General features: G+C 65.8%; 54 protein-coding genes and 1 tRNA gene (2 of these 55 only partly in view). 28 read left to right on the plus strand and 27 right to left on the minus strand.

Translation table 11 applies throughout. The features are described from left to right. The 6 genes in view from ACFO5X_RS24240 to ACFO5X_RS24265 are tightly spaced (at most 2 nt apart) and all read right to left on the minus strand, a layout consistent with a single transcriptional unit that may run on beyond the window. Positions 1 to 136 carry the 5' end (the start) of a molybdopterin molybdotransferase MoeA gene (locus ACFO5X_RS24240; RefSeq protein WP_380722474.1) on the minus strand. 1037 nt of this gene lie to the left of the window's left edge, so only the first 136 of its 1173 coding nucleotides appear in the window; the start codon lies at positions 134 to 136; its stop codon lies off the left edge, out of view. Continuing rightward, positions 133 to 606 carry a cyclic pyranopterin monophosphate synthase MoaC gene (gene moaC, locus ACFO5X_RS24245; RefSeq protein ID WP_380722476.1) on the minus strand — a complete coding sequence of 158 codons (474 nt, stop codon included), beginning with the start codon at positions 604 to 606 and terminating at the stop codon, positions 133 to 135. Before moaC ends, ACFO5X_RS24240 begins: the two co-directional genes overlap by 4 nt. Then, positions 606 to 1418 carry an indole-3-glycerol phosphate synthase TrpC gene (gene trpC / locus ACFO5X_RS24250; RefSeq protein ID WP_380722478.1) on the minus strand — a complete coding sequence of 271 codons (813 nt, stop codon included), beginning with the start codon at positions 1416 to 1418 and terminating at the stop codon, positions 606 to 608. Before trpC ends, moaC begins: the two co-directional genes overlap by 1 nt. 2 nt (positions 1419 to 1420) lie before the next feature. Continuing rightward, positions 1421 to 2080: a uracil-DNA glycosylase gene (locus ACFO5X_RS24255; RefSeq protein ID WP_380722480.1), complete on the minus strand. Its 660-nt coding sequence runs from the start codon at positions 2078 to 2080 to the stop codon at positions 1421 to 1423. Beyond that, on the minus strand, positions 2080 to 3096 hold the full coding sequence (trpD, locus tag ACFO5X_RS24260) for an anthranilate phosphoribosyltransferase (RefSeq protein ID WP_380722482.1): 1017 nt from the start codon (positions 3094 to 3096) through the stop codon (positions 2080 to 2082). The genes ACFO5X_RS24255 and trpD overlap by 1 nt, the downstream gene beginning before the upstream one ends. Beyond that, positions 3093 to 3674 carry an anthranilate synthase component II gene (locus tag ACFO5X_RS24265; protein ID WP_380722484.1) on the minus strand — a complete coding sequence of 194 codons (582 nt, stop codon included), beginning with the start codon at positions 3672 to 3674 and terminating at the stop codon, positions 3093 to 3095. The genes trpD and ACFO5X_RS24265 overlap by 4 nt, the downstream gene beginning before the upstream one ends. A gap of 189 nt (positions 3675 to 3863) precedes the next feature. On the opposite strand from ACFO5X_RS24265, the gene ACFO5X_RS24270 reads away from it, so the two are divergent. Then, complete coding sequence (locus ACFO5X_RS24270) at positions 3864 to 5657, plus strand: divergent polysaccharide deacetylase family protein (protein ID WP_380722486.1); 1794 nt, start codon at positions 3864 to 3866, stop codon at positions 5655 to 5657. 83 nt (positions 5658 to 5740) lie between these two features. Here ACFO5X_RS24270 and ACFO5X_RS24275 read toward each other — a convergent pair whose 3' ends face one another. After that, entirely contained in the window at positions 5741 to 7009 is a 1269-nt protein-coding gene (locus tag ACFO5X_RS24275) for an MFS transporter (protein WP_380722488.1), read from the minus strand. Between the two features lie 454 nt (positions 7010 to 7463). Here ACFO5X_RS24275 and ACFO5X_RS24280 point away from each other — a divergent pair, with 454 nt between their 5' ends. The 10 genes from ACFO5X_RS24280 (at position 7464) to ACFO5X_RS24325 (ending at position 16268) form a co-directional block, all read left to right on the plus strand. Continuing rightward, positions 7464 to 8702, plus strand: a complete 1239-nt coding sequence (locus ACFO5X_RS24280) for a tyrosine-type recombinase/integrase (protein WP_380722490.1) — start codon at positions 7464 to 7466, stop codon at positions 8700 to 8702. Next, entirely contained in the window at positions 8695 to 9213 is a 519-nt protein-coding gene (locus ACFO5X_RS24285; protein WP_380722492.1) for a hypothetical protein, read from the plus strand. Before ACFO5X_RS24280 ends, ACFO5X_RS24285 begins: the two co-directional genes overlap by 8 nt. A 98-nt stretch (positions 9214 to 9311) precedes the next feature. Beyond that, on the plus strand, positions 9312 to 9503 hold the full coding sequence (locus ACFO5X_RS24290) for a helix-turn-helix transcriptional regulator (protein ID WP_380722494.1): 192 nt from the start codon (positions 9312 to 9314) through the stop codon (positions 9501 to 9503). Between the two features lie 8 nt (positions 9504 to 9511). Further along, entirely contained in the window at positions 9512 to 9688 is a 177-nt protein-coding gene (locus ACFO5X_RS24295; protein WP_380722496.1) for a hypothetical protein, read from the plus strand. Then, a complete protein-coding gene (locus ACFO5X_RS24300; protein ID WP_380722498.1) occupies positions 9685 to 10623 on the plus strand; it encodes a hypothetical protein in 939 nt (312 codons plus the stop codon). The genes ACFO5X_RS24295 and ACFO5X_RS24300 overlap by 4 nt, the downstream gene beginning before the upstream one ends. Then, entirely contained in the window at positions 10620 to 11621 is a 1002-nt protein-coding gene (locus tag ACFO5X_RS24305; protein ID WP_380722500.1) for a bifunctional DNA primase/polymerase, read from the plus strand. Before ACFO5X_RS24300 ends, ACFO5X_RS24305 begins: the two co-directional genes overlap by 4 nt. A gap of 1037 nt (positions 11622 to 12658) precedes the next feature. Further along, positions 12659 to 13702, plus strand: a complete 1044-nt coding sequence (locus ACFO5X_RS24310) for a phage major capsid family protein (protein WP_380722502.1) — start codon at positions 12659 to 12661, stop codon at positions 13700 to 13702. 185 nt (positions 13703 to 13887) lie between these two features. Beyond that, the gene (locus ACFO5X_RS24315) at positions 13888 to 14046 is read left to right on the plus strand and encodes a hypothetical protein (protein WP_380722504.1); all 159 of its coding nucleotides are present in this window, start codon (positions 13888 to 13890) and stop codon (positions 14044 to 14046) included. Beyond that, positions 14033 to 14254 carry a hypothetical protein gene (locus tag ACFO5X_RS24320; RefSeq protein WP_380722506.1) on the plus strand — a complete coding sequence of 74 codons (222 nt, stop codon included), beginning with the start codon at positions 14033 to 14035 and terminating at the stop codon, positions 14252 to 14254. The genes ACFO5X_RS24315 and ACFO5X_RS24320 overlap by 14 nt, the downstream gene beginning before the upstream one ends. Next, on the plus strand, positions 14247 to 16268 hold the full coding sequence (locus ACFO5X_RS24325; RefSeq protein WP_380722508.1) for a hypothetical protein: 2022 nt from the start codon (positions 14247 to 14249) through the stop codon (positions 16266 to 16268). The genes ACFO5X_RS24320 and ACFO5X_RS24325 overlap by 8 nt, the downstream gene beginning before the upstream one ends. Positions 16269 to 16730: 462 nt before the next feature. On the opposite strand, the gene ACFO5X_RS24330 is transcribed toward ACFO5X_RS24325, so the two are convergent. Beyond that, complete coding sequence (locus ACFO5X_RS24330; protein WP_380722510.1) at positions 16731 to 17051, minus strand: helix-turn-helix domain-containing protein; 321 nt, start codon at positions 17049 to 17051, stop codon at positions 16731 to 16733. Here ACFO5X_RS24330 and ACFO5X_RS24335 point away from each other — a divergent pair. Continuing rightward, positions 17029 to 17445: a hypothetical protein gene (locus tag ACFO5X_RS24335; RefSeq protein ID WP_380722512.1), complete on the plus strand. Its 417-nt coding sequence runs from the start codon at positions 17029 to 17031 to the stop codon at positions 17443 to 17445. The two genes, ACFO5X_RS24330 and ACFO5X_RS24335, sit on opposite strands and share 23 nt — an antisense overlap. A gap of 131 nt (positions 17446 to 17576) precedes the next feature. Here the strand turns inward: ACFO5X_RS24335 and ACFO5X_RS24340 are convergent. Beyond that, a tRNA-Cys gene (locus ACFO5X_RS24340) sits at positions 17577 to 17650 on the minus strand. A 280-nt stretch (positions 17651 to 17930) separates the two neighbouring features. On the opposite strand from ACFO5X_RS24340, the gene ACFO5X_RS24345 reads away from it, so the two are divergent. The 4 genes from ACFO5X_RS24345 to ACFO5X_RS24360 all read left to right on the plus strand — a co-directional run bounded on the left by ACFO5X_RS24345 (position 17931) and on the right by ACFO5X_RS24360 (position 23487). Next, the gene (locus tag ACFO5X_RS24345) at positions 17931 to 19976 is read left to right on the plus strand and encodes a calcium-binding protein (RefSeq protein WP_380722514.1); all 2046 of its coding nucleotides are present in this window, start codon (positions 17931 to 17933) and stop codon (positions 19974 to 19976) included. A 171-nt stretch (positions 19977 to 20147) separates the two neighbouring features. Next, positions 20148 to 20801, plus strand: coding sequence for a protein-L-isoaspartate O-methyltransferase family protein (locus tag ACFO5X_RS24350; RefSeq protein ID WP_380722516.1), 654 nt, complete (start codon positions 20148 to 20150; stop codon positions 20799 to 20801). Positions 20802 to 20892: 91 nt separating this feature from the next. Continuing rightward, positions 20893 to 22329, plus strand: a complete 1437-nt coding sequence (locus tag ACFO5X_RS24355) for a TolC family outer membrane protein (RefSeq protein ID WP_380722518.1) — start codon at positions 20893 to 20895, stop codon at positions 22327 to 22329. A 75-nt stretch (positions 22330 to 22404) separates the two neighbouring features. Next, on the plus strand, positions 22405 to 23487 hold the full coding sequence (locus ACFO5X_RS24360) for a hypothetical protein (RefSeq protein WP_380722520.1): 1083 nt from the start codon (positions 22405 to 22407) through the stop codon (positions 23485 to 23487). Here the strand turns inward: ACFO5X_RS24360 and ACFO5X_RS24365 are convergent. Both ACFO5X_RS24365 and ACFO5X_RS24370 read right to left on the minus strand, forming a co-directional pair. Continuing rightward, positions 23484 to 24938 (minus strand): cobyric acid synthase, encoded by a 1455-nt coding sequence (locus ACFO5X_RS24365; RefSeq protein WP_380722522.1) that lies wholly within the window; start codon positions 24936 to 24938, stop codon positions 23484 to 23486. The genes ACFO5X_RS24360 and ACFO5X_RS24365 overlap by 4 nt on opposite strands. Before the next feature lie 122 nt (positions 24939 to 25060). Then, positions 25061 to 25381, minus strand: coding sequence for a DUF6280 family protein (locus ACFO5X_RS24370; RefSeq protein WP_189682239.1), 321 nt, complete (start codon positions 25379 to 25381; stop codon positions 25061 to 25063). Positions 25382 to 25596: 215 nt separating this feature from the next. Between ACFO5X_RS24370 and efp the strand changes: the two genes are divergently transcribed. Beyond that, a complete protein-coding gene (gene efp, locus ACFO5X_RS24375; RefSeq protein WP_380722524.1) occupies positions 25597 to 26160 on the plus strand; it encodes an elongation factor P in 564 nt (187 codons plus the stop codon). Between the two features lie 24 nt (positions 26161 to 26184). On the opposite strand, the gene ACFO5X_RS24380 is transcribed toward efp, so the two are convergent. After that, positions 26185 to 26757 (minus strand): hypothetical protein, encoded by a 573-nt coding sequence (locus ACFO5X_RS24380; RefSeq protein ID WP_380722526.1) that lies wholly within the window; start codon positions 26755 to 26757, stop codon positions 26185 to 26187. Positions 26758 to 27014: 257 nt separating this feature from the next. On the opposite strand from ACFO5X_RS24380, the gene ACFO5X_RS24385 reads away from it, so the two are divergent. Continuing rightward, a complete protein-coding gene (locus ACFO5X_RS24385) occupies positions 27015 to 27377 on the plus strand; it encodes a hypothetical protein (RefSeq protein WP_380722528.1) in 363 nt (120 codons plus the stop codon). A 4-nt stretch (positions 27378 to 27381) separates the two neighbouring features. On the opposite strand, the gene ygfZ is transcribed toward ACFO5X_RS24385, so the two are convergent. Beyond that, positions 27382 to 28116, minus strand: coding sequence for a CAF17-like 4Fe-4S cluster assembly/insertion protein YgfZ (gene ygfZ, locus ACFO5X_RS24390; protein WP_380722530.1), 735 nt, complete (start codon positions 28114 to 28116; stop codon positions 27382 to 27384). Positions 28117 to 28186: 70 nt separating this feature from the next. On the opposite strand from ygfZ, the gene ACFO5X_RS24395 reads away from it, so the two are divergent. Next, positions 28187 to 28894 (plus strand): glycosyltransferase, encoded by a 708-nt coding sequence (locus ACFO5X_RS24395; RefSeq protein WP_380722532.1) that lies wholly within the window; start codon positions 28187 to 28189, stop codon positions 28892 to 28894. On the opposite strand, the gene ACFO5X_RS24400 is transcribed toward ACFO5X_RS24395, so the two are convergent. Beyond that, the gene (locus ACFO5X_RS24400; RefSeq protein ID WP_380723233.1) at positions 28872 to 30728 is read right to left on the minus strand and encodes an ABC transporter ATP-binding protein; all 1857 of its coding nucleotides are present in this window, start codon (positions 30726 to 30728) and stop codon (positions 28872 to 28874) included. The two genes, ACFO5X_RS24395 and ACFO5X_RS24400, sit on opposite strands and share 23 nt — an antisense overlap. A 156-nt stretch (positions 30729 to 30884) precedes the next feature. Between ACFO5X_RS24400 and ACFO5X_RS24405 the strand changes: the two genes are divergently transcribed. Continuing rightward, positions 30885 to 32093, plus strand: coding sequence for a pyridoxal-phosphate-dependent aminotransferase family protein (locus ACFO5X_RS24405; protein ID WP_380722534.1), 1209 nt, complete (start codon positions 30885 to 30887; stop codon positions 32091 to 32093). A 19-nt stretch (positions 32094 to 32112) separates the two neighbouring features. On the opposite strand, the gene ACFO5X_RS24410 is transcribed toward ACFO5X_RS24405, so the two are convergent. From ACFO5X_RS24410 to ACFO5X_RS24420, 3 genes are read right to left on the minus strand one after another with little or no spacing between them, the layout of a single operon-like run. After that, positions 32113 to 32295 carry a hypothetical protein gene (locus ACFO5X_RS24410; RefSeq protein ID WP_380722536.1) on the minus strand — a complete coding sequence of 61 codons (183 nt, stop codon included), beginning with the start codon at positions 32293 to 32295 and terminating at the stop codon, positions 32113 to 32115. 51 nt (positions 32296 to 32346) lie between these two features. Continuing rightward, on the minus strand, positions 32347 to 33462 hold the full coding sequence (locus ACFO5X_RS24415; RefSeq protein WP_380722538.1) for a pyridoxal phosphate-dependent aminotransferase: 1116 nt from the start codon (positions 33460 to 33462) through the stop codon (positions 32347 to 32349). Between the two features lie 36 nt (positions 33463 to 33498). Further along, positions 33499 to 33885: a YbaN family protein gene (locus ACFO5X_RS24420; RefSeq protein ID WP_380722540.1), complete on the minus strand. Its 387-nt coding sequence runs from the start codon at positions 33883 to 33885 to the stop codon at positions 33499 to 33501. A 144-nt stretch (positions 33886 to 34029) separates the two neighbouring features. Here ACFO5X_RS24420 and ACFO5X_RS24425 point away from each other — a divergent pair, with 144 nt between their 5' ends. Together ACFO5X_RS24425 and ACFO5X_RS24430 are read left to right on the plus strand one after the other, a co-directional pair. Continuing rightward, positions 34030 to 34812 (plus strand): crotonase/enoyl-CoA hydratase family protein, encoded by a 783-nt coding sequence (locus tag ACFO5X_RS24425; RefSeq protein ID WP_380722542.1) that lies wholly within the window; start codon positions 34030 to 34032, stop codon positions 34810 to 34812. Further along, positions 34809 to 35882 (plus strand): NAD(P)H-dependent flavin oxidoreductase, encoded by a 1074-nt coding sequence (locus ACFO5X_RS24430; RefSeq protein ID WP_380722544.1) that lies wholly within the window; start codon positions 34809 to 34811, stop codon positions 35880 to 35882. The genes ACFO5X_RS24425 and ACFO5X_RS24430 overlap by 4 nt, the downstream gene beginning before the upstream one ends. Before the next feature lie 125 nt (positions 35883 to 36007). On the opposite strand, the gene ACFO5X_RS24435 is transcribed toward ACFO5X_RS24430, so the two are convergent. Continuing rightward, entirely contained in the window at positions 36008 to 39145 is a 3138-nt protein-coding gene (locus ACFO5X_RS24435; protein ID WP_380722546.1) for a valine--tRNA ligase, read from the minus strand. 150 nt (positions 39146 to 39295) lie between these two features. On the opposite strand from ACFO5X_RS24435, the gene ACFO5X_RS24440 reads away from it, so the two are divergent. The 4 genes from ACFO5X_RS24440 (at position 39296) to ACFO5X_RS24455 (ending at position 45781) form a co-directional block, all read left to right on the plus strand. Continuing rightward, a complete protein-coding gene (locus ACFO5X_RS24440; RefSeq protein ID WP_380722548.1) occupies positions 39296 to 40270 on the plus strand; it encodes a zinc transporter ZntB in 975 nt (324 codons plus the stop codon). A 93-nt stretch (positions 40271 to 40363) separates the two neighbouring features. Further along, positions 40364 to 42661, plus strand: a complete 2298-nt coding sequence (locus ACFO5X_RS24445; RefSeq protein ID WP_380722550.1) for a xanthine dehydrogenase family protein molybdopterin-binding subunit — start codon at positions 40364 to 40366, stop codon at positions 42659 to 42661. Then, positions 42639 to 43712: a DUF2235 domain-containing protein gene (locus ACFO5X_RS24450; RefSeq protein WP_380722552.1), complete on the plus strand. Its 1074-nt coding sequence runs from the start codon at positions 42639 to 42641 to the stop codon at positions 43710 to 43712. Before ACFO5X_RS24445 ends, ACFO5X_RS24450 begins: the two co-directional genes overlap by 23 nt. Positions 43713 to 44923: 1211 nt before the next feature. After that, complete coding sequence (locus tag ACFO5X_RS24455) at positions 44924 to 45781, plus strand: hypothetical protein (protein ID WP_380722554.1); 858 nt, start codon at positions 44924 to 44926, stop codon at positions 45779 to 45781. Positions 45782 to 46002: 221 nt separating this feature from the next. Here the strand turns inward: ACFO5X_RS24455 and ACFO5X_RS24460 are convergent, their stop codons facing one another. Next, a complete protein-coding gene (locus ACFO5X_RS24460; RefSeq protein ID WP_380722556.1) occupies positions 46003 to 46482 on the minus strand; it encodes a PaaI family thioesterase in 480 nt (159 codons plus the stop codon). Positions 46483 to 46643: 161 nt separating this feature from the next. Here ACFO5X_RS24460 and ACFO5X_RS24465 point away from each other — a divergent pair, with 161 nt between their 5' ends. Next, on the plus strand, positions 46644 to 47375 hold the full coding sequence (locus ACFO5X_RS24465; RefSeq protein WP_380722558.1) for an FkbM family methyltransferase: 732 nt from the start codon (positions 46644 to 46646) through the stop codon (positions 47373 to 47375). Here ACFO5X_RS24465 and ACFO5X_RS24470 read toward each other — a convergent pair. Then, positions 47372 to 47794, minus strand: a complete 423-nt coding sequence (locus tag ACFO5X_RS24470) for a cupin domain-containing protein (protein ID WP_380722560.1) — start codon at positions 47792 to 47794, stop codon at positions 47372 to 47374. The two genes, ACFO5X_RS24465 and ACFO5X_RS24470, sit on opposite strands and share 4 nt — an antisense overlap. Before the next feature lie 119 nt (positions 47795 to 47913). On the opposite strand from ACFO5X_RS24470, the gene ACFO5X_RS24475 reads away from it, so the two are divergent. Then, positions 47914 to 49332 carry a protein adenylyltransferase SelO gene (locus ACFO5X_RS24475; RefSeq protein ID WP_380722562.1) on the plus strand — a complete coding sequence of 473 codons (1419 nt, stop codon included), beginning with the start codon at positions 47914 to 47916 and terminating at the stop codon, positions 49330 to 49332. Here the strand turns inward: ACFO5X_RS24475 and ACFO5X_RS24480 are convergent. From ACFO5X_RS24480 to ACFO5X_RS24510, 7 genes are all read right to left on the minus strand, one after another. After that, complete coding sequence (locus ACFO5X_RS24480; protein WP_380722564.1) at positions 49329 to 50072, minus strand: FkbM family methyltransferase; 744 nt, start codon at positions 50070 to 50072, stop codon at positions 49329 to 49331. The two genes, ACFO5X_RS24475 and ACFO5X_RS24480, sit on opposite strands and share 4 nt — an antisense overlap. A 66-nt stretch (positions 50073 to 50138) precedes the next feature. Continuing rightward, positions 50139 to 50756: a TetR/AcrR family transcriptional regulator gene (locus tag ACFO5X_RS24485; protein WP_380722566.1), complete on the minus strand. Its 618-nt coding sequence runs from the start codon at positions 50754 to 50756 to the stop codon at positions 50139 to 50141. Continuing rightward, positions 50749 to 51618 carry a polyphosphate kinase 2 gene (ppk2, locus tag ACFO5X_RS24490; protein ID WP_380722568.1) on the minus strand — a complete coding sequence of 290 codons (870 nt, stop codon included), beginning with the start codon at positions 51616 to 51618 and terminating at the stop codon, positions 50749 to 50751. Before ppk2 ends, ACFO5X_RS24485 begins: the two co-directional genes overlap by 8 nt. 46 nt (positions 51619 to 51664) lie before the next feature. Further along, positions 51665 to 52618, minus strand: coding sequence for an alpha/beta fold hydrolase (locus ACFO5X_RS24495; RefSeq protein WP_380722570.1), 954 nt, complete (start codon positions 52616 to 52618; stop codon positions 51665 to 51667). Beyond that, positions 52608 to 53531: a homoserine O-acetyltransferase MetA gene (gene metA, locus ACFO5X_RS24500; protein WP_380722572.1), complete on the minus strand. Its 924-nt coding sequence runs from the start codon at positions 53529 to 53531 to the stop codon at positions 52608 to 52610. Before metA ends, ACFO5X_RS24495 begins: the two co-directional genes overlap by 11 nt. A gap of 101 nt (positions 53532 to 53632) precedes the next feature. Continuing rightward, positions 53633 to 54505: an ATPase gene (locus tag ACFO5X_RS24505; RefSeq protein WP_380722575.1), complete on the minus strand. Its 873-nt coding sequence runs from the start codon at positions 54503 to 54505 to the stop codon at positions 53633 to 53635. Between the two features lie 53 nt (positions 54506 to 54558). Next, on the minus strand, positions 54559 to 55096 hold the 3' portion of the coding sequence (locus ACFO5X_RS24510; protein ID WP_380722578.1) for a DMT family transporter. 356 nt of this gene lie beyond the right edge of the window; 538 of the gene's 894 nt are visible here — the last part of the coding sequence; its start codon lies off the right edge, out of view; its stop codon occupies positions 54559 to 54561.

A 55096-nucleotide genomic window follows, 5' to 3' on the forward strand; every position in this document is an offset into this window, starting at 1 on the left:
AGGGCGGCTGGTCGCGCTGTGCCGTGACCTCGCGGGCCAGGACGCGGCCGTTGGCGCGGCTGAGCGGCACCTCTTCGACGGCCAGCGGCCCGACGAGATCGAAAAGAAGGGCGCGGGCCTGTTCGACGGTGATCATGGGGCTTCGTAGCGGCCGGATTTGCCGCCCTCCTTGAGGACCAGACGAATCCCGCCGATCTCCATCGCCTTGTCGACCGCCTTGATCATGTCATAGACGGTCAGTGCAGCGGTGCTGACGGCGGTCAACGCTTCCATCTCGACGCCGGTCTGGCCGGTGGTCTTGACGGTGGCGGCGATGCGCACGCCGGGCAGATCGGCATCCAGCGTCAGGTCGAGCGCGACCTTGGTGATCGGCAGCGGATGGCAGAGCGGGATCAGCTCGGACGTCTTCTTGGCGCCCATGATCCCGGCCAAGCGCGCGACACCCAGAACGTCGCCCTTCTTGGCGCGGCCTTCGGAAATGATTTCAAAGGTTTCGCGCGCCATCTTCACCCAACCCTCGGCAATGGCCATGCGCGAGGTCACGGCCTTGTCGGAGACATCGACCATATGCGCATCGCCCTTGGCGTCAAAATGGGTGAGCGCCATCAGAACCCCCCGGCGCGCAGGGGATTGGCCAGCAGGTTGCGGGTTGAGGTCGTGACATCGGCCTGCCGCATCAGGCTTTCCCCGATCAGGAAGCTGCGCACGCCGTAGCGGGCCAGATCGGCCAGATCCTCCGGCGTGTTGAGTCCGCTTTCGCTGATCAGAAGACGATCGGCCGGCACCAGTTTGGAGAGAGTCCGGGTGGTGTCGAGCGAGGTCTGGAAGCTGCGCAGGTCGCGGTTGTTGATCCCGACCATCGTGCTTTTCAGCAGGCTTGCGCGTTCGAGTTCGGCCTCGTCGTGTACCTCGATCAGCGCGTCCATCTCCCAATCCTGCGCTGCCGCTTCCAGTTCATTGGCCTGCGCATCCGAGACCGAGGCCATGATGATCAGGATGCAGTCGGCCCCGAGCGCCCGGGCCTCGGCGACCTGATAGGTGTCATACATGAAGTCCTTGCGCAGCACCGGGAGGTCGCAGGCGGCACGGGCCTCGGTCAGGAACGATTTTGCCCCCTGAAAGCTGGGCGTATCGGTCAGCACCGACAGGCAGGTGGCGCCACCGTCCTGATAGGCAGCGGCGAGGGTCGCGGGGTCGAAATCCTCTCGGATCAGGCCCTTGGACGGGCTGGCCTTCTTGATTTCGGCGATCAGACCGTAGCCTTCGTGCGTGGCGCGGCGTAGGGCCTCGGCAAAGGGGCGCACGGGGTCGGCGGCGCGGGCCTCGGCCTCGACCTCGTCCAGCGGTTTGGCGGCCTTGTCCGCGGCGACCTCTTCCAGCTTGTAGGCCTTGATGCGGTCGAGAATGGTATCTGTCATGGTCACTCCTGGTCAGCCCAGTTTATGGCGCTCTCGCCGTTGGCCCGCAACCACGCATTGACCCGGCTGAAGGGGCGCGATCCGAAGAAGCCGCGATAGGCGGAGAGCGGCGAGGGATGTGCGGATTCAACGCGCAGGTGGCCGGGATTGTTCATCCGTGCCCCGAGTTTCTGGGCCGGCTTGCCCCAGAGGATCAGGGCGCGCGGTTGCTGGTCGAGACGGTCCAGAACCTGATGGATCAGCTTTTGCCAGCCGATGGACTTGTGCCCGTGCGGACGGCCTTCGGGCACCGTGAGAGAGGTGTTGAGCAGCAGCACGCCCTGCGCGGCCCAGTCTTCCAGGTCGGTGCGTTGACGCATTACCTGAAGATCGTCCTGCAACTCCTTGAACATGTTTCCAAGGCTGTCGAGCTTGCCGCCAAAGTTCCGGGCGATCGAAAAGGCCAGGCCGTCGGCCTTTCCTGGCGTGTGATAAGGATCCTGTCCCAGGATCAGCACCCGGGTATCTGCGGGGCTGGTCTGTTCCAGCGCCTTGAAGATGCGCGCGGGCGGCGGATAGACCGCCCCGGGTTCGGCGGCAAGCGCCGTCTCGATCGCGGGCAGATCCTGAGTAAAGAACGGCAAATCCGCCCACCCGCCGAGGCGCGACAGGTCGAGCGGCATCAGGCGCCCTGGGTGATGCGGGCGACGGCGGCCACTTTGTCGCGCGCCTTGCCGCTGTCGATGCTGACCGCGGCCATCTCCACCCCCTCCCGCAGGTCGGCGGCGGCATCGGCCACGACCAGCGCGGCGGCGGCGTTTAGCAATACCGCATCGCGATAGGCCGAGGTCTGCCCGTCCAGAAGCGCGCGGAAGGCGGCGGCGTTGTGTTCGGGGCTGCCACCGACGATGGCTTCGAAGGGGTGAACGGGCAGGCCGGCCTCCTCGGGGTGCAGTTCGGTCTCGGTGACGGCGCCGTTCGCGAGTTTCGCGACCCAGGACAAGCCGGTGATGGTTAGCTCGTCCGTGCCGTCGCTGCCGTGGACCAGCCAGGCGGTTTCCGAGCCAAGCTGACCGAGGGTCTCGGCCATGGGCCGGATCAGCGCGCGCGAAAAGGCGCCGGTCAGCTGGCGCGTGACGCCTGCGGGGTTGGTCAGCGGCCCGAGGATATTGAAGATCGTCCGCGTGCCGAGTTCGGCGCGCACCGGACCGACATGGGCCATGGCCGGGTGGTGCATGGGCGCCATCATGAAGCCTATGCCGGCCTCTCTGATGGCGGATTCAACGACTTTCGGGCCGACCATCACCTTGATGCCAAGCTGGCCAAGGGCATCTGCGGCGCCGGATTTCGAGCTGAGGTTGCGGTTCCCGTGCTTGGCCACGATTACGCCCGCACCGGCTACGACAAAGGCGGCGGCGGTCGAGATGTTCAGGGTGCCCTTGCCGTCGCCGCCGGTGCCGACGATGTCGATGGCGCCCTGCGGCGCGGCGACCTTGTGGCATTTGGCGCGCATCACCGCGGCGGCGGCAGCGTATTCGTCAACGGTTTCGCCCCGTGTGCGCAGCGCCATCAGGAGGCCGCCGATCTGGCTGGGCGTCGCTTCGCCCTCGAACAGGATGGCAAAGGCGGTTTCGGCCTCGGCGCGGGACAGCGGACGCTCGGCAGCAGCGCCGATCAGCGGTTTCAGGGCGTCGCTCATGCCGGCACCTTCAACGTCTTGAGAAAATTGTCGAGCAGGGCGTGGCCATGTTCCGAGGCGATGGATTCCGGGTGGAATTGAACGCCGTGGATGGGAAGCTCGCGGTGCTGCAGGCCCATGATGGTGCCGTCCTCGAGATCGGCTGTCACTTCCAGGCAGTCGGGCAGCGTCGCGCGGTCGACCACCAGCGAGTGATAGCGGGTCGCGGCGAAGGGTGAGGGCAGGCCGGCGAAGAGGCCCTTGCCGGAGTGGCGGATATGGCCAAGCTTGCCATGCACGATCTCGCCCGCGCGCACGACGCGGCCGCCAAAGGCCTGCCCGATGGTCTGATGGCCCAGGCAGACGCCCAGCAGGGGGGTGCGCGTCTCGGCGGCGGCGGCGGTCAGGGCCAGGCAGATACCGGCTTGATCCGGGTCGCAGGGACCAGGAGACAGCACGATTCCGGCCGGGCGCATCGCCATGGCGGCCTGCACATCCAGCGCATCGTTCCGCCTGACGGTCACGGCCGCGCCCAATGCCCCTAGATAATGGACGAGGTTGTAGGTAAAACTGTCATAGTTGTCGATCAGAAGCAGCATTCGGCGTTTCGGTTCGTCTGTTTCGGTTGATGCGGGGTGCCGCGGGCCGGGGCGGCGTCAGGGTTCGGCACCTACATGGTCAGGCTTGCGGGCCAGCGTCAAGGCGCAACCGTCCGCGACCCGCCCTTACCGAAAGGCCGCGTCAGACGGCCGGCGGCGGCGGGCCAACAGATGAGAGGCAAGGCAGCTATGCGCGGATTTCTCGGGGGTATCGTTCTGGGTGGCGTCGTAGTCGGCGTGGGCCTAGTTGCGCTGTCGGTCGTGGCCCCCGTCACGCCGGTTCCGGAGGTGGGCAGCGAAGCGCCCGATGCGACCTCTGGTTCAACCGCCTCGGGGCAGAACGATGTGTCCGTCGCGGGCAAGGATTCCCACGTTGTAGAGGCCGTGCCAAACGCACCCTCCGGCGGCGCGGCACCCGGCGCGCCGGCCGGCGGGGCGGACACCGCGCCGGCGGCGCAGCCCGCCGTTGCCGCGTCACCGGAAGCACCGGCGGGGCAGGGCGACGGCGCGACCACCGCCGGGGTCAGTTTCAAGAGCGAGAGCGCAGTCCAGGCGCAGGACAGCGCGATGGCACCGGAAACGCCAGCGGCGCCCGATCCGGTTGCGGCAAGCGAACCTGCGTCGCCTCCCGCGATCTCGGGCACTCCTTCCGCCACGCAATCGCCGCCTGAGGGCAGCACTGTGTCGGTCGTTGCCGGTGCCTCGGAGTCGGCCCCCACGGCGAACCCCACCGCGCCCATTTCGCAACCCGCACAGGATCCGGTTCCCAGCGTATCGACCGAGGCGATCGACCCGCCCGCGCCGGTGACCGAACCCGCTGCCACGGTCCCGTCGGCACAGGCCGAAGACGGGGCTCCGGCGGTGACGGCAGAGGGGGGCACCCCGCCGGACGGCACCGTGTCACCGGTACGCGCACCTCTCGCCGACCCTGCCCCCAATGCCTCGACCGTTCCGGCCGACGCGCCTGCGACAGTGGCTGCGCCGAAGGAAGGCGTCGCGCCTGCGGACGAGGCCGTGGCCGCGGCGCCGCAGCCGTTTTCCGCCCCGGCCATGGCCGAACCTCCGGCCACCATCGCCGCGCCCGAGAGCCGGGACGCGCCCATCGCGGTGCCCGAGTCCGACACCGCGCCGGCGTTGGATGAGGCCGCCCCGTCCGGAACGCCGCGCGTCATCGTCCTGTCGCGCAACGAGACATCCGAAGAGGGCGACCTGCGCCCGACCATCGGGAAGCGCGTCCTACCCCTGACCGAGCGCGGAACAGAGGAACCTGCCGCCGCTCCCCAAACTGCCGCCGCGGTCGATCTGCCGCCGCTGGATCGCTATGCCGTGCCCTTCGAAAACCCGGAGGACAAGCCGTTGATGGCCATCGTGCTGATCGACGACGACCTGTCGCTGGGCATGGAGGCCCTGCGCGAGTTTCCCTATCCTCTGACCTTCGCCGTGGATCCGACAGCCCCCGATGCCGCGGCCAAGATGGCCCGCCACCGTGCCGCCGGTTTCGAAGTGGTGGCCCTGGTCGATCTGCCGAGGGCCGGCACGGCGCAGGACGCCGAGATCGCCCTGTCGGCCAGCTTCGCCCGGCTGCCCGAGGCGCTTGCTGTGCTCGAAGGCACGCAGAGCGGCATTCAGGGCAACCGGCCGATGTCGGATCAGGTGAGCGCCTTTGCCGGTGCCAGCGGACGCGGGGTGATCACGCAGGGCAACGGGCTGAACACGACGCAGAAACTGGCAGTGCGCGAGGGCATCCCTGCCGTGCCGGTGTTCCGCGACTTTGACGGCGCCGGGCAATCGCCGGCGGTCATGCGCCGCTTCCTCGATCAGGCCGCCTTCCGTGCCGGTCAGGAAGGCGCGGTGGTCATGCTCGGCCGGGTGCGCCCCGACACGATCTCGGCCCTGCTGCTCTGGGCCCTGCAGGACCGCGTGACCCGGATTGCCCTTGCGCCGGTCTCGGCCGTGTTGAAGGCATCGGTCGCCGGCAAATAGGCAGCCGGTTCAGGGACCCATGCCTGTTGGCGACATTGCCCTCCGGGATGTTCCGGCTGCAGCCAGACCTGTGTTGGGCCTGTTTAATCGCGCGCGTCGCCGGTAGCTGCATCGAGCGCAGCTATTTCCCTTGAGGACACCAGCAGCCAGACCGCGATGAGCTTCAGGGCGCAGGGCAGAACGGCGTAGAGCAGGCTCAGGGCGAGCAGCGCTTCGTCGCCCGCTGGTCGGTCGGACGACAGCCCGGCGGCGTCGAGTGCCGGAAGAACGGTCACCGCCGCGAAGGCCAGCGTGAATTTCGACACAAAGTTCCAAAGCCCGAAGGCCTGACCCGGATTGCCGGTTCCCGAGCCCACATGCGCCGAGAAGGCCGCCGGCAGGAGCGTCATGTCGGCGCCGAGGGCCGCGCCGGACGCGACGCAGATCAGCGCGAAGGGCACCACGTCCCCGGCCCCGAGAAAGGCGGCGCCGGTGAAGGAGCATATGGCCATCACCATGCCGGCCAGCATGGCACGCCGCAGGCCACAGCGCACAGCCGCCCATCCCCACAGGGGCGCGCTGATCGCGGCAGCGAGGAAGAAGAGAAGCAACAATGGCCCTTCGAGACCGGGCGCCTCGAGCCGGTATTCGACGAAGAACAGGAACAGGGTCGAGGTGACGGCGACCGGGGCTGCATTGGCGAAGGCGATCCACAGAAGCCGTCGCGCCCCCGGGTCCGCGAGGATTGCCCGGAAGGCCGGTCGCGTGTCCGCCCCGGTGGCCCGCCATTCGGGGCGCATCGCGACAATGGCGACGAGTGCGGCGATGGCAAAGACCACAGCGAAAAGGGCGAAGGGCTGCGGCGAGAGACCGCCCAGCAGGGTCGGCGCCACCGCCGCGAGGCAGACGCCGATCAGAGCGCCGGTCTCGCGCCAGGCCGCCAGCCGCACATGTCCCATGCCGGGATTACGGCCGGCCTTTTCGACACCCTGCGCGTAAAAGGTGATCGTCAGGAAACTGAAGGCGGTGAACAGAAGCCCGAGGGTCAGGGCAAACCAGGCCAGCGGTGCGATGGGTGGGGCGATGGCGAAAAGTCCGACCATTGCCGCGGCCATGACAACGCCAACCAGTGCGACGGCGCGTCTCCGCCGGCGCTCCAGCACTCCCGAAAGCCAGCCGAGGACCGGATCCTGGATCACATCGAACAGCCGCAACCCGAAGAGAACCGACCCGAGCGCACCGAGACCGACGCCATACTGGTCGAAGAAGAACTTCGGCGCATGCAGGTAGATCGGCAGGCCGGCCGCCGCCAGTACCCCCGCGAAGAGGGCATAGGCGGGCAGGCGGTCTCCGCCCCTTGGGCTGGCAGGCACTTGAACCTCCTCGGACATGGCGCAGAGCCGCGCATGGATTTCACTACGCGCCGAGGCAGCCCATGGACCATTCTGAACGCCCGATCGCGACAGGTGCGCTGGCAAAAGCATCGAAATCCTGGTGGCATGGTCCGAGAATACCATGCTGTCACGCCCAAGGTCGGGTGGCCGCCGCATCGGGTGGCCTGGCAACCCAAGCGCCTCTTTCGTAGCGACGAATGCTGGGCCCGACACAGTCGAGCGCGAGCAAGCCAATCACTTAGAAGGAGATGGAGGCGGGTACCGCCACCTGACTAGCGTGCGGATGCGTGCGGGATGGTAACAAAAACAACATCTTGCGCGAAACCTCTTTGCGGTAGAGTGCGGTTGTGTTACGTCCAATGCGAACTTTTTGGGCGGGTAGGTTGCCGCGCCTGTTCGGTTCGAAGTTGCCAACAAAGCGGGAATCGAACCGGTGCCGAAGAAAGCTGCCGAACTGAATGACCTACAAGTCAGGCGACTCGCAAGAGGCGTTCACGCGGTGGGCGGCGTGGCCGGGCTTCTGCTACAGGTGACGGAAAGCGGAGCGCGATCATGGTTGTTCCGGGTGCGGATCAACGGCCGACGGCGTGAAATCGGATTGGGCGGTTACCCGGATACAACGCTGGCGGATGCGCGTTCAGAGGCTCGGGAATACCGCAAGCTGATACGGCAGGGTATCGACCCCTTGCAGCAGCGCCGTGCCGCGCAGCGCAAGCAAATGACATTCAGCGATGCCGTCGAGCGCTTCGCCGCAGAAAAGGCGGTGGAGTTCCGGAGCGCCGCGCACCGAAGGCAATGGCGCGCCTCGCTCGATAACTACGCTGTTCCGATTCTCGGCAAGATGCCGGTCAGCGACATTGACCTGGACGACGTGTTGACTGCCCTGCGGCCGATATGGACGACCAAGACGGAAACCGCCACGAAGGTGCGCCAGCGTATCGAGCGCGTGCTCGACTTCGCGACCGTGGCGGGGAGCCGCACCGGCCGCAACCCGGCGACTTGGCGCGGCAACCTCGACATGGTTTTACCGTCGCCTTCGCGGCTACAGGGCGCGCGTCACTACCCCGCCTTGAAGCTAGGCGATGCGCCGTCGTGGTTTGCGGCCGTGCGCGCGCGCGAGGGCATCAGCGCGAGGGCGCTGGAGTTTCAGGCGCTGACGGTCTCGCGGACGGGCGCGGTTCGCTTCGCGACGTGGGAGGAAATCAACCTCGACGCGAGGATGTGGACGATCCAGCCCGGCCGGGAGCAGTCCAAGATTCCGCCGACCGGATCGGCACATCGCGTGCCGCTGACCGACCGCATGATCGACCTGTTGAACGGCTTGCCTCGGGACAACGGCAACCCGCTGGTGTTCTGGGCACCGCGCGGCGGCGCTCTGAGCGATGCGGCGCTCGCCGCAGTCATGCGGAAGATCCACGCCGCGCAAGTCAAGAAGGATGAAACCGGCTTTGTGGATCCCCAAACGGGTGAACCTGCCGTTCCCCATGGCGCGTGTCGGGCGACCTTCCGGACGTGGGTGGCGGAGGTCACGACCTACGACGGCGACATGGCTGAAATCGCGCTGACGCACCGCGTCGGAACGAAGGTTCAACAAGCCTATGACCGCAGCGATCAGGTTGAGAAGCGCCGCGAGATGATGGCCCATTGGGGAAGGTATCTGTCCAATGAATGACGACGACGAGGAACTTGTCGCGGCCGTTAAGCGCGACTTTTGGAGCCGGCTTGAAGCGGTGGAGCAGCGGGTATCGGCGGCGCAGGAATCGGTTGTCGCCAAACTGTTCCTCGAAAAGGTCACTGACGTTGCCGTTTCCGATTGGGTGGCCGAGCGCAGCTCCCCGGCTGCCGTCAAATGCGAACTGAGACAGATTCGCCGATTTGCCGAGCTTGGAAAGATTGCCATGGCATGGGGCCGACTGCGCCGACTTGAGGACGAAGTTCTGTACGTTTGGTCCCTGGTATCGTGGAAGACCCTCGGGCGCGGAGTCCTTCAGGTTAAAGCCGGGCAGGTGGGCGGAGCAATGCGCAAGGGCCAACTCGGGGAAAATACCGCTGCTGTATTGGAGCGCATGGCCGAGCTGATACCGGGACAGACCGTCAGCGGCGCTGCGGCGATTGCTGCGAAGGAAGGTATCGGCACAAGCCAAGCCGCAAACAAGAAACTTTGGGACAGGCACAAAAAGTAGGGACATGACGCGCATGTGTCCCGGCGCTTGTGTGCAACCTGTGGCGCACCCCGGCGAAAGGGTGCGATTGGCGCACCCTGCGGGCAGGATGCACCACTATGACCAAGACTTACATCAGCATCGCGGACCTGAGCGCGCGGCAGAATACCAGCCGGCGCGCGATCTATGACCGGATCAAGGCCGATCCGACCTTTCCCACGCCCTACAAGTTCTCCGACAAATGCACCCGTTTCGACTTGGAAGAGATCGAAGCGTGGGAAGCCTCGAAACGCGCCAAGAACGCGGCCTGAGGTGACCCATGCGAGCAGAAAACACGAACCCCGGCGCGCTGGCGGGCGCGACCGGGGCTGACTTCAAAGCTGACGGGCTTCGGGATCAGAATACCAGCATCACCTACCAAATCAAGTCGCTGATCTTCTACCAGTCCGAAGGCGGATCAGTGGAACGCCTCGATCTGCGCGAGGTGGCGGCATGAGTTTTACAGCAAGCCGTAAAACCGGACGCCCGCGCGGCTACATCACCAACTACAACCCGCAGGCCAAGACCCAAGCGCTGCTGGAGCAGGTCGATCTCGTCATGAACGAGTATAGGGAATACTGGCCTTTGACCGTCCGGCAGGTATTCTATCGACTGGTCGGTGCATTCGGTTTCGACAAGACCGAGGCCGACTATGGGCGACTCTGCCATCACCTGGCCAATGCCCGCCGCGCCCGCCGCATCCCCTTCCGCGCGATCCGCGACGACGGGATCATCACCTACCAGATGGATCACTTTGACGATCACGACGACTTCCTGCGTCACGTCCGCGAACTCGGCGAGAACTACACCAGGAACAAGCTTTCCGGGCAGGAAATCTACATCGAGGTCTGGTGCGAGGCGGCAGGGATGCAGGTGCAGTTGCATGACGTTGCCGAACCCTATTCGGTTCCAGTCTACTCGTCCGGCGGCTTCGACAGTCTGACCGCGAAGAAGAGGCTGGCGGATCGTATCTGCCGGATCGGCAAGCCCGCCGTGATCCTGCACCTGGGCGACTATGACCCCAGCGGCGAAAGCATCTTCGAGAGCGTGGCCGAGGACGTCGCGGCCTTCGTCGCCGCCGACCGCCCCTGGGCGACGGTGGAGGTGAACTTCGAGCGCATCGCCCTGACGCGCAACCAGGTGCGCGACTTCGACCTGCCGACAGCGCCCCCCAAGGCTACGGACAGCCGGTCCAAGTCCTGGGACGGCGGAACATGCCAGTTGGAAGCACTGCCGCCGAACATGATCGCCGAAATCCTCAGGGCTGCCATCGAGCGCCACCTCGACCATGACCAACTCGAAACTGATCGCGAACGCGAAACCTTCGACAAGCAGTTGATTGCCTACGCCCTTCCCGCGCCGGGCGACGATCACGATGGGGATGACGAATGAACGCCGCCCGCATCTTCGCCGCACACGCCCATGAATACGCGGAGGCCGGTCTTCCGGCCTTCCCGGTGGACGCCCGGCACAAGCGCCCCGCTGTCAAAGGCTGGCAATTCGCAACGCCCCAGCGGGCGCGCATCTGGGCCGCTGATGCCCGGCTTGGCGATGCCGATGGGCTGGGCATCGTCATGGGTCAGGCGTCAGGCCTGACCGAAATCGACGTGGATGGCGTCGGCGAGGCTTGGTTGGCCGTTGTCTTGGAACGCTTCGGGGGAACCCCGCTGACTGTCCGCACGGCAAGCGGCAAAAGCAAGGCCTGGTATCGGCACAACGGTGAAGGGCGGCGCATCCGTCCCTTTCCCGGCCAGCCTATCGACGTATTGGGCGCCGGTTTTTCCATTGCACCGCCGTCCTGGCGCGAGGATCTCGGCGCGTCCTACGCCTTCCGCACGGGCGGTCTGGCAGCGCTCGACGGTCTGCCGGTCATCAAGCCCGGCGCGCTCGACACCGGCTTCAGCCGGGCCGCTGAAGGCGTGCAGCAGGGCGAGCGCAACCACGCCCTGTGGCGCTATTGCATGACGCAGGCGCGGCATTGTGACGACCTGGACGCCCTGAGCGACGTTGCCGCCACTTGGGCCAGCGCTTTTCCCGATCCGCTTTCCGCGTCCGAGGTTCAGCGCTGCGCCCGATCCGCTTGGGGATACGAGACCACGGGCAGGAACTTCCTCGGCCTGATCAAGCCGCAAGTTACCGAAGGAGATCGCAGGATGGATGCCCTGATCGACAACCCCGACGCTTTCACGTTGCTGATGCTGTTCCAGCGTTGGCACGGCAGCCGCCCCAGCTTTCGGATCGCGCCGACCGCGATGAGCGAGGCTAAACAGCCGCCGTGGCATCACACTCGCATCGCCCGTGCGCGTGACACGCTGATCGAACGCGGTTTCGTGGAGGAGATCAAGCCGCCGGTCCGGGGCAAGCGGCCGGGTCTCTATCGTCTGGCCTAAGGGAAGGGGGAGAAGTGTATAGTGATCTTTTACGGATTCCGCGATTTCCCTCTGCGCCAAACCTTGGCCTGCGCGGCGATGAAATTCACGAGGCGCGTTTCGGCTATCTGCAAACGGATTGCAGATGCGGTCTGCTTCCCGGCGCAGCGAAGGCTTGGCGAGCGGCTCACTGTAAACCGTTTACAGTGAAGGCGAACCGGTGGCCGGGGGTGGGTAATCCCCGGGTGGTGAGACATGCCGAACCGACCGCCCAAGCATTCGCGCGCATCGCCAATTCAGAAATCCCGGATGGGCGGGGGGGCGGTGCGATCCTCAGAGGCCGCCCGGCAAGGAACCGGCGGCTCAGGCTTTCTCAGCCATCCACAGTTGGGAAATCCTGGGCGTACGAGGCGCTGCACCCGGAAACGGCAAATGGAAGCAACCAACACACAAGGGTTGGCCAACTTGTCCAACCCTCTTTCTCAGACGATCAGGCCGAGAAAACCGGGCAGTCTGCGCGGGGTGTTCGTAGAGACGCTGAACGTGGCGAAAAGGTATGCGACGACGCCCTGCGGCTCTTGCGTGGCACAAGGCTGGACACAGCCGCCAATTCAGCAATTCATGGCGGGTGACGCTCGATGACAGATCAGGCGGCAATCTTGGCCCGTTTGGAACGGCTCGAACGACTGGTTGCGGCGCTGGTGCCGGATGAAGGCGATTGGCTGGCCTCTGAGTTGCGCGCAGCCTATCCAGACGGATGCGTCTTCACGGCCGGCGAAGCGCTGGAGCTGGCCGAGACGAGGGGGCGGTGCGCGCGGATTGAAGGCGCTCCGACACCGGACATTTGCACCGCGTTGGAGGTGGCAGGGGCAACGTCTGCGCGGCGGCTTGGGCGATGGCTGGCGCAGCAGGAAGCCCGGACAACGGCGCGCGTCGGGCGGGATGGAGCGGGCACCGTCTGGGCAATGCTTCACTCTGGGAACGAAACATTGCCGCGATAGGTCGGCCGGGCAATGTCCGGCATAATCGGGGAAATTCATCATTTGAGGCGATGCCCCATGACCATTCAAAACCGGCCAGTATCCACCGAGATTGTCGCCTCTGGCGCGCTGCTTCCCTGGCTTGCGCGATCAAAGGCGTTGCTAAGCCAATACCCCGGTCGGGGCGTGGCGGGCACGGCGGAAGCTCTTGGCGCACCGCTCGAAATCATTGAGCGGATTAAGGCGGCCGTGGCGGCTGAAACCGTGGCCGGTCAGCCGGGATTGGCGGGAAGCTCCACGGCCGTAACCGCTTTCGTTGCGCAGGCGGCGGAAACGTCCGTTCTCTTTCGGATGCTGGCGGACTCGTCCGTTACCGCCGCGCCGATGCAAACTTGGCTCGCCACATCGGTTATGGCCGCGACGGCCACAGAGATTGACGAGGGAAAGCCGATTCCGCTGCAAGCGCTAAACATGCGCCGCGACAAGCTGGAAGCCTTCAAAGTTGCCGCGCTGATCGCGACAACGGCCGAACTTTGGACTGCCACCAGCGGCGAAGGACAGGCATTCATTTCGCACCTTCTGCGCGCGGCAGCGGCAGAAGCCGCAGACCGGGCACTTTTCCAGCGGCTCACAAATTCGGGCACCTTCGAGGCAACCGATTACGGCAGCGACTTGGACGCAATTCGGCAGATGATCGAAGGCATGTTGTCTGCCGTTCACACGGGCGCGTTTTCCCGGCTTTATTGGGCTCTGTCTCCGAAAGCATGGAATTGGTTAGTAACGATGCCCAACCTTCCCGATTCCATGAACCCGTTTGATGGGATGATCCTAGGCCGGCCGGCCGTCCTGTCCGATGGACTCGATCCTTGGCGGATGGCGCTGGTTAACGCCCGGGCGATTGGTTCGAATCTGGAGCGCGTCGAGATTGCCGCGTCTGGTCAGGCTACAATTCAGATGCTGGACAACCCGACCAACGACACCGTGACGCCCACGGCGACGAATGCGGTTTCCATGTTCCAGACCAACGGACGGGCGGTGCGGATGATTTTGCACCTTGCCGCGCAGCCGCTGCGGGAGAACGCAATCGCCTTCGCCACCATCACCGAACCGACCAGCATTTAAGGGAGGGCAAGAGCAATGGATTCATCGGCCGGAAGCTGGATTTTCAAAAGGATAAGCGACCTGGAAAAGCGCATTGCGGCTCTGGAGGCCGCAGCGTCTGCGCCAGACCGCCAAGTTGGCGGACACGAGCCTTTCCCGCCTGCGCGGCGCTGGTGGCCGCTGGCGGGCAGTAAGAGGGGCGCAGAATGAAGGCGTCAGAGGCAACATGGCTGGCAGAAGAAACCGGCAAGGTGCTGGCGGAAGCGCTGCGCCCATACATCAAGCGGATCGAAGCATTGGAGGTAGAGGTTAAGGCCGGTCATCAGCGTTTGAAGGAACTGGAGGCAGTACGTGAACAAGGTTGATCGGGCGAACCACGCCGCTTGTGATGAATTGCAAGCGCTCGCTTCCCGGCTGGTGCTGTCGGGATTCCAATTCGAGCAGGTTAACGTGATCTTGCAAGCGGTCTTGCCGCTGGCGAATGCAAATGCTCGCCTGCGGCACCGCCTGGAAGTCCTGGAGCGGCGCGAACGGACGCAGGCGCAGGTAATGGAGGCCAAGACGGATGGCTGACATTGAAAGCGCTCTTGTTGTCCGCCTGGAGGCGAGCCTGACCAAGCTGGAAAAGCAGATGGCGCGGGCACGGCAGGTCACGGCCAGCACCTCAACCGGCATTGAAAAGCGGTTCGACCAGATGAATACGCGCATTGCCGCGAACGCCAACAAGGCGGCCGAGGGCCTGACCCGGATCGGCACCAGCGCGGGCGCGAGTCGGTTTGTGTTGCAGAACACGGCGAATCAGCTTGGAGACGTGGCGGTGCAGATCAGCGCGGGCACCAGCGCCAGCCGGGCCTTGTCTCAGCAGTTGCCGCAGCTTCTGGGCGGCTTCGGTGCTCTAGGCGGCACTCTTGGCCTTGTCGGGCCGCTTCTGGGCACCGTGGCGGCAATCGGCATCCCGGTCGCAATCGCCTTGGCGAGCATGGGCGGCAAAGCTGAAAGCCTGTCCGACCAAATGAAGGAACTTGCCAAGGCGACGGACGCTTACAACGCTGCGGCGCGCGCGTCGGCCGTGTCAGCTGGCGACCTGGTTTCGCAGTATGGCGACCGCGCCGCCGAGGCGCAGCAGATACTGGAGTTTCAGAAGCAGATTGCGGCGGTTCGGGCGCAACGGGCTTTCGCGGACGTGGCCGGTTCTCTGCCGGGCGAGTTTGCCGGTATCGGCGCAGGTGTCACACGGCAGGAGGTCGAGATTGCCGGGCAAATCCTTGCCCTGGAGGAAGACCTTTTCGCCTCCCGTGAGAAGGAAATTCAGCAACTCAAGGATCTTGGTCGGGCGCGGACTGAGGCGCAGACCGCCCGGTTGCAAGAGCTGCGCGCGGCGCAGGGGCAAAGCCTTTCCAATGTTCTGAATGCCGACAACGACCTGATCAAGGCAATCCAGTCCATTCGGAAGGAATTGAAGGTCGGGACCTTTGAGGCGGCCGAGATGGCCGCCACGCTTGCGGAAATCCAGACAGCCGGAACCCTGGAGGCGCAGACCGATGCAATGTCGCGTTTTGCCCAGCAGATTTTCACCGCGACGGGCGGCTTGAAGGATGCGGATGAAACGACCATCGGCCTTTACGAATCGCTTCTGATCGCAGTTGAGAACGGGCTGACCTTTGCGCAGATCAATCTGGCCGCTGGCGTCAAGGATGCAGCGGACGAGGCTGGACGGCTTGCTGACAACCTGCTGGCCGCTTTCAACCGACAGAACGCCTTGGCGGCAGGGTATGAGGCTGGCACGGCTGATCCGAGTGGCCGGATTTACGGCGGGCGTGGCCGTGGCCCGACGCCAGTTGAACGCGCGGAAATGGTTATCGGCTATGTGACCCCGCCGGAGAAAACGCGCGGAGGTGGCGGCGGTAAGAAAGTCCCCGATGGGCTGAAAGAGGCCGAACGGCTGTTCAATGACACTCGCACAGCGGCCGAGAAGTATGCGACCGAAATGGAGCGCATCAACGAGCTTCACCGGCTGTTCCCGGAGATCGTCACGAACGAGGTGCGGGACCGGGCGGTGAGCGCTCTGAACGAAAGCGCGGCGCAGCTGAGCGACACGGCGAAGACGCTGGAAAACTCTCTGGAGGATATGTTCGCCTCTATCGTGACCGGTTCGGCTTCGGCCAAGGATGCGGTTGCCTCGCTGCTGAATGAGCTATCGCGAATGTTGATCCATTCGGCGTTCAAGGGGCTGGGCGCTGGCAAGTGGCTTGATGGCCTGTTTGGTGGCCTGTTCAAGCCTCGTGCCGGTGGCGGCATGGTTTCGGCCGGCAGTCCCTACATGGTCGGAGAGGCCGGGCCGGAACCCTTCTTCCCGAAGGTGGACGGGCGCATTCTCAGCGTGTCTCAAGCGCAGTCCGCGCTTCGGAGTGCAAGCGGAGCGGGCGGCTCTGGGCAACAATTCACCTTTGCACCGCAGATCGACGCGCGGGGGGCGGATCAGGCCGCAGTCGCGCGCCTGGAGGCCGCAATGGTGGCGATGCACCGGCAATTTGAGAATCGGGTGCGAACGTCTGTCATCAGCGACAGCAAACGGGGGCGAATCTGATTCAGGCGTGCCTTCCAACTTGGAAGGCATCAGCCTTGAAAAGGGAGGACGACCAAAATTCAACGCTTGAAGATGCACAGCTTAGAATTGCATGGCACGTGCAAACCTACCATACCTGCCGGATGGACTACCGCTTAGCCATCTTGTTTCTGGTCGTCGCCATCGTATTGGGGGGAGTTGGATATATGTTTGTCTATCGTGACTGGGCGTCAGCCAGCCATCGAAGCTGTTTCAGCGCTACCTTTGGCCCGTGCTAAGATGTTAAACTCGCTTGTATATCATTGGCTTAATGGCATATTGTGCGTTTCCTTCTGCCCTGAATGTGTTTTCATCAATCCGTGTGAGTTCCGGACCTCCGACGATCCGGCATACTTCTCGGCCGTCATCTTGGCGAAGCACTGCAACTGATCTAACGTTGCCATGCTCGTCCAGACATTCAAACACGCTCTCACGTTCCATTGCCTATTCCTTTCGTTTAAGCCTAACCCCGGCTCCGCCGCCATTCTCTGCGATGAACTGGACTCCAGCGTCTTCAAGCGCGGCACGAATCGCGGCGGTTGCATGGCCGGGGCCTGTCGCATCGGTTTCGGCGCGCGTGACCGTATTCCGGTGAACGCCGGCCTTTTCCGCAAGATCACGGACGGTCCAGTTGAGCAATCCACGCGCCGCCCTGATTTGTGCGCTTGTCACCATTGCTGCCCCTTGATATTGTGCATTTGTCACCTTTGCTGTGACGGTAGCATAACGGGAGAATTTGGCAATGACCGCATCGAAACTAGACACCGCTCAACCTGAACTCGACCTGACGACGCAACGCGGCCGTGTCGCCGCCTGGTGCCGTTGGTTCGACTTGGAAGAACCTAAGCTGAAATACAGAAAGGGCGATCTGCTTACGTCCAGCGTGGGCTGGATCGGCAGCGTTGGCGCTTCTATCGACTGGATCGTTTGCGGCGATCCGAAAAGCATGGCGATTGCCTATCGGAAGAGCGAGCAAGAGCGGCGCGGTATGCTCGATGCTTTGCGCAAGCTGGAAATGACCGAGGCGGAGATGAGCGCGCTACTTCTCGCCATGCGCACCGTGGCCGAGGATGGGGTTGACGTTGAGGAGGCGCTCCAGCTCTGGAAGCAGGCCGTCTATGACCGGCGGGAGAATCCGACCACGGCCGCGCAGCACTAACCGCGCTGTCGCAACTTGCGACACGGGCCGGGCCTTCGGGTCCGGCCTTTTTCTATGGGCGGGTAGGTTGCACCTCTTGAGCGGGCATCCGGTAATTTATGTCGGAAAAACAATAGCTTAAACGTAGCCTCTGGAGGCGGGTACCGGAATCGAACCGGTCTACACGGATTTGCAATCCGCTGCGTAACCTCTCCGCCAACCCGCCAACTGCCGTGGCTGGATAGATTTTCCCGGTGATCCCGTCAAGCGGTTATCCGGTGGGCGGGATGGCTTGTGTTTGGAGCTTTTGCGCTCGTCCGGATCATCCGCCGTATCGAAGTCGCGGGTCAAAGTTTGACCAGACGGTCAAAGACCTTGACTTTCATCGGGATTTCAAAATGTTTTAGGCCCGTCCGCTGGCGGCTGCAAGCGCCGCCTCCGATCTGTGGTCGGGGCGGATGGCGCGGTTCACCGCGTGCAATGAGACTATTTTACTGGACGTATTGATGCCCCTTACTCTTCTGCCCGAATATTCGCTGAGCGATTTCCTGTCTCTTTTCACCCTCAAGTTCGGAACCGAGGCTCGTGTGGCCGGCCTGCCCAACGGGCAGATCGTTGCGACCTGGTCCGAACCGGCGGGAGACAGGTCGATCCACGTGCGGATGTTTGCACCTGACGGCGCGCCCCTGGGACCGGGCAGCGTGGCCAACACGCCCTCCGAGCATGCGCATTCCGACAGCCAGGTCACCGCGCTGGCCGATGGCGGGTTCGTCGTCACCTGGTCGATGACCATCTCGGGCGGCGAAGACAACGTCTTTGCCCGTGTTTATGGTGCCAACGGTGCGCCGAAGGGCCAGCCCTTCCTGGTGTCCGAGGATGGCGGAAATGTCGAGGCAACCGAGGACGACGACCAATTTGGCGACGTGGTCGGCACCGCTGATGGCGGGGCGATTTTCGTGTGGGAGGCTCGGGGCCCGAACGACCTCTACGGTCGCGTCCTTGCGCCGGATGGGATTACCCTGGGCGCCCCGGTGCTGCTGAACAGCGCGGGCGAGGATTCACGCGTCGTTCAGCTGGCGAACGGGGATATCCTTGTGATCACGGGCGGCGACAGCAATATCGGCACAGAAATCCGCCTGTCGGGGCCGGATCTGGTCAGTGCGCCGGCCAGTGATCCCGGCGCGGGCGGACCGGTCTTCCTGCAGATCGACCAGACGCCGGACCAGCACGGGACGGTGACGGGCTTTGCCCCGAACGTGATCCAGCCGCTGGCGGCGGGCGGCTTTGTCATGGGCTACCGCTATGACAATGACATCCGGTATGAGACTCCTATCGACCACTTCCGGCTGGACTGGTACGACAACGCCGGCGCGCTGACCAAGCGGATCGACATACCCTTCCCGGCTCCGGAGTGGGGCGAGGAATACAGCATCGGTCAGGTCGTACCGGTCGAGGGTGACCGGCTGCTGATCGTTTGGCAGGTGGCCGTCGCAACAAGTGATTTCGATATTCTCGTGCAATTGCTGAACGCCGACGGAAGTTCGGCGGGCGACGCGCAGCGCCTGACCGAGCATGCAAACGCATCCCAGACGCTGCTGGAGGCGACCGTGCTCGACAACGGCAATGTCGCGGTTGTCTGGGCGGATGCGTCGAATGGCGCTGTGAACGGCGGGATCGACCCCCTGCATATCCGTGTGGTGGAAATCCCCGGCTCCACCTCGCAACCGGGCGGGCCGACCTCCGGCGATGATATTCTGAAAGGGACCGCCGCACGTGACGTCATCGATGCCCTGCAGGGGGACGACGTGGTGAGCGGACTGGGCGGAGCGGACCGTCTGTCGGGCGGTCTGGGCAACGACACCCTGAACGGCGGGGCCGGGCGCGATGTGCTGATCGGCGGCGGCGGACATGACCGGCTGGTGGGCGGCGTCGGCAACGATCGGCTGTTCGGCAATGCTGGCAACGACACCCTGCTGGGCGGCGGCGGTGACGACAGCCTGAACGGAAGCGCGGGCCGGGACATCCTGCGCGGCGGTATCGGAAATGACGTGCTGCTGGGCGGCGGAGGGCCGGACCGGCTGTTCGGCGAGTCAGGTGCGGACAGGCTGACGGGGCATGCGGGCAACGATCTGCTGAACGGCGGGACGGGAAATGACACCCTCGACGGCGGTGCCGGGCGTGACCGAATGATCGGCGGCGGCGGCAACGACCGCATGATGGGAGCGGCCGGCAACGACATCATGCAAGGCGGCGGCGGGCGGGACCGGATCGACGGCGGCGCGGGGTCGGACCGCATGGCCGGCGGCGCCGGAGTGGACAGTTTCGTCTTCAAGGGTCAGGTCGGTCAGGACGTGGTCACCGACTTTGTCGTCGGCGTCGACCGGCTGGTCTTTGCCTCGGCCCTGTTCGGTGGAGAGAATGCTGCGCAGATCGTCGCGGATGGCGTGGTCACCGGGGATGGCGTCCTGCTCGAGATCAGCGCGACAGACAGCATCCTGTTGCGGGGCTTGACCGACAAGACCGGGCTGGAGGATGACATTACAATCCTCTGAAGACGGCATGGTGTGCCCGTGTCCTGCAGGCGCAGCCGCCGCTTCTGGGCCCATGGGACGCTGTGACGCCCCGGTCCACCTGCGATTTGGCGGCGCGAGGCGTTGCCGGGGCGCGCGGTCTGTGGCACATCTGTCCGGGACTGGCCCACAGTGAACCGAAGAGTTTAGCCCATGATCGACTTCGCCGCCCGCCGCCACATGATGGTGGATACCCAGGTCCGCCCGTCGGATGTCACCAAATTTCCGATCATCGACGCGATGCTGAGCGTCCCGCGCGAGTTGTTCGTGCCGGACTCGCTGCGCGAGGCCGCCTATGCGGGCGACAACATCGATCTCGGCCGCGGCCGGGTGATGCTCGAACCGCGCACGCTGGCCAAGATGCTGGACGCGCTGGCGGTCGAGGGAGACGAACTGGTCCTGGATGTCGGATCCGGATTTGGCTATTCCGCGGCGGTTGTCGCGCGGATGGCGCAGGCGGTGGTCGCCGTCGAAGAGAACGAGGCGATGGCCGGGGAAGCGCCGGCACTGTTGTCCGAAGTGGGCGCCGACAACGTGATCGTGCATCAGGGACCGCTGGCCGAGGGTGCCGCGGAACATGGCGCCTACGATGTCATTCTCGTCCAAGGCGGGGTTAACCAGCTGCCCGAGGCGCTGGTGGCCCAGCTCAAGGATGGCGGACGCATCGCCTGCCTGTTCATGGAAGGCGCGCTGGGATCGGTCCGGATCGGCTACAAGTCGGGCGGCTCGGTTTCCTGGCGGTTCGCCTTCAACGCCGGGGCACCGGTGCTGCCGGGGTTTGAACGACACACCGCCTTTGTCTTTTGAGCGCAGGCGCTTGCCACGTCCGCCGAATTGGTATCAGACTCCCGAAGTCGGCGCGTTTGGGGCGGAGCGGGCGGACGCGACTGGCAAGTAGATGGAGACGATGATGGGTATCCTGGGTGCGGGCGCGCGGCTGAGGCGCGGATGTGTGGCATTCGCGACGGCGGTGGCCCTGACACTGCCGGCAGTTGCGGCAAAGGCGGATAACCTCGCCGATGCCCTGATCGGCGCCTACAACAGCAGCGGTCTTCTGGAACAGAACCGTGCGCTTCTGCGGGCCTCGGACGAAGACTTTGCAATTGCCGTTTCGCGGCTGCGTCCGATCATCGACTACACGGTCAGCATGACGCAGAACTATAGCGGTTCGGCCCTGACGTCGTCGCGGTTCAACTCGCGCACTACCTCGCCGATGGCGGCGCGGCTGTCGCTGACCTGGACGCTTCTCGACAACGGCGTGCGCTTCTATGGTATCGAGCAGGCGCGCGAGACCATCCTGGCAACCCGGCAGGATCTGATCGCGATCGAGCAGCAAGTTCTGCTGCGGGCCACCGCTGCCTATGTGAACGTGCTGTTGCAGACCGACAGCGTGAACCTTCAGCGCAACAACCTGCGGGTGCTGGGCGAGGAACTGCGGGCCGCGCAGGACCGCTTTGACGTGGGCGAGGTGACGCGCACCGACGTGGCGCTGGCGGAGTCGCGGGTCGCGGGCGCGCGCAACAACCTGACCACGGCGCAGGGCAACCTGATGTCGGCGCAGGCGGAATATCAGGCGGTGGTCGGACGTCGCATTGGCCGGCTGGCCGGACAGCCGCGGCTGCCGGCCTCGCCGTCGTCGCTGGAAGCGGCGGTGGCCCTGGCGGTGCGCACGCATCCGACGATCCTGGCGGCACAGCATCGGGTCAAGGCCGCGGAAATGGCGGTCAAGGGCGCATCGGCCGGCCTTGGGCCCACCGTGACGCTGGGCGCCGATGCCGGCGTGTCCGAAGATGTCGGGTCGAGCGGCTATGGCCGGGATGGCAGCATCACGCTGCAGCTGAACCAGCGGATTTATCAGGGCGGCGGTCTGGCGGCCGGCGTGCGGCGGACGATGGCCACGCGCGACGCGGCGCGCGGTGCCTTGCTGACCGCACAGCGCGATGTCGTTCAGGACGTGAACGACGCCTATGTCCGGATGCAGAGCGCCCGGTCCAGCCTCGTCGCATCGGCCGAGCAGGTACGGGCCGCGCAGGTCGCCTTTGACGGTATCCGCGAAGAGGCGACTCTGGGGGCGCGCACGACGCTGGACGTTCTCTCTGCCGAGCAGGAACTGCTGAACGCCATGACTGCGCAGATTTCCGCCCGGTCCGAGGAATCCATCGCGGCCTACCAGTTGCTGGCGGCCCAGGGTCTTTTGACCGCCGAAAAGCTGCGGCTGAAGGTCGCCATCTATGACCCGACGGCTTATTTCAACATGGTCAAGTCGGCGCCGGCGGCGATCAGCAAGCAGAGCCGTCAGCTCGACTCGGTGCTCAAGCGGCTGGGCAAGAAATAACCGCCCGCGCCACCTGTTGTGAGAATCCCCGGAAGCGGTTAGACTTCCGGGCGGGGCAAGAGCGGTAAAGAAAACATGTCCGAACCAGTAACGAATGTAGATATCGAGGATGTTCTGTCTTCGATACGACGGCTCGTCACGGAAGAGTCGCGCGGCGAGGTGAAGCGGATCAAGCTGAACCCGCAGGACGCGCAACCCGTGCAAGAAGAGTCCGCCAAGGCTGTGCCAGCCAAAGAACCCAAAGCATTCACGCGTCTGTTGCTCACACCTTCGCTGCGGGTCGTGGACGATGCGCCCAAGGATGCGGAACGCAGCGAAACGCCGGAGATCACCCAACCCGCGCCGCCGCAGGAACCCTGGCTTGACCCGAACGCGACCTTGCTGGATGCCGCGACGCGGATGCCGGCTGAGTCTGAACCCGCGCCCGAGGCGGCAGCGCCCATGGCGACGATCGAGCGCGCGCCGCTGATGCTGTCCGAAGCGATGGCGCGCCCGACCGTTGAAGCCGAGCCGGAACCCGAGATCGCCGATGCCAAGGCGCCCGTGCCGTCGGCTGCCGAAGAGGCCCCCAAGCGCCGGTTCACCGAGCCGGGCATGGCGGCCGAACACATTGTCTATACGTCGAAATTCGCTGAGCTGCGCTCGCGCAGCGACACGCTCAAGTCCAAGATCAAGGCGCTGGAAGCCGCCATTGCCGAGACTCCCGGCTCCTGGGAACCCGATGGCTCGGGGATGGACGACAACGATCAGGCGCCGATCGAGACGATTCCCTGGCAGGGTCATGTCTCGGTGCCCGAGCTGACCCCAGAGGTTGTGGAAGAGACCACGTCCGAGGCCATGGAGGATGACGCCGTTGCCGCCCCCGAAACGGGTGTTGCCGAAGATGCGGACGAGGCTTCGGCAGAGACAACGGAGGACGTCTCCGAAGCGGTGAACGAGCCGGCCGAGGATGCCGCCGAGGTCGATGAGCAGGATGACCTTACGGCGGATGAACAGGTCGAGGAAAACGTCCTGGACGAGGCCGCTCTGCGCCAGCTGGTGGCGGAGATCGTGCGCGAGGAGTTGCAGGGCGCCCTGGGCGAACGGATCACGCGCAACGTGCGCAAGCTGGTGCGGCTGGAAATCCAGCGCGCCCTGGCCGCGCACGGTCTGGACTAAACGCGCACCTCGGCCGCCAGCGACAGCAGGCGGTCGATATCGAGATGGCGTTCCAGATGCGCGGCCAGCGCGTCCAGAGTTTCCTCCACTCCAGCCTCGTAGTGGCTGGACGATCCCGCGCCGAGACGGGCGAGAAAGCTCTTGCGGAAGCCGTCCGAGGCGAAGAGCCCGTGCAGGTAGCACCCCATTACCCGCCCGTCGGGCGAGGCGGCGCCCTCTGGGCGGCCGTCGATATCCAGCCAGGCGCGGGCACAGTCGGGGCCGCTGGTTTCGCCCATGTGGATCTCGTAGCCGCTGACCGCTTCGCCGCCGGGCTGTGCTGTCGCCGATTGCAGCGCCAGACGCTTGCGGCCGGCCATCGTTGTTTCGATGTCGAGATGGCCCAGCCCGGCGACTTCGCCGGCCAGACCATCCACGCCTTCAGGGTCGCTGATCCGTTTGCCCAGCATCTGATAGCCACCGCACAGCCCCAGGACATGGCCGCCGCGCCGGATGTGGGTGGCAAGGTCGATGTCCCAGCCCTGTGCGCGGAAGGCGGCGAGATCGCCCATCGTCGTCTTGCTGCCGGGCAGCAGGATCAGGTCGGCGTCGCCGGGCAGGGGGCGTCCGGGCGGGACGATCTCGACCGTGACTTCGGGTTCGGCGGACAACGGGTCGAGATCGTCGAAATTCGCCATGCGGGGGAATTGCGGCACGACGATCTTGCAGGCGCCGCCCCGGTGCGAGGCGATGTCGAGGATATCCTCGGCCGGCAGGCGCCAGGCATCGGCGAACCAGGGGACGACGCCAAGGCAGGGCCAGCCCGTGCGATCGGCAATCGCGTCGCGGCCCTTGTCGAACAGCGTGACATCGCCGCGAAAGCGGTTGACGGCAAAGGCGACGATCTGGCGGGCGTCCTCCGGTTCCAGCACGGTCTGCGTGCCGACGATCTGCGCGATGACGCCGCCGCGGTCGATGTCACCGACCAGTACGACAGGCACACCGGCGGCGCGGGCGAATCCCATGTTGGCGATATCGCCGGCGCGCAGGTTGATCTCGGCCGGGCTGCCCGCGCCCTCGATCAGAACGAGGTCTGCGCTGGATGCAAGGCGGCGGAAGCTGTCGAGCACCCGCGGCATCAGCGCGGTGCGGTCCTTCTGCCAGGCGCGCGCCTGCGTATGGCCCAGCCGCTGGCCCTGCACGATGACCTGGGCGCCGGTCTCGCTTTCGGGTTTCAGCAGCACCGGGTTCATGTCGGTGTGGGGCGCGCGGCCGGCGGCGCGGGCCTGCAGCGCCTGGGCGCGGCCGATCTCGCCGCCGTCGACGGTGACGGCGGCATTGTTCGACATGTTCTGCGGCTTGAACGGCGCGACCGACAGCCCGCGCCGGACGCAGGCCCGGGCGAGGCCGGCCACCAGCATGGATTTGCCGACATTGCTGCCGGTGCCCTGAATCATGATGGCGCGTGCCATGCGTCCTCCGAACCTGCCGGAGCAACCACACCCGATTTCTGCGGGATGGGGAAGCCCGCCGGCCAAGGAAAAAGCGCGCCCGATCTGGGCGCGCTTTTCGGATCCTTATGGATCGGTTTCGATCAGGCGGCTTCGGCCTGCTCAGCAGCATGACGGCGCTCGCTCTCTTCGCGCGACAGCGCGACAGAGGTGCGAACACCACGTCCGACGAATTCCATCAGACCGGTGACAACACGTTCGTTCGGGTCGATCCCGGCGCAGCTCAGCACTTCGCGCCCATCGCGCGAGCGTGCCCAGCGGGCGATCTGTTCCGGCCCGTTGCCGTATTTCTTGTCATCGGCGATGGCATCGTCGAGGGCAGCCAACACAACAGCTGCAAAGAGTTTCCGTGCACGATTGCCTTGCTCGTTATTGAAGGCAGTGCCGTCAACGAAATCTTTCATCTCGTTTTCCTTGTTTTTCTTGCTCTTGAATTTTCGGCGCGAGGCCTCTTATGACCGATGGGCACCGATTCGGATACAGCCAAGATGCATTCCGCTTATGCGTTTTGTGCATGGCTCTTGGCGGCTTGAACACGACATCTCGTTATCTTGTTTCGACTTGCCCCGCGATATATAGCTCGCGCCCAAGGCGGATCAACCTCACGCACAGAGCTCACATGTCAAAAATCAACGGAAACGAAATTCGGCCCGGCAATATCATCGAGCATGATGGCGGCCTTTGGCTGGCGGTCAAATGCGACCATGTGAAGCCCGGCAAGGGCGGCGCGTTCGCGCAGGTCGAGCTGCGCAACCTGCGCACCGGGACCAAGCTGAACGAAAGGTTCCGCAGCGTCGACAAGGTGGAAAGCGTGAAGCTCGACACCAAGGACCAGCAGTTTCTCTACGAGAGCGACGGCAAACTGGTGTTCATGGATACCGAGACCTACGAGCAGATCGAACTGCCGGGCGATATCCTGGGCGAGCGGAGGGCGTTTCTGCAGGATGGGATGACCGTGGTGATGGAATTCCACGAGGACGAGGCGCTGAGCGCGCGTCTGCCGCCGAAGGTGACCTGCAAGATCGTCGAGACCGAACCGGTGGTGAAGGGTCAGACGGCGGCGAATTCGTTCAAGCCGGCGCTGCTGGATAACGGGCTGCGCGTGATGGTGCCGCCGTTTGTCGGCACGGACGAGCTGATCGTCGTCAATACCGAGACCATGGAGTATTCCGAGCGCGCCTGAAAAGGCGCGCCCGAAGGCGTGCGGTCAGGCCGACCGAAGCAATGTCTTGTTCGAGCCGAGCGCCTCGGCGATGCGGGCATAATGCAGCTTCTTGCCGCTGTCGTCGTCCGGGGTGCGCAGAAGAAGCGTGGTCGTCGCGTCGAGGATCGCCGCCGCCTTGGCGTTGGTGGCATCGGCCGAGGCCTGCGAAACCGGGGTCAGCGGGCGCGAGGTCTGGATCGAACCGGAGGAGGCCGAGACGCGCGGCTTGCCGCCATCGCGGTTGGCGCGGGCCAGCGAGGCCATGTCGTTCGAGGTCTTGGCCAGAATGCTGCGCACCTCGGCATAGTCGCCATCGGCCGGGATCTGGCCGGCCATCGCGCCGATGCGTTCGGCCAGACAATCGACCTGATAGGATTTGTCGAGCGCGCCGCAGAACTGCTTGGCGGCGGCCAGCGAATTCACCACCAGATTGGTGAAATTGTTCGAACCGAACTTGCCCGACGGAATGACGAAGGTCAGTATCTGTCCGATCGGGCTCTGTGCCGTCAGCGGCATCGGCAGAGAGAGGCCGGCGATGGCGGCGGTCAGGAGCGAGTTGCGCAGCGTTCTGATCATGGGTCGATTCGCCTTTTATGGTCGGAGGAATTGAACACCACAGAGGCCTGAAAGGGAAGGGCATGACGTAAGGGCAGGCCGTTCCATGCCGCTTTGGCTGGTAAACCTAGGGTCGGTGCCGCAAATTGGGCCGAAACCCGCTGCCATCGTGGTATGCCGTTGTTTTTCTGGCCCGTATGTAAGAGGGTTGTGGTTGGTAAGATGTGAATCGCAGGGGAACGCGGTTCACGAACGTTCGCATTCGAGGTGATTGCACGATGAAACTGATCGCTGGTGCCATGGTCGTCGGCCTGTCCTTGACCGCTCTGCCGCAACTCGCTTCGGCGCAGGCCGGGGCCGCCGCCAATGCCCTGTCGGAAGCCCGCTCGCGCGGTGTCTGCGCAGGGGCGACGCTGGTGTCCTCGCAGTATATCGGCAATGGCATGATGCGCGTGACCTGTCGCAAGGACGGTCAGCAGGAGCAACAGTCGGAGCAGGCACGGCGCAATCCGCTGCAGGATGGTCTGACCGCGCCGGTCGCAGCCGGCATCGTTGCTGGCCTGGTGGTCATCGGTGTTCTGGTTGGCGACGATGGTTCGGCCACCACGACCAGCACCACCGGACCGGTCTCGTTGCCCTGAGGGCTCAGACGGGTTCTATCTGGGCGGTCCCGGCCGTCATGACGTCGGTGGCCCGGTCGAAGCGAAGATAGGCAATGGCCCGGTCCCCGGACCGGGTCAGAAGCGTACCGGCGGGTTTTTCGCCGGACATGATCTCGGCACCTGGATCGGCGGCGCCCCTGACCATGACCTGGCGCAGTCCTTTGCGCAATTCGGTCTTGTGCTTCATCCGTGCGGTGACTTCCTGTCCGACGTAACATCCCTTGCGGAAATCGACGCCGTTCAGCGCCTCGAAGCCGGCTTCGAGGATGAAGGTGTCGGGGGTCAGCTCGATGCCCGTCTCGGGGATCACATGCGCCACGCGGATCGCGTCCCAATCCGTTCCGTCGTCGCCTGACAGCCCCTCTCCGTAGAGCCGCCAGCCCAAGGCCGGGTGACGGGGATCGGCCAGCGCGCCCTCGGGCGCGGTGCCTGTGCCGCGGCGGACACCGAGGGTGGTCGGTTCGATCTTCACATTGGCGCGCAGGCGATACATCGAAAGGCGGCGCAGCAGATCGTCGGCCAGCGGTTCGGCCACATCGAGCAGGACATCGTCCCCGTCGCGGATCAGGAAGAAGTCGGCGATGTATTTGCCCTGCGGCGTCAGCAGTGCGGCATAGACCAGCCCGGTGTCCAACCGTTTCAGGTCGTTGGTCACGAGCCCCTGAAGGAAGTCTTCGGTGTCCCTGCCCGAGAGGCGGAGGATTCGGCGGCTGGTCATGGGGCGGTCCTTGCGTCTGGTGACTTCTCATATAGGAAATGGTCCCCGCATGAACAGGGGAGGGTCGCCGATGAGCGCCCAGATCAGCGTCATCGTTCCGACACTGGATGCCGAGGCGGTGCTGCCGGGCTGTCTGATGGCCCTGATGGAGGGGCTGGGCGCGGGCCTGATCCGGGAGCTGATCGTGACCGATGGCGGGTCCGGCGACGCAACGCTTCTGATCGCGGACGAGGCGGGGGCGATGGTGGTCACCGGGCCGGCCTCGCGCGGAGGGCAGCTGCGGCGGGGGTGCGCGGCGGCGCGGGGGAACTGGTTTCTGGTGGTGCACGCGGATACCGAACTGGCACCCGGCTGGGCCGAAGAGGTCGCCGCCCATATCGCGCGCCATGACGGGCCGGCCTGTTTCCGGCTGGCGTTCCGCGCGCGTGGCATGCTTCCCGCCTGGGTCGCCGGCTGGGCCAACCTGCGCACAGCGCTGTTCGGATTGCCCTATGGCGATCAGGTCCTGCTGGTCAGCCGGCGGGACTATGAGCGAGCGGGCGGATACCCGGATCAGCCGCTGATGGAGGATGTCGCGCTGGTGCGGGCATTGCAGGGCCGGGTGACGCGTCTGACGAGTTTGGCGGTGACGGGGGCTGAGCGATACCTGCGCGACGGCTGGCTGCGGCGCGGGGCAGGGAACCTCTGGACCCTGGCGCGTTATCTGGCCGGGGCGGATCCGGAACGGCTGGAGCAGGCCTATCGCCGCAGGGATGTCAGCCCAGCAGCCCGAAGGTAAGGCGGCGCAGCAGCGAGGGCGGGCGATCCTCGTTGCGGGGCATCCGCGAAGCCAGCGCCGCGGTGCCGACAGGATCGACCACCGTCTTGCCATCCTGGAATTGGAGCCGGTAAAGATCGGCGTAGATGCCGCCGCGCGACAGCAGTTCGTCGTGGGTGCCTTCGTCCACCACGCGGCCGCGATCCATGACTATGATCTTGTGGGCGTTACGGATGGTCGAGAGCCTGTGCGCGATCACCAGCGTCGTGCGGCCCCCCGCAAGCTTGTCGAGCGCGGCCTGCACGACCTGTTCCGACTGCGCGTCCAGCGCGCTGGTTGCCTCGTCCAGCAAGAGGATCGGCGTGTTGCGCAGCAGGGCGCGCGCGATCACCACCCGCTGGCGCTGTCCGCCCGACAGGGCCGACCCGCGCGGGCCGACCAGCGTATCCAGCCCCTCGGCCAGTTTCGGCAGGAAGTCCGAGACATGGGCGGCGTCGAGCACCTCTTTCATCCGGGCGTCGCTGACATCGGTGCGGCCAAGCAGGATGTTCTCGCGCAGCGTTTCGTCGAACAGCAGCGCTTCTTGGCTGACCACCGAATGCAGGTCGCGCAGGTCTTCGAGCGCGAGGTCGCGCACGTTGACGCCGCCGATGGTCACCGCGCCCTGCTGTGGATCGACCAGCCGGGTCAGCAGGTTGAAGACGGTGGATTTGCCGGCCCCCGAAGCGCCGACCAGCGCCGTTGTCTTGCCCGCCTCGGCGGTCAGGGTCAGGCCGCGCAATACCGGTGCGTCGCCATAGCTGAGGTGCACATTGTCCAGATGGATCGCCGGCAGGCCCTGCGGCTTGGCGACAGGTTTGGCCGGCGGCTGCACAAGGATGGGCGCGTCCATCAGCTCTTTCAGCCGTTCCAGCGCGGCGGCGGCGGCCTGCCAGATGCCGCTGACCGCCGCGATCCGGCGCATCGGGTCGAAGGCCAGGCCGATCGCGGTGAAGAAGCTCATGAATTGGCCGATGGTCTTTTCGCCCTCGATGATCTCGGACCCGCCATAGAGCAGAACGCCCATGAAGCCGACGCCGGCCATGACATCGACCATCGCGGTGATCGAGGCGGTGCCGAGCGAGGCGCGCACTTCGGAGCGCACGAAGGTGTCGGTGTGTTCGCGAAACTTCTCGGCCTGGTAGTCCTCGAGGCTGTTGAGCTTGATCGGCACGATGCCGTGAAACACCTCGTCCAGCCGGGTGGCCAGCTTGGCGCCCAGATCGCGCGCCAGCGAGGCCTTGCGGCGGACATAGCGTTGGGCGAATGCGATGGGCAGCATCAGCAGCGGCAGGCCGATCAGCATCACGAAGGTCCAGCGCCAGTCGACGCTGATGGCCACGCCGATCAGGATGACCAGCGAGACGGCATCGCGCCCCGCGCCGGTGATGATCGTGCGCCAGACGTCGTTCACCGCGTTCACGTCGGTCTGGACGCGCTGGATCAGGAAACCCGGCGGGTGGGTCTGGTGAAAGGCGGTGTCCTGGCGGATCAGCCGGCGCAGCAGGTCGAGCCGCAGCGAGGCGGCGGTCAGCTGCGCGATGCGGGTCAGCAGGACCTTCTGGATCATCCCCGAGAAGCCGCGGATACAGAAGATCAGCAGGAAGACGACGCTGACCCAGCCAAGCGCCGAGGTGCTGCCATCGACGAAGACCAGGTCGAACATCGGCTGCATCATGTAGCTGATCGCGCCGACCATGCTGCCTTCGAGCAGCATGAAGGTCACCGCGACGGCCAGCAGTCCGAGATGGTGGCGCAGGTAGCCGCGCCAGAGCCATCCCAGCAGTTCGCCGGAGGATTTGGGAGGCGTGCTCATCGGCGCACGACGGATATGCGGACTTGGGTCATGGCCTGCCTTCTGCGTCCCGGTGGTGTAATGGCCCGTGCCGCCCGGTGCAAGCGCGGTGCTTTGCGCCATTGACGCGGCCGGGCGCGCGGCTAGGGTGGCGCCGAACTTCGGACGGACCTTCTCATGACCATACCTAAGACTCTTGCGGCGGGACGCCAGTATCTCGCGATTCCGGGGCCCTCGGTTATCCCCGATGCCGTTTTGCAGGCAATGCATCGCGCGGCGCCGAATATCTATGCGGGCGAACTGGTCGACATGACCCACAGCGTCGTCGTGGACCTGCGCCGCGTGGCGCGCACGGCGCAGCATGTGGCGATCTATATCGCCAATGGCCATGGCGCCTGGGAAGCGGCGCTGTCCAACGTCATCGGGCCGGGCGACCGGGTTCTGGTGCCGGCGACCGGGCGATTCGGGCATGGCTGGGCCGACATGTGCGCGGGGCTTGGGGCCGAGGCCGAGGTGATCGACTTTGGCCGCGCCTCGACCTTCGACCTCGACCGTGTGGGCGAGGCGCTGAAGGCGGATACCGCGCATCGCTACAAGGCGGTGCTCGCGACGCATGTGGATACCTCGAGTTCGGTGCGCAACGACATCGCCGCCCTGCGCGCGCTGATGGACGAGTGCGGGCATCCGGCGCTGCTGATGGTGGACTGCATCGCCTCGCTGGGCTGCGACCGCTTCGAGATGGACGACTGGGGCGTCGATGTCATGGTTTCGGCCTGCCAGAAGGGGTTGATGGTGCCGCCGGGCGTGTCCTTCGTCTGGTTCTCGGACAAGGCGGCCGAGGCGCGGGCGGGGCTGGCGCGCGTCAGCCGGTATTGGGACTGGGCGCCGCGGGCCAATCCGGCCGAATATTATCAGCACTTCGGCGGCACCGCGCCGACCCATCACATCTTCGGCCTGCGCGCGGCGCTGGACCTGATCCTGGCCGAGGGGATGGAGCAGGTCTGGGCGCGTCATGCGCATCTGGCCCGAGCGGTCTGGGCGGCGGGTGAGGCCTGGGGGCAGGAGGGGCCGTTCCGTCTCAACATTTCCGACCCGGCGCTGCGCAGCCACGCAGTGACGGCGGCGCGGATCGGGGCGCCGCAGGGCACCGCGCTGCGCGAATGGGTGTCCTCGCAGATCGGTCTGACGCTGGGCATCGGCCTTGGGATGGCCGCGCCGGACGATCCGGCCTGGCACGGGTTCTTCCGGCTGGGCCACATGGGCCATGTCAACGGTCAGATGATCATGGGGATGCTGGGCGGGATCGAGACCGGTCTGAACGCCATCGGCGTGCCCCATGGCAAGGGCGGACTGGAAGCGGCCGCAAAGGTGCTGGGCGAGAGCTGAATCGCGCACCCGCGACCGCCTAATCGAGGCGGTCGCGCAGGCGGGTGATCAGGTGGTTGAGCGCCATCGCCAGCAGCAGCACGGCTGCCATTCCGGCGGTGGCCCAGATCAGCAGGAAGAGCCAGCCCAGATTGACGCCCAGCATGATCAATGCCGGGGTGGTGTAATTCGGCGCGATCCCGGTAGACCGATCTGGCGGCATGGTGCCTCTCCGGCGGATACGACGGAGAGATTAGCGCGCCAGAGGTAAAAGTCAGGTAACTTGTCCGCGCGCGGTGGCCAGCGCCCTGGGCAGCGCCTCGGCAAAGATGGCCAGATCGGCGGGGCGGCCACAGCTGACGCGGATGCAGCGGTTCTGCGGCGCGGCAAAAGGCATCCGCACGAAGACCCCCTGCGCGACGAGATTGTCGAGCACCGATTTGGCGAAGGCCCCGTCGCCGCCGCAGTCGATGGCGACGAAGTTGGTGGCCGAGGGCAGCGGCACCAGCCCGTTGGCGCGGGCGACCTCGGCAATGGTGTCACGGGCGCGGGCGATCTCGCCCTGCACATGCGACAGCCAGCCGGTATCCTGCAGCGCCGCGATGGCGCCGACCTGGGCTATGCGGTTCATGCCGAAATGGTTGCGCACCTTGTTGAAGGCCAAAACCAGTCCCGGCGCGGCGATGCCATAGCCCACCCGTGCGCCGGCCATGCCGTGCACCTTGGAAAAGGTGCGGAAGCGGATGACGCGGGGGTCGTCGGCGTCGATCTCGGGCGCGGTGCCCTCGGGCGCGCATTCGACATAGGCCTCGTCCAGCGCCAGAAGGCAGCCATCGGGGAGCATGTCCAAAGCGGCGCGGATGTCGGTGCCGCTGTGCCAGCTGCCCATCGGGTTGTCCGGATTGGCGAGGTAGACCAGTTTGGCATCCGTCTCGGCCGCCTTGGCAAAAAGCGCGGCGGGGTCTTCGCGATCTTCGCGGTAGGGCACCTTGTGCAGCGTGCCGCCAAAGCCCGCGACGTGGAAGTTGAAGGTCGGGTAGGCGCCGTCCGAGGTCACCACCGCATCGCCGGGACCGATCAGTAGGCGGACCAGATAGCCGAGCAGCCCGTCGATCCCTTCGCCGACCACCACATGCGCCGGCGTCACGCCATGGGCGGCGGCCAGCGCCGCGCGCAGGTCGTGGTTTTCGGGGTCGGCATACATCCAGACATCGCGCGCCGCCGCCTGCATCGCGGCCACCGCCTTGGGCGAGGGGCCGAAGACGCTTTCGTTCGCGCCAAGCCGGGCGCGGAAGTGGGCGCCCTGCGCCCGCTCCTGCGTTTCGGGGCCGACAAAGGGCACGGTGGAGGGCAGGGCGGCGGCAAGGGGGGTGTAACGCGGATTTTTCATGGCGGCAGCTAAACCAAGGTGACGGGGGCAGGCAAGCTATCTGTCGGGCCGGGTCAGCACATAGGCCGCGCCGATCCCCATGAGCAGGGCCTGGGCCATCAGCACGCGCCCGGGCACACCGATCGCGGCGCAGAAGGCAAAGCCGAGCGCCATCATGGCACAGGCCCAGAGCTTGACCCGGCGGGGAATGGCGCCGGTCGTTTCCCAATCGGTGATCATCGGCCCGAATCGGCGGTGCGACAGCAGCCAGGCCCGGAGCCGGGGCGATCCCTTGCCAAAGCAGAGGGCCGCCAGCAGCACGAAAGGCGTCGTCGGCAGCACAGGCAGCGCGATCCCTATGATGCCCAGGGCCAGCGAGAGGATGCCGGCGAGCGTCCAGAGCGGGCGCAGGCGCACCTGCGGGACAGGCTGTTCAGGCGGCATCGTCAACGCTCCACATATCAGCCTCGCCGGATCAGGGCAGAGATAGGGCGGGGCCTGCGGAAAGTAAATTCGCCCGAACGTCAGGCTGGCATCCGGGCCGCCGTTTCGGCAAGTTGGCCTCGCACATCCAGCGGAGGGCCGGCCATGTCACGTGTATCGATCAAATATGAAGATAACATTGCCAGGGTCACCCTGACCCGGCCCGACAAGATGAACGCGCTCGACAATGCGATGATCCAGGCGATCATCAGCGCCGGTCAGGAGGTTGCGGCCTCTCCCGCCCGCGCCGTGGTTTTGTCGGGCGAGGGGCGCAGTTTCTGCGCGGGCCTCGATCTGGCGAGCTTTGCCGAGATGGGTCAGATGAACGCCGAAGACTGGCTGATGCCGCGAAAACACGGCGAAACCAATGACGTGCAGGAAGTCGCGATGGTGTGGCGGCGGGTGCAGGTGCCGGTGATCGCCGCGCTGCACGGCGCGGTCTATGGTGGCGGGCTGCAGCTGGCGCTGGGGGCGGATATCCGGATTGCCCATCCCGCGGCGAAACTGTCGGTCATGGAGATGAAATGGGGGCTGGTGCCGGACATGGGCGGGATGGCGCTGCTGCCGCGGCTGGTGCGGTCGGACGTGCTGCGCCAGCTGATCTACACCGCCGCGCCGGTGGACGCCGCACAGGCCGAGCGCTGGGGGCTGGTGACCTCGCTGGAGGAGGACCCGCTGGAGGCCGCGCTGGCGCTGGCGGGCGAGATCGCGGGCAAGAGCCCGGCGGCGATCCGGGCGGCAAAGCGGCTGATCGAAGTGGCGGAAAGCGCGGACCGGGCCAGCGTTCTGCTGGATGAATCGCGCGAATCCGTGGGGTTGATCGGCAAGGCGGAACAGATGGAGGTGATTTCGGCGCAGATGCAGGGACGCAGGCCGGTGTTCAAATGAGCGGGGCGGTCGAGGAACGGGTCGCAGCCTTTTGCGCGGCCTACGATCTGCAGATCCCCGTGTTGCTGGCCCCGATGGCGGGGGCCTGTCCGCCCGCGCTCTCGGCGGCGGTGGCGACGGCGGGCGGAATGGGGGCCTGTGGCGCGCTGCTGATGGGGCCGGAAGAGATCGGCGAGTGGGCCACTCAGGTGCGCTCGGCGAGCAACGGGGCGTTCCAGATGAACCTCTGGATTCCGGACCCGGCGCCGGTGCGGGATGCCGCGCGGGAAGCGGAGCTGCGCGCCTTCTTGGGCGGCTGGGGGCCCGAGGTGCCGGAGGCGGCGGGCGACGCAAGGGGCCAGGATTTCGAGGCGCAATGCGCGGCGATGCTGGCCGCCGGGCCGGCGGTGATTTCGTCGATCATGGGCGTCTACCCTGCGGATTTCGTGGCAAGAATGAAGGCGGCGGGCATTCGCTGGTTCGCCACCGTGACCACGGTCGCCGAGGCGCTGGAGGCCGAGGCGGCGGGGGCCGACGTAATCGTCGCGCAGGGCATGGAGGCGGGCGGACACCGCGGCGCCTTCGAGGCAGAGGAGGCGGCGCGGCGGCTGGTGGGGCTGTTCGCCCTGCTGCCGGCGGTGGCGGATGCGGTGAAGGTGCCGGTGGTGGCGACCGGCGGCATCGCTGATGCGCGCGGCGTCGCGGCGGCGCTGATGCTGGGGGCGAGCGCGGTGCAGATCGGCACCGGCCTCCTGCGCACGCCCGAGGCCGGCATCGCGCCGGCCTGGGCCGAGGGTCTGGCGCGGGCGCGGCCCGAGGATACGCTGGCGACGCGGGCCTTTTCCGGGCGGCTGGGGCGTGCCCTGCGCACCGGCTATGCCGAGGCGGCGGAGGCCGGTCCGGCGCCTGCGCCCTATCCGGTGCAGCGCGGGCTGACCGCGCCGATGCGGGCGGCGGCCGGCAAGGAGGGGCGGCTGGAGGCGATGCAGGCCTGGGCCGGACAGGCGGCGGCGCTGGCGCCGGCGGAGCCCGCGGGCGCGGTTGTCAAGCGGCTGTGGGACGAGGCCCGGGCGTTGCTGAAGATCGCATAGGGTGCTGGGGGCGCTGCCCCCGCCGCCCGTGCCGGGCGGCCCCCCGAGGTATTTGGGAACCAGAGAAGCAGGGGGCGGTTCCCTGTTTCTCTGGTCTTTCAACGGTCTGCGGGGTGCAGTTGAGGTCAGTCGAGCTCGGCCAGGCGGGCCAGGGCGGCTTGCAGCTGGGCGGCTTCGCTTTCGCGGGCGGCGAGGTTTTCCCGGGCTTCGGCGACCACCTCCTCGGGGGCAGAGGCGACGAAGTTGGGATTCTTCAGCCGTCCGTTCAGCCCGGCGATTTCCTTGCCGAGCTTGGCCAGGGTCTTGTCGAGGCGGGCCTTTTCCTCGGCGATGTCGATGATGCCGGCGAGCGGCAGGCCGAAGTTGCCGCCCGGGACGGCGATGGTGACCGTCCCCCGGGGGAAGGTTTCGACCTCGGTCATCGTTTCGACGCGGGCCAGGCGCAGGATCAGAGTCTTGTTGTTTTCCAGTGCGTTGCGGCCCGAGTCATCGAGGCTTTCGATCAGCATGGGGACCTGGAGGCCGGCGGGAACGTGCATCTGGGCGCGGGCCGAGCGGATCTGGTCGATCAGGCCGATGACCCAGTTCATTTCCTGGTCGGCGGCGGGGTCGATCAGGTCGGGGCCATAGGCCGGCCAGTCGGTGACGGCGAGCATCCGGTCGCGGCTGCCCGAGAGGCTCCAGAGCTCTTCCGTGATGAAGGGCATGATCGGGTGGAGCAGGACAAGGCATTGTTCCAGAACCCATTTCATCGTTGCCTGGGTCTCGGCGCGATGCGGGTTCTCGTCCAGCAGGATGGGCTTGGAGAATTCGACATACCAGTCGCAGACCTTGCCCCAGACGAAGCGGTAGAGCGCCGCGGCGGCGTCGTCGAAGCGGTAGGCTTCGAGCGCGGCGTCGACCTCGGCGCGGACCCGGGCGGTTTCGCCGATGATCCATTTGTTCAGGGTATGTTCAGGGGGTGATATCCGTGCACTATCGGTGCACAGACCGTGCACCACCGATGGCGCCTCGAAAACCCCGTTCATCTCGGCGAAGCGGGCGAAATTCCAGAGCTTGGTGCCGAAGTTGCGATAGCCCTTGATGCGCTCCATGTCGAGTTTCAGCACGCCGCCCAGCGAGGCCATCGCCGCATTGGTGAAGCGCAGCGCGTCGGCGCCGTATTCGTCGATGATCTCGAGCGGGTCGACCACGTTGCCGAGCGACTTGGACATCTTCTTGCCCTTGGCGTCGCGCACCAGCCCATGCAGGTAAACGGTGTGGAAGGGCACCTCGTTTACCACGGCGAGCTGCATCATCATCATCCGGGCGACCCAGAAGAAGAGGATGTCCTGCCCGGTGACGAGGACGGAGGTCGGGAAGTAGCGCTCGAGCTCCGGCGTCTTTTCGGGCCAGCCCAGCGTGCCGATGGGCCAGAGACCGGAGGAGAACCAGGTGTCGAGCACGTCGGGGTCGCGCCAGACCGGGTAGACCAGATGGGTCGGGTCCTGGGTGACATTGTATTCGGCGAGGCTGCGCGCCAGCGTTTCGATGGCGGCGTGCTTGTCGGCGACCTCGACGATACGGGAATGGTTGATCGGCGTCGGCGTGTCGTCGATTTCGTGCAGGAAGGCCTTGGTGACCTCCTCCAGGGAAGAGCCGCAATGGGCGACCTCGCCGGCGTGCAGCATCCCGCCCTCGTTCAGCAGGCGGCCGAGTTCGACGGCATCGAGGTCGCCATCGCCTTCGTCGTCGCGGAAGCTATGCGTGCCGAGGTCGAGACCGTACCAGACCGGGATCTGGTGACCCCACCAGAGCTGGCGCGAGATGCACCAGGGTTCGATGTTTTCCAGCCAGTGGTAATAGGTCTTTTCGCCCGACTCGGGGATGATCTTCACCGTGCCGTCACGCACGGCGTCGAGCGCGGGGCCGACAATCTTGGCGGTGTCGACGAACCACTGGTCAGTGAGCATCGGTTCGATGACCACCTTGGAGCGGTCGCCGAAGGGCTGCATGATCGGCTTGTTCTCGACCAGCGGGATCGGATGGACGTCGCCGTCTTCGTCGGGGGCGCCGGGAACGGTGACGGCGAGACCTTCGGCGGTGATCTGGTCGACCACGCGTTTGCGCGCCTCGAAGCGGTCGAGGCCGCGCAGGTCGTCGGGGACGAGGTTGACGGTATCGGCCTCGGCCTCGGAAATTTCGCGTTCGCCGCGCGCGACGGCCAGCGCGGTGGCGGCGGCCTCGGCATAGGGGGCGCCATCGGCGCGCATGTGGGCGCGGGTGTCCATCAGGCGGTAGCAGGGGATGTCGTTGCGTTTGGCGACGCCATAGTCGTTGAAGTCATGCGCGCCGGTGATCTTGACCGCGCCCGAGCCAAAGGTCGGGTCTGGGTATTCGTCGGTGATGATCGGGATCAGGCGACGATGTTCTTTCGGGCCAACCGGGATTTCGCAGAGTTTGCCGACGATTGGCGCGTAACGTTCATCCGATGGATGAACCGCGACCGCGCCGTCGCCCAGCATGGTTTCGGGACGGGTGGTGGGGATCGAGATATAGTCGCGCGTCTCGCGCAGGGTGACGTTACCGTCTTCGTCCTTCTCGACGTACTCATAGGTCTGACCGTCGGCGAGCGGATACTTGAAGTGCCACATGTGGCCGGCGACTTCGGTATTTTCGACCTCGAGATCGGAGATCGCGGTTTCGAAGTGCGGGTCCCAGTTCACCAGCCGCTTGCCGCGGTAGATCAGGCCCTTGTTGTACATGTCCACGAAGACCTTGATGACGGCGTCGTGGAAATTGCCTTCCTCGCCCTCGGGCGCGCCGGGGGCGCCGGACATGGTGAAGGCCTCGCGGCTCCAGTCGCAGGAGGCGCCGAGGCGTTTCAGCTGGCCGATGATGGTGCCGCGCGATTTAACCTTTTGCTGCCAGACCCTTGCGAGGAAATCCTCGCGTCCCATCTCGGTGCGGGAGGGTTCCTGGTTGGCGGCCATCTCGCGTTCGGTCACCATCTGGGTGGCGATGCCGGCGTGGTCGGTGCCGGGCTGCCAGAGCGTGTCGTGGCCCTGCATCCGCTTCCAGCGGGTCAGGATGTCCTGCAGCGTGTTGTTGAAGGCATGGCCCATGTGCAGCGAACCGGTGACATTGGGCGGCGGGATCATGATCGAGAAGGCGGAGGCGCCCGGTTTCGCATTGGCCCCGGCCCGGAAGCAGCCGGCCTGTTCCCAGGCGGCGTAAAGCCGGGCTTCGGCCTCGGTTGCGTCGAATGTCTTGTCCATTGCCATCGTCTTGGTCCCGCGAAAACTGTCCCGCCTCGTCTAGCGAAAGCGGGGTGCGAGGGAAAGGCCAAGCTGACCGGGGCAGCGCCATTTCGGCGTGGCAAAGCCACTGCGGCTGGCGCAGATTGGGGGCGAACGGGCAAGGGAGTGCGGCGGATGGCGTTGGTTGCGGGCTTTCGGATGGACGGCCGGGGCGGGGCGGAGGCGATCGTGCCGGAGGGGCGGACAGTGGAGGAGATGCGCCAGGCAGGCCCCGGGTTCGTCTGGCTGCATTTCGCGCGGCCCGGGCCGGAGGAGGAGGACTGGCTGAGCAGCGCGGGGCTGGACGGGGTGGTGCGCGATGCGCTGGACGCGGCCGAGACGCGGCCGCGCTGCACGGTTTACGAGGACGGCGTGCTGATGAACATGCGGGGGGTGAACCTGTCGGAGGGCGCGCAGCCCGAGGACATGGTCTCGCTTCGGCTGTGGGTGACCGGCGATCTGGTGATCAGCGTGCAGCGGCGTCAGGTGAAGGCGGTGCAGGACGTGATCGATGGCTGCGCGCGGATGAAGGCGCCGGGCGATCCGGGCGAGCTGGTGGCGCGGCTGGCGCTGCGGCTGGCGGACCGGGCCGAGCCGGTGGTGGCCGAGCTGAACGAGCGGATCGACGATCTGGAGGACGGGTTCGAGGCGGAGCACCATCAGCGGATGCGCGGCGAGGTGGGCGAGATCCGGCGGGTGTCGATCATCCTGCGGCGGTTCATGTTCCCGCTGCGCGATGCGCTCTCGACGCTGGGGATCGAGGACGTGGACTGGCTGACGCCGGCCGCGCGCTCGCGCATCCGCGAGGCGACCGAGCGGGTGACGCGGCTGGCCGAGGATCTGGATTCGATCCGCGACCGGGCCGAGGTGGTGCATGACCAGGTGCTGGAGATGCGTGCCGAGGTGGCCAACCGGCAGATGCTGATCCTGTCGGTGGTGGCAGCGATCTTCCTGCCGCTGGGGCTGCTGACCGGGCTGCTGGGCATCAACGTCGGCGGGGTGCCGGGGGCGGAGGAGCCCTGGGCCTTCTGGGCGGTCTGCGGGCTGCTGGCGGCGATCCTGGCGGTGCAGATCTACGTGTTCCGGAAGCTGGGGTTGCTGCGCTGGTAGGTTCCGGCAAAAGCTCAGACAGGTGCGGCAGGTGCTGGACATCCGCGCCTTGGGCGGTAGTGTCCGCAGCGAAGCAGGGAATGGGAAGCCAGCATGGAAAAGTTCGGGAAAAGTCAGCCGGTCAAGCGGGTCGAGGATACGCGGTTCCTGACCGGGCAGGGCCGGTATGTGGATGATATCGCCCCCGAGGGCGCGCTGTTCGCCTATTTCCTGCGCAGCCCGGTGGCCCATGCCGAGATCACCACGCTGGACGTTTCAGCGGCGTGCGAGGCCGAGGGGGTGCGGCTGGTGCTGACCCATGAGGATCTGGAAGCGGCGGGGATCGACATCGGCCTGCCGGGGATGCAGATGCCGAACCGGGATGGCTCCAAGGGGGCGGCGCCGCAGCGGCCGGCGCTGGCCAAGGGGCGGCTGCGCCATGTGGGCGAGCCGGTGGCCTGCATCGTGGCCGAGACGCTGGAGCAGGCCAAGGACGCGGCCGAGCTGATCGAGCTGGATTATACCGACCTTGCGGCCAAGCTGGACATCGGGCCGGGCGGCGAGACGATCCATCCCGAGGCGCCGGACAACATGGCCTATGACTTCGGCGTCGGCGACGAGGCGGCGACCGAGGCGGCCTTTGCGGCGGCGGTGAAAACGGTGAGCCTGGAGATCGGCGACAACCGGATTATCGCGAACTCGATGGAGCCGCGCGGCTGCTATGCCGAATGGACCGGCGGCAAACTGCATTTCTGCTTTGGCGGGCAGGGCGTCTGGGGGATGAAGGGCATCCTGGGCGGCGCCTTCAAGCTGGACAAGGAGAACATCCGCATCACCAACCCGGATGTGGGCGGCGGGTTTGGCATGAAATCCTTTGCCTATCCCGAGTATTACTCGGTGGCCCAGGCCGCGCGGGCGGCGGGGGTGCCGGTGCGCTGGATGGCCGACCGGACCGAGGCGATGCTGAGCGACAACTCGGGGCGCGATCTGGTCTCGCTGGCCGAGATGGCCTTTGACGAGAACAACCGCATCACCGCCTATCGGGTGAAGAACCGCGCCAACATGGGCGCCTACAACAGCCAGTTCGGGCAGGCGATTCAGTCGATGCTGTTCAGCCGGGTGCTGATGGGCACCTATGACGTGCAGACCGTCTGGCTGAACACCCAGGCCTTCTACACCAACACGACGCAGGTCGATGCCTATCGCGGCGCCGGGCGGCCCGAGGCGATCTATGTGCTGGAGCGGCTGATGGACCGGGCGGCGCGCGAGCTGGGCGTCGATCCGCTGGAACTGCGCCGGATCAACTTCATCGCGCCGGACAAGTTTCCCTATGTCTCGGCCACGGGCGAGACCTATGACGTGGGCGAATTCGCGCGGGTGATGAACAAGGGCGCGGCGCAGGCCGACTGGGACGGGTTCGAGGCCCGCGCCGCGGCGGATGCGGACAAGGGCCTGCTGCGCGGGCGCGGCGTCAGTTACTATATCGAAAGCATTCTGGGCGATCCTTCCGAGGGCGCGCGGGTGGAGTTCCACGAGGATGGCACGGTGAGCATCTTTGTCGGCACGCAGTCGAACGGGCAGGGCCACGAGACGGTCTATGCGCAGTTCCTGGCGGATCAGACCGGCATTCCCGCGCATCTGATCACCGTGGTGCAGGGCGACAGCGACCTGATCGCCCAGGGCGGGGGCACCGGCGGCTCGCGTTCGGTCACCACGCAGAGCAACGCGACGCTGGCGACGGTGAGCAAGATGGTGGAGGCCTTCACGCCGTATCTGGCCGAGAAGATGGGCGTGGATGAGTCGGAGATCGCCTTTGACGAGGATGGCTTCCGCGCGCCGGGGTCGAATCTGCGCCCGACGATGATGGAGGCGGCCGAGATGGCGCGCGCCGACGGGCGGACCGACCTGCTGACGCATGAGGCGCGGGCGACGCTGCCGGGCCGGTCCTATCCCAACGGGGTGCATATCGCCGAGGTCTCGGTCGATCCCGACACCGGCGCGACGGTGGTCGAGCGCTATACTGTGGTCGACGATTTCGGCAACCTGATCAACCCGATGCTGGCCGAAGGTCAGGTACATGGCGGCGTCGTGCAGGGCATCGGCCAGGCGCTGAGCGAGCATGTGGTGTTCGACGAGGACGGCCAGCTTTTGACCGCGAGTTTCATGGACTACGGGGTGCCGCGGGCGAGCGATGTGCCGATGATCGACTTCAGCCCGGAGCCGGTGCCGTCGACCGCGAACCCGATGGGCATGAAGGGCTGTGGCGAGGCCGGGACGGTCGGCGCGCTGGCCGCGGTGGCCAATGCGGTGCAGGATGCGCTGTGGGCGGCGGGCGTGCGCCAGGTGGACATGCCGCTGACGCCGCTGAAGGTTTGGAGTCTCTTGCACGATGGTGCTGTCGCGGCTGAGTGAACGCCTGTTCGGCTGGTTCCGCCGGCCGCTGCGCAGCGCGCATTCTCCGGAGCGGCGCCTGCGCGGGCCGCGCAGCCACGTCATCATCCTGGACGGTACCCTGTCGTCGCTGGAGCAGGGGTTCGAGACCAACGCCGGCGTGACCTATCGCCTGTGCGCGCAGATGGGCGCCGATGTCTCGGTCTATTACGAGAGCGGCGTGCAGTGGCAAAGCTGGCGCTCCTCGCTCGACGTGATGATGGGGCGCGGGATCAACCGGCAGATCCGGCGCGCCTATGGCTATCTCGCCTCGCGCTATCGGCCGGGCGACAAGGTGTTTCTGATGGGCTATTCCCGTGGCGCCTTCGCCGTGCGCTCGCTGGCGGGGGTGATCGACATGGTGGGCCTGCTGAAGGCCGAGCACGCGACCGAGCGCAACATCCGCACCGCCTATCGCCATTACGAGCTGACCCCCGAGAGCGCGGCGGCGCGCGCCTTTGCCCGGCGCTATTGCCATCAGGTGCTGCCGATCGAGATGGTCGGCGTCTGGGACACGGTGAAGGCGCTGGGGATGCGGCTGCCCTTCCTGTGGAAGCGGGCCGAGGCGCAGCACGGGTTCCACAACCATGAGCTGGGCCGATCGGTGCGCAACGGCTTTCACGCGCTGGCGCTGGACGAGACGCGCGAGGTCTATGCGCCGGTGATGTGGTCCTGTCCGGCGGTCTGGCCGGGGCGGGTGGAGCAGGTCTGGTTCCGCGGCGTGCATTCCGACATCGGCGGCCAGCTGGACGGGTTCGAGGCGGCGCGGCCGCTGGCCAATATCCCGCTGGTCTGGATGCTGGAGAAGGCCGAGGACTGCGGGCTGCCGCTGCCCGACGGCTGGCGCGCGCGGTTCTACACGGATGTCAACGCGCCCTCGGTCGGCACCTGGCGGTCGTGGAGCAAGATGTTCCTGCTGCGCCGCCCCCGCGTGGTGGGCCGCGACCGCAGCGAGCGGCTGCACGAAAGCGTGCGGCTGGACGCGGGGCGCAAGGTGCTGGCCGAGTTTGATCCGTACTCTACGCTGGGCTGAGGGGGCGGGGTGGTGCGGCGGCGGGGTCGCGGGGGACGGCCGGGGGGGGGCGATGTGGGGCCGGATGAAGGGCGGGTTTGGGTGGCGTGGAGGTGGTTTTAGGGGGGGGAGGGGGGGCGGGTATCGGCCCTAAGCCGACCTTCGAGAGAAGCGCAGCGGATGACCGGTGTCAGACGGGGTCCGGACATTCGCAGTCTCACAAAACGTGAGCGAAGATAGAAGATACTAGAGACTCGGAGCAGACCTGCGACGGCGCGGCAGGCTCCACGCCTTGGTGAGAGCGGTCCGCAGGGCGATCGGCCCGGAGCGGACCTTCGTCCTGGCGCGGTTGATGACCGATCCCAGCCCATTGCTGTTGCACGAGGCTTTCAGGTGTTCCAAGACTCGCCAGACAACTTCGCGGATCCGTTCTTCACCGGTCATGCGGTGCTTGGCTCTGAGCACAAGTTGTGCGTCGATGTCAGCAGAGGTTCAGATCAGAAACTGAATGGCGGGATCGTCTTTTGGTGCCGATTCTAGATAAGCTAGCACTTTCATTGCGCTAGCCTTGAGCTGAACTCCTATTTAGAATTGAAGCAAGTCAGCGCCAGGATTGCTTGTGTGCGAGGAGAGCATGGCAGAAATAGCTTGGAAGAAGCACAGTAAAGATCCCCGGCTATCCTACGCTGGCTTCGAGGGCGGCCTTGCGCGACTGCAAGACGGCGGCTGGCACTGGTGGGTGAGAACCTCCATGCGACGGTACGCAGGTCAGTCGTGTTCGGAGACTGCCGCGAAGGCGTCGGTTTCCTTGGTTATTCGATGCATAGAAACTGGTATGGATCCGGCATTCTATCTTCGTTCTGTTTGAGGATGAGAAGGTCCCGGCCCATTGCGGTCACTCAACCTGGTCTCAACATGCTGCATTGCGGCCCGTCGAACCTGCCATTCGCTGCGAGAGCGCAATTTAATATCCGTTCGACTTTGAAGGCCCGGATGAAACTATCCCGGTTGGTGGACCATTTTCGGGGTGCTACTCCAATGCCAGAGACCAAAGCGAGCTGCGCAGAGGAACTCCAGGAGCTTGGGGTGTCCAACACCGAATTTGGTCAGAGCCGCATCGGACCGACAAGATTTTCTTGTGGGGCCACAGCGGAGGACAGTATGATTTTCCTGCTGAAAAGAACAAAAGTACAGTCATCTTGGAAGGAGAATAGAAACCAAAGGGGACGGGAATGGGTGAGGCAAAGCGAAAAAAGAATAGTCATGCGCAACAGTTTAAGAAGATCAATCAACTGTTCCAAGATGCAGGCTTCGACACTTCAGATTTCGGATTTGTCGATCATCCGACATTTCTTGCTGCAGAGAAGCACAAGCCCGCATTGTTAGAGGATTACGCCAAATGGGTCATGCTGCGCCCCCGTGACGTAGACTATGAGGCCCATGTCCGGCAAACCGTTCCGCGCTTGGCGCAGTTGATCGCCGACGTGTTGGAAGAAGATAGGCTCGAAGGGTCGTGCCAGATGGCATGTTCGCTTCTGACCAAGAGTCTGGCGCGGCTCGGCGTCTGGTCTGTCGGCATCGTCGGCAGTTCGACTTTCGAGGTGAAAAGCCAAGGCATTTGGCGCGGACTGCACACAGTTGACTATCGGGATTTTGAGGGTGCTGCGCTTGGTCACTCTTGGGTCTGCGCGCCCCCATTCTTTGTCGTGGATGCTTCTATTAAGAGGCAGCGGTGGTCAGGCGATGAGATCTACCCATACATTCCGTCAATCATCCTAGATGATGTTGGCCAAATGACAAAACCGACACCTATTGACGTGATAAGTGCCAGAATGCGAACAGACGTGATCATGCAACGTGGATCACTACCAGTAAACATTATCCATGAGATGGAGCCCAATTTGCGGGCGTTTGGCAAAACATTCCCCGCCACTGAGACAGTTATTGACCAACTTTCCGCCAGGTATGTCCCGACAGCAGCAAACATGTCCGACGGTACGCTCGAAGATATCAACGCCGACGGTTCATGCGGCCGTGTCGGAAGTCAGATCTGGAATGAGGTGATAGGCCCCGCTTTCTATCTTGCATAGGTGGAAACGTGAACCGCTCAACACCGAACTTCCGCTCTCCGCCTCCCCCCTTGTGGGTCGACCATAGTTCGGGTGAGTGATCTGGGCGGAATGGCCGCTTCCTTGATCTGGCAAGGTCGAGTTCCCAAGTGCAGAGAAGGTCGGGAATCCGCCCAAAACGTCAAACAGCAATCTCGCCGCAGCTAAAACCAACGCCAGGCAATAGCAGACGCCTCCCCCCCTCACCCCATCTTCATAATGATACACGTGGTCGACCCGGTCGCGTAGAGCTTGCCGTCCTCGACGCCGCGGATCTCGCCGTGGGCGACGCCGGAGGAGCGGCCGGAGTGGTCGACCTCGCCGGTGCAGTCGATCAGCATGCCGAGGGGGATCGGGCGGAGGATGTTGATCTTGTATTCGAGCGTTGTGTAGACCGAGCCGCGGGGCACGCGGGTCATCACCGCGCAGGCCATGGCGCTGTCGAGCAGGGTGCCGTACCAGCCGCCGTGCACGGTGCCGAGCGGGTTGGTGAAATCGAAGCTGGGCGCGCCGCGGAAGGTGACGCGGCCGTCGGCGACCTCGTGCAGCTCATAGCCGAGCGTGCGGCCGATGGGGGGCCCCGGCAGTCGGCCTTCGAGGATGCCGGTCATGAACTCCATGCCGGAGAGTTTCAGGATTTCGGCCTGGGTGAGCAGGTCCTGGGGTGGGTGTGCTGCGGTCATGGGAGCCTCCGTTTGCCGGGAAGGCTAGCGGCGCGGGGGCGGGCGGGGAAGCCTGGCATCCGGGGATCGGGGAAATTCCGTAGCGTCACGGGACGAGGCGCCCGGCGGCTTTTCTTGGCCTCGGGGGGCTGGTAAGCAGATCGGGCAGGCGGGAGAGCGGGATGCGGATTTTCAAGGGTGTGGAACGGGCGGCGAAACGGGTGATGCCGAAGCGCTGGCGCAAGTATTTCCGCGCCTCGCGCTATGAGCTGCTGATGGAGCGGCTGGCGCCGGTCGAGCTGATCGTGCATGTCGGCGCGCATTGGGGCGAGGATGCGGCGTTCTACGAGGCCTGCGGGGCGCGCACGGTGCTGTGGATCGAGGCCGATCCCGAGACGTATGCGCGGCTGGCGCGCGAGATGGCGGCACGGCGGGGGCCGACGCGGCATCTGACCGAATGCGCGCTGGTCTCGGCGAGCGGCGGGGAGTCGATGAGCTTTCACCGGTTCAAGGGCGACGGGTCGTCTTCGTCGGTGCACCGGGCGAGCGAGGCGATGGCCGAGCGCTTCCCTGAGTCGGGCGAGAGCGGCGAGGTGCTGGAGCTGGTGAGCCGGTCGCTGCCCGAGATCCTTGCGCGGCACGGGATCGACGTGCCGGGGTCGGGCCGGTCGATGCTGGTGCTGGACGTGCAGGGGCACGAATATTCGGTGCTGACCGGGCTGGGCGACGGGCTGCGCGACTTCTCGATGTGTAAATGCGAGGTGTCGCGCCATGTGATGTACCAGGGCGGCGCGGCCTTCCCGCAGATCGACGCACATATGAAGGCGATGGGGTTCCGCCTGGCCTCGCACTGGTATGTGCAGGTGCCACGGCATGGCGACGTGCTCTACCTGCGCGAGGACGTGCGGGCCTAGGGCGCGCGCGGGATGTCGAAGCCGGGCGGCGCGAGGGTGAAGCCGTCAAAGCGGAATCCGGGCGAGACGGTGCAGCTGACGAGGGTGTAGTCGCCGGTCGGTCGGGCCGATTGCCAGTGGTGTTCGGGCACGATGATCTGGGGTTCGCCCTGCGTGAGATCGGGGGTCAGCAGGTGATCGGCGGCCGGGCCGGCCTCGGTTGCGCTGAGCGACAGGACCAGCGGCCCGCCGGCGTGCCAGAGCCAGATCTCGGTGGCGTCGACGCGGTGCCAGTGGCTGCGCTCGCCCCCCTTCAGCAGGAAGTAGATGCAGGTGCCGCTGGGGCGGCCGTCATTCGTGGCGGCCCAGGTCTGGCGATAGTGGCCGCCTTCGGGGTGCGGGGCGAGGTTCAGGCGGGCGATGATTTGATCGGCTGTCATGGCGGGGAGCCTAGCGCGGGGCCCCGGATCTGGAAATCCCCCGGTGGCTGCTTCTCTTTGCAGAACGTCGCCGTGCCGCGCCCTCTGGCATTCGCGGGGCGCGTGTCTATGTTGGGGGCATGAGCCTGCATATCCCCTTCGACAATTCCTTTGCCCGCCTGCCGGCGGGGTTCTATGCCGCGCAGAAGCCGCATCCGGTGAAGGCGCCGCGGCTGGTGGCGTGGAACGGCGCGCTGGCGGCACTGCTGGGCCTGCCCGAGGTGGCGGAGGCGGAGTTTGCCGGGGTCTTTGCAGGGAACCTCGTGCCCGAGGGGGCCGAGCCGCTGGCGCAGCTTTATTCGGGGCATCAGTTCGGGCAGTACAATCCGCAGCTGGGCGACGGGCGGGCGATCCTGCTGGGCGAGGTGGTGGGCACCGATGGCGTGCGGCGCGATATCCAGCTGAAGGGAGCGGGGCGGACTCCATTCAGCCGGGGCGGCGACGGGCGGGCCTGGCTGGGGCCGGTGCTGCGCGAATATGTCGTGAGCGAGGCGATGCACGCGCTGGGGATCCCGACGACGCGGGCGCTGGCGGCGGTCGAGACGGGCGAGGAGGTCTGGCGCGAAAGCGTTCTGCCGGGCGCCGTGCTGACGCGGGTCGCGCGCAGCCACCTGCGCGTGGGCACCTTCCAGGTCTTTGCGGCGCGGCGTGATGTGGGCAGCCTGAAGCGGCTGACGGAATTCGCCATCGCGCGCCATTACCCCGGGGCCGAGGGGCCGATGGGATTGCTGGCGGCGGTGCGCGATGCGCAGGCCGAGCTGATCGCCGCCTGGCTGTCGGTGGGGTTCATCCACGGGGTGATGAACACCGACAATTCCTCGATCTCGGGCGAGACGATCGATTACGGCCCTTGCGCCTTTCTGGACGTCTACCATCCCGAGACGGTGTTTTCATCTATCGACCGGGGCGGGCGCTATGCCTATGCGAACCAGCCGGACATTGCGGTGTGGAACCTCGCGCAGCTCGCCACGGCGCTGATCCAGCAATATGAGGATCCGCAGACTGTGGTGGAGGAGGCCTCGGAGATCGTGCATGCGATGCCGGGCATGATCCATCGGGCCTGGCTGCGGCGGTTTGCGGCCAAGATCGGGATTGCCGAGGCGCAGGAGGCGGACGCCGGGCTGGTGAGCGATCTGCTGGTGCGGATGGCCGAAAACCAGGCCGATTTCACCAATACCTTCCGCGCCCTGGCGGAGGGCACGGCGCGCGATCAGTTCACCGATCCGGCGGCCTATGATGCCTGGGCCGAGGGCTGGCGGGCGCGGATCGCCGGCGAGGCGGATGCCGTGGGGCTGATACGGCGGTCGAACCCGGCGGTCATCCCGCGCAACCATCGCATCGAAGAGATGATCGCGGCGGCTGTCGAGGGCGATTACGCGCCCTTCCACCGGCTCAACGCGGTGCTGGCACGCCCCTATGACGACCCGCCCGAGGCGGCGGATCTTCGGCGCGCTCCCCTGCCCGAAGAGGTGGTGCCGGCGACCTTCTGCGGCACCTAGGCGTCGAGCAGATACCAGTCGTCGAAGCGCGAAACCTCTTCGAAGACGCGGCGATAGCCCTTCGAGGTCAGCAGGGCCTGCACCTTTTCGCGCTGGGGTTCGTAATTGTGTTCCACGGTCATGACGCGGAACTTCCAGCGGGCGAAATCGACGGCGTTCAGGATGTCGAATTCGCTGCCCTCGGTGTCGATCGAGATGAAATCGACCACCTCGGGCGCGTCGTGCTGGGCCAGCAGGTCGTTCAGCGAAACGGTTTCGACCGAGACGGTTTTCGAGCGCAACCGGCGCCTCGTTCGCACGAATTCCGAGATCGAGGAATTGACGGCGCGGGGAGTGTGCGAGAATTCGACCGTGTCGCCGCTCGTCTTCCAGACGCAGCGGGTGTCGATGATGGCCCTGCGGTTCGCGTGCAGGTCCGCGTGCCAGACGGAGGCGGGTTCGGCGAGTATTCCGGTCCAGCCGAAATCGCGTTCCATCAGCAGGGTATTGGAGAATTCCTTGCCATCGGTGGCGCCGAATTCGACGAAGAAGCCGCCATGCTTGAAGTCGAGGGCCTGAAGCGCGAAGACATCCTGGCGGATCTGCGAGCTGGAGCGGTCGAGCAGGTCAAGGCACTTGCTGCGCTTGTCCGGGGGAACCGCCCTGAGAAAGCGGAGATCGAACCAGGCGATTTCGCGGTCCTTGAGTTCGCGCAGGCGAGAGCGGCGAATCAACGTCGTATCGAAAAGAATATATGCCAATGCGGCCTCCCAAATATAGCGGGCGCCTCAGGTCTTAATTCGGGTATTGCGATCACGCAAGCGTGATCAGGAATCCGGGGCGATCAGGCCGAGGCCGCGCAGATAGACCCCGATTCCGGTTTCCAGCAGATCTTCGGGGGGAAAGGGGCTTTGCGTGCCCGGCGAGTTGCGGGCGAAGAGTTCGACCACGCCATGGCTGAGCGCCCAGATATGGGCCGAGAACATCGCGGCGGGGGGGCGTTTTTCCGGCGGGATATGGCGCGAGAGGTCGGCGGCGGCCTTTTCCAGCACGGCCCACGCGCGGCGGGCGACGGCGGCGAGTTCGGGGGTGCGGTTCACGGAAATGCCGCTTTCGAACATCGCAATGTAATGGCCGGGGTGCTTGCGGGCGAAGGCGAGATAGGCGCGGCCCGTCGCCTCGAAGGCGGCGAGGTCGGAGGGCTGGCCCTTGTCATAGGCGTATTGCATGAGGTCGGCGAAGATCTCGTAGCCCTGAAGCGCCGCCTCGGCGATCAGATCCTCGCGCCCCTCGAAATGGCGGTAGACGGCGGCGGGGGTGACGCCGGCCTGTTTGGCGGCCTCGGACAGCGTGAAACCAGTCGGCCCCTTCTCGCGGATGAGGTCGAGCGCGGCATCGACCAGCGCCTGCCGCAGATTGCCGTGGTGGTAGCCGCGTTTAACCATCCCAGAGGTCCGGTCCCCCGCAGATGGATTTGTCGATCCGGCCAAGCGCCTTCTTGTCCTTGCCGGCGTAGTCGAGGCCGTGCAGCACGGTGCGGATGGCGGCGAGGCGGGCGCGGCGCTTGTCATCCGAACGGATGATCGTCCAGGGCGCGGTGGTGGTGTGGCTGCGGCTGAGCGTGTCGCGGATGGCGTCGGAGTATTCGTCCCATTTCTTCAGGCCGTCGACGTCGATCTGGGACAGTTTCCACTGCTTCAGCGGGTCCTTCTCGCGGTCCATGAAGCGGCGCAGCTGTTCGGCGCGCCCGACGTTCAGCCAGAACTTGAACAGGCGGATGCCGTCGCCGACCAGCGAGTGTTCGAAGGGGCCGACCTGTTCGAAGAAGCGTTCGCGTTCGCCATCGGTGGAGAAGCCGAAGACCTTTTCGACCACGCCGCGGTTATACCACGAACGGTCGTAGAAGACGATTTCACCGCCCGCGGGCAGATGGTCGATGTAGCGCTGGAAATACCACTGGGTGCGCTCGGATTCGGTGGGTTTGGGCAGGGCGACGACGCGGGCGCTGCGGGGGTTCAGGTTCTCGGTGAACCGCTTGATGGTGCTGCCCTTGCCGGCGGCGTCGCGGCCCTCCATCAGCACGACGACGCGCTGGCCCGAGGTGTTGAGCCAGCCCTGCATCTTGGCCAGTTCGATCTGGAGCGCCTCCATCTCGGCCTCGTAGGCCTTGCGCTTCATCTCTTCGGAATAGGGGAAGCTGGGGTTCAGGATGTCGTCGCCATCGGCGCGTTCGATGGCCTCGCGCACCTCTTTGGGCGCCTCCTTGGCGAAGTAGGCGCTGATCGCGCCACCGAAGGGAAGGTCCATGCTGCCGCTCCTCTGCGTCTCGGGCCAATATGGGGTGACGTGATGGTTATCGCAAACCCGCGCGCGCCGCCACACGGTCGATGGCGGCGATCACCTCGGCCTGCGCGGCGTGGTGCGCCATGTGGCCGATGCCGGGCAGACGGGTGAGCACGGCGCCGGGGATCTGGTGGACCAGCTTCTCGGAGTGGATTTGCAGACCCACGGTGGTGTCGGCGGTGCCGTGGACGATTTCGGTGGGCACGGCGATTTCGCCATAGCGGGGCTGGAGGGTGCGGATTTCCTCCAGCAGGTTGGACCGCTGGGCGGCATTGGCGCGCATCGAGACGCGGCGCAGGGTGAGGGAGGGGCCGAAATACTCGGCATAGCCTTCGGGTTCGGGCTGCGGTTCAAAGACCTCTTCCACCGCGTTTTCGACCACGCGGTCGGGGACGAAGGCGGTGATCAGCGGCACCACGAACAGGCTGCCGAGGCGCGAGGAGGTGATGTGGTAGAAGAGCGGCAGCGAGCCGTCCCAGACCTGCGAGGCGGCGGAGAGGGCAACCAGGCCCGAGATCCGGTCGGGGTGGTGCACGGCCCAGGCGAGCGCGACGGCGCCGCCATAGCTGTGGCCCAGCACCAGCGGGCGGTCGGCGCCGAGGCGGCGGGCGGCCTCGGCCAGCAGGTCGGCCTGCTGGGTGATCGTCGCGCCGGTGGTGTTGAGCCGTTCGGTATAGCCGAGGCCGGGGCGGTCGATGACGATGACGCGATAGCGTTCGGCCAGGGCGGGAGCGAGCGCGAAGGTCATGTCGCGGGTCGAGCCGCTGGCGCCGTGGATCAGCACCAGATCAGGGCCGTTGCCCATGACCACGGCGTGAACCCGCACGCCGTCGATGTCGAGCATCTGCCCCTCGGGCGGATACTCTGCCTCGGCGCGCGCCTCGTGCCGGGCGGCGGCCCAGAGCGTGACGCCGGCCAGCACAGGGACGGCGACGCCCAGGAATGTCAGGAACTTACGCGCCAATCTGGTTCAGGTCGAAAGGCGTGGACTGATAAATTTCGTTGATCCAGTTGCCGTAGAGCAGGTGCCCGTGGCTGCGCCAGCGGTTCAGCGGCGGGCGAGAGGGATCGTCGTCGGGGTAGTAGTTGATCGGCACGTTGATCGGCGTGCCGTTGGCGATGTCGCGGTCGTATTCCTGTTTGAGGGTGTCGCGGTCGTATTCGAAGTGGTTGAAGATATAGAGCGCGCGATGGCCCGGATCCTGCACCAGACAGGGGCCGACCTCGTTGCTGCCGAGCAGGGTGGTGAGCCCCGGCGCGGCGGCGATCTCGTCCTGGCGCATCTCGGTCCAGCGGCTGACAGGGATCACGCAGTCGTCCGAGAAGCCCCGCAGGTAGGGCGAGGCCGGGTCGAGGTTGCGGTGGCGGAAGCAGCCGAAGGCCTTGGCGTCGAGCATGTGCTTTTTCACGCCGTGGAAATGGTAGATCATCGCCATTCCGCCCCAGCAGACGCCGAAGGTGGAATGCACGTGGGTCTGGGTCCAGTCCATGACCTGTACCAGCTCGTCCCAGTAGGTGACCTGTTCGAACTCGAGGTGTTCGATGGGCGCGCCGGTGATGATGAGGCCGTCGAATTTCTCGCCGCTGGCCTGCACGTCGGCGAAGGGGCGGTAGAATTCCTCCATATGCTCGGCGGCGGTGTTGCGGGCCTGATGTTCGGTCATGCGGATCAGCGACAGCTCGATCTGGAGCGGCGTCGCGCCGATCAGCCGGGCGAACTGGGTCTCGGTCTGGATCTTCTTGGGCATCAGGTTCAGCAGGCCGATGCGCAGCGGGCGGATGTCCTGACGGCCGGCCAGCTCTTCCGACATGACCATCACGCCTTCGCGGGTGAGGACATCGTAGGCGGGCAGGTTGGCAGGGATCTTGATGGGCATGTGACGTATCCGGTTGCTGAAAGCGCTAGATAGAGCCTGAACGGCGCGATGCCAAGGGAAGCGGCCCGCGATGGCGCCGGGGGCGGTCCGGAAACGCTGCGTCAGGCCGCGGCGGCGCGCGCCTCCAGCGCCTCGGCGATGAGGGTTTCGAAGTCCTGGGGGGTGCGCACGCGGGCGACGGCGTCGGCGGTGACGGTGATGCCCCAGTTGCGGGCCATCGCCTCGTATCGCGGCTGGCGGTGGGCCAGCGCCTTGGCGTAGGTCCAGCGGATGAAGGCGTCGGGGTCGACCTGGGCTTCGGTGCAGCCCTTTTCGGCGAGGTAGGCGGACCAGACCTGGCTGAGGAATTCGGCCTGGTAGGCCATCGGCTTGGGCGCCTTGTCAAAGCGGCGGATCAGCTCCTGGGTATGGGCCTCGGTGCCCTCGATCCAGACCATCAGCGTGTGCCGGTCGAGTTCGGAGAGGATCGGGTCGGCCGGGTCGTCAGGGTCGACCCATTCGCAGATCGAGCCGCCGGTGTCGCAGATGAAATGCGGGTAGTTGTAAAGCCGCTGCGCCCGTTCAATGAAATAGGCGGTGTCGAGCAGGGCGTGGATCTCGGACTGGCGGAACTGTTCCTGGCGGCGGCGGTATTCCTCCATCGGCAGGCCGCCCTTGGCGGGATCGCCCGGCTTGCCCAGATAGGCCGAGACCGGCGTGAGGTTGGCGAAGGTGAGGTTCGAGCCGATGTAGATCGAATCCGACAGGAGCAGGTCGCGCAGGAAGGGGACCTTCATCGCCTCGGCCTTGGCGTTGTCGGCGATGTATTCGCCCATGTAGCGGGTGCCGATGCGGTAATCGATGGAATAGTGGAACCAGTCGCCGCCCTCGCGCAGCATGTTCGACAGATACGTCTTGCCCAGCCCCGACATCGCGAAGAGGAGAACCCGTTTCTGCGGGGCCGCGCGCCAGTCGTCGGCGGATGAGTAGAGCATGGTTGGACCTGTCCCGTTTTGCCCTTGCTACCGGGGGGCGCGGGCGCGGTCAATCAGCGCCGCCGGGGGTGGATGTTGAGCAGCAGGAGGCCGAGCGCGAGCAGGGCGAAACCGGCAAAGGCGCGCGGGGGCAGCGCCTCGGCGCGGGCCAGCGCGCCGAGCACGATGGCGACGGGCGGGATCACCAGCGTCACCAGCATCAGGTTGCCGCTGCCGGCCATCCGCAGCACGCGGTAGTAGAGCAGATAGGCCCCGGCGGTGGCGATCACCGCCATATAGGCGATGGCGGCCCAGGTCCGGGGCAGCAGGTCGAGCTGGAGCGGGCCGTCGATCAGCAGGGCGGCGGGCAGCAGGACGAGGGTGGAGCCGGTCAGCATCCCGGCGGCGGCAAGCTGGGGCGGCAGGTGCGACAGCCGCGCGCGCGCCCAGGCACCGGCGAGCGCATAGCTGAGGGTGCCACCCAGCACGGCGAGCTGTGCGGTCGAGCGCAGATCGAAGCTGGCCAGCGCGCCGGGGCCGATGGCGGTGACCACGCCGCCGAACCCCAGCGCCACGCCCATGGCGCGGCGCGGGGTCAGGCGTTCGTCGGCA

The sequence above is a fragment of the Seohaeicola nanhaiensis genome, from assembly GCF_042654245.1.
In the GTDB taxonomy this organism is placed as follows: Bacteria; Pseudomonadota; Alphaproteobacteria; order Rhodobacterales; family Rhodobacteraceae; genus Seohaeicola_A; species Seohaeicola_A nanhaiensis.

Excerpts from the sequence above, each read along its gene's own strand:
- moaC (WP_380722476.1), bottom strand. The coding sequence starts at position 606 with ATGGCGCTCACCCATTTTGACGCCAAGGGCGATGCGCATATGGTCGAT.
- trpC (WP_380722478.1), bottom strand. The coding sequence starts at position 1,418 with ATGACAGATACCATTCTCGACCGCATCAAGGCCTACAAGCTGGAAGAG.
- ACFO5X_RS24255 (WP_380722480.1), bottom strand. The coding sequence starts at position 2,080 with ATGCCGCTCGACCTGTCGCGCCTCGGCGGGTGGGCGGATTTGCCGTTC.
- trpD (WP_380722482.1), bottom strand. The coding sequence starts at position 3,096 with ATGAGCGACGCCCTGAAACCGCTGATCGGCGCTGCTGCCGAGCGTCCG.
- ACFO5X_RS24265 (WP_380722484.1), bottom strand. The coding sequence starts at position 3,674 with ATGCTGCTTCTGATCGACAACTATGACAGTTTTACCTACAACCTCGTC.
- ACFO5X_RS24270 (WP_380722486.1), top strand. The coding sequence starts at position 3,864 with ATGCGCGGATTTCTCGGGGGTATCGTTCTGGGTGGCGTCGTAGTCGGC.
- ACFO5X_RS24285 (WP_380722492.1), top strand. The coding sequence starts at position 8,695 with ATGAATGACGACGACGAGGAACTTGTCGCGGCCGTTAAGCGCGACTTT.
- ACFO5X_RS24290 (WP_380722494.1), top strand. The coding sequence starts at position 9,312 with ATGACCAAGACTTACATCAGCATCGCGGACCTGAGCGCGCGGCAGAAT.
- ACFO5X_RS24295 (WP_380722496.1), top strand. The coding sequence starts at position 9,512 with ATGCGAGCAGAAAACACGAACCCCGGCGCGCTGGCGGGCGCGACCGGG.
- ACFO5X_RS24300 (WP_380722498.1), top strand. The coding sequence starts at position 9,685 with ATGAGTTTTACAGCAAGCCGTAAAACCGGACGCCCGCGCGGCTACATC.
- ACFO5X_RS24305 (WP_380722500.1), top strand. The coding sequence starts at position 10,620 with ATGAACGCCGCCCGCATCTTCGCCGCACACGCCCATGAATACGCGGAG.
- ACFO5X_RS24310 (WP_380722502.1), top strand. The coding sequence starts at position 12,659 with ATGACCATTCAAAACCGGCCAGTATCCACCGAGATTGTCGCCTCTGGC.
- ACFO5X_RS24315 (WP_380722504.1), top strand. The coding sequence starts at position 13,888 with ATGAAGGCGTCAGAGGCAACATGGCTGGCAGAAGAAACCGGCAAGGTG.
- ACFO5X_RS24325 (WP_380722508.1), top strand. The coding sequence starts at position 14,247 with ATGGCTGACATTGAAAGCGCTCTTGTTGTCCGCCTGGAGGCGAGCCTG.
- ACFO5X_RS24335 (WP_380722512.1), top strand. The coding sequence starts at position 17,029 with ATGACCGCATCGAAACTAGACACCGCTCAACCTGAACTCGACCTGACG.
- ACFO5X_RS24345 (WP_380722514.1), top strand. The coding sequence starts at position 17,931 with ATGCCCCTTACTCTTCTGCCCGAATATTCGCTGAGCGATTTCCTGTCT.
- ACFO5X_RS24350 (WP_380722516.1), top strand. The coding sequence starts at position 20,148 with ATGATCGACTTCGCCGCCCGCCGCCACATGATGGTGGATACCCAGGTC.
- ACFO5X_RS24355 (WP_380722518.1), top strand. The coding sequence starts at position 20,893 with ATGGAGACGATGATGGGTATCCTGGGTGCGGGCGCGCGGCTGAGGCGC.
- ACFO5X_RS24360 (WP_380722520.1), top strand. The coding sequence starts at position 22,405 with ATGTCCGAACCAGTAACGAATGTAGATATCGAGGATGTTCTGTCTTCG.
- ACFO5X_RS24365 (WP_380722522.1), bottom strand. The coding sequence starts at position 24,938 with ATGGCACGCGCCATCATGATTCAGGGCACCGGCAGCAATGTCGGCAAA.
- ACFO5X_RS24370 (WP_189682239.1), bottom strand. The coding sequence starts at position 25,381 with ATGAAAGATTTCGTTGACGGCACTGCCTTCAATAACGAGCAAGGCAAT.
- efp (WP_380722524.1), top strand. The coding sequence starts at position 25,597 with ATGTCAAAAATCAACGGAAACGAAATTCGGCCCGGCAATATCATCGAG.
- ACFO5X_RS24380 (WP_380722526.1), bottom strand. The coding sequence starts at position 26,757 with ATGATCAGAACGCTGCGCAACTCGCTCCTGACCGCCGCCATCGCCGGC.
- ACFO5X_RS24385 (WP_380722528.1), top strand. The coding sequence starts at position 27,015 with ATGAAACTGATCGCTGGTGCCATGGTCGTCGGCCTGTCCTTGACCGCT.
- ygfZ (WP_380722530.1), bottom strand. The coding sequence starts at position 28,116 with ATGACCAGCCGCCGAATCCTCCGCCTCTCGGGCAGGGACACCGAAGAC.
- ACFO5X_RS24395 (WP_380722532.1), top strand. The coding sequence starts at position 28,187 with ATGAGCGCCCAGATCAGCGTCATCGTTCCGACACTGGATGCCGAGGCG.
- ACFO5X_RS24400 (WP_380723233.1), bottom strand. The coding sequence starts at position 30,728 with ATGAGCACGCCTCCCAAATCCTCCGGCGAACTGCTGGGATGGCTCTGG.
- ACFO5X_RS24405 (WP_380722534.1), top strand. The coding sequence starts at position 30,885 with ATGACCATACCTAAGACTCTTGCGGCGGGACGCCAGTATCTCGCGATT.
- ACFO5X_RS24410 (WP_380722536.1), bottom strand. The coding sequence starts at position 32,295 with ATGCCGCCAGATCGGTCTACCGGGATCGCGCCGAATTACACCACCCCG.
- ACFO5X_RS24415 (WP_380722538.1), bottom strand. The coding sequence starts at position 33,462 with ATGAAAAATCCGCGTTACACCCCCCTTGCCGCCGCCCTGCCCTCCACC.
- ACFO5X_RS24420 (WP_380722540.1), bottom strand. The coding sequence starts at position 33,885 with ATGCCGCCTGAACAGCCTGTCCCGCAGGTGCGCCTGCGCCCGCTCTGG.
- ACFO5X_RS24425 (WP_380722542.1), top strand. The coding sequence starts at position 34,030 with ATGTCACGTGTATCGATCAAATATGAAGATAACATTGCCAGGGTCACC.
- ACFO5X_RS24430 (WP_380722544.1), top strand. The coding sequence starts at position 34,809 with ATGAGCGGGGCGGTCGAGGAACGGGTCGCAGCCTTTTGCGCGGCCTAC.
- ACFO5X_RS24435 (WP_380722546.1), bottom strand. The coding sequence starts at position 39,145 with ATGGCAATGGACAAGACATTCGACGCAACCGAGGCCGAAGCCCGGCTT.
- ACFO5X_RS24440 (WP_380722548.1), top strand. The coding sequence starts at position 39,296 with ATGGCGTTGGTTGCGGGCTTTCGGATGGACGGCCGGGGCGGGGCGGAG.
- ACFO5X_RS24445 (WP_380722550.1), top strand. The coding sequence starts at position 40,364 with ATGGAAAAGTTCGGGAAAAGTCAGCCGGTCAAGCGGGTCGAGGATACG.
- ACFO5X_RS24450 (WP_380722552.1), top strand. The coding sequence starts at position 42,639 with ATGGTGCTGTCGCGGCTGAGTGAACGCCTGTTCGGCTGGTTCCGCCGG.
- ACFO5X_RS24455 (WP_380722554.1), top strand. The coding sequence starts at position 44,924 with ATGGGTGAGGCAAAGCGAAAAAAGAATAGTCATGCGCAACAGTTTAAG.
- ACFO5X_RS24460 (WP_380722556.1), bottom strand. The coding sequence starts at position 46,482 with ATGACCGCAGCACACCCACCCCAGGACCTGCTCACCCAGGCCGAAATC.
- ACFO5X_RS24465 (WP_380722558.1), top strand. The coding sequence starts at position 46,644 with ATGCGGATTTTCAAGGGTGTGGAACGGGCGGCGAAACGGGTGATGCCG.
- ACFO5X_RS24470 (WP_380722560.1), bottom strand. The coding sequence starts at position 47,794 with ATGACAGCCGATCAAATCATCGCCCGCCTGAACCTCGCCCCGCACCCC.
- ACFO5X_RS24475 (WP_380722562.1), top strand. The coding sequence starts at position 47,914 with ATGAGCCTGCATATCCCCTTCGACAATTCCTTTGCCCGCCTGCCGGCG.
- ACFO5X_RS24485 (WP_380722566.1), bottom strand. The coding sequence starts at position 50,756 with ATGGTTAAACGCGGCTACCACCACGGCAATCTGCGGCAGGCGCTGGTC.
- ppk2 (WP_380722568.1), bottom strand. The coding sequence starts at position 51,618 with ATGGACCTTCCCTTCGGTGGCGCGATCAGCGCCTACTTCGCCAAGGAG.
- metA (WP_380722572.1), bottom strand. The coding sequence starts at position 53,531 with ATGCCCATCAAGATCCCTGCCAACCTGCCCGCCTACGATGTCCTCACC.
- ACFO5X_RS24505 (WP_380722575.1), bottom strand. The coding sequence starts at position 54,505 with ATGCTCTACTCATCCGCCGACGACTGGCGCGCGGCCCCGCAGAAACGG.